This is a genomic window from Rhodanobacter sp. G2-10, from assembly GCF_055809185.1.
Genome location: NZ_CM147900.1, coordinates 2,908,286 through 2,965,956, shown reverse-complemented (window position 1 = coordinate 2,965,956; position 57,671 = coordinate 2,908,286). Strand labels below are relative to the sequence as shown.

The following is a 57,671-nucleotide window of genomic DNA, read 5'->3' as shown; positions in this document are numbered from 1 at the left end:
TCACCGTGAGCGGCCTGATCGACGCCGAGGTCATGGCCCAGGTGGTTGCCGCTGCACCGAAACGCGAACGCGAGCACCTGGGACGCGAGCTGGAACGTCATCAGATCCGCGCCTTGATGGCCACTGCGCCCAGTGAACGCGGCGAGGCCTTTGCCCCGCTGCCGCAGTTGGCGGTGCCGTTGCAGGGTAGGTTGGCCTTGTACGAGCCGGAGCTGCTGGCCGAGTTCGCCGACTTTTCGCTGGCCGGCCTGGGCGCCGAGCTGCCAGACTTTCAGCGGCGGGAAACGGTTCGCCCCTACCTGATCGATGTGGAGCGCGGCCACATGCAGGTGCGCGAGGACGAGGCGCAATACGACCTTGCGCTCGACAGCGGGACCGAGGGCATTCGCCGCGAGGATGTGTTGCGTGTGCTGGATCGCCGCCTGCGTCGCGATGCGATCCTGCAGCCGGACATGGTCGCGTGGCTGGGACGGATGTTGGACGGGCTGGCGGCGCGCGGCTTCGAGCTGACCTATCTGGCCCGCCACCTCAATGACCTGGCCGACGCCGCGGCTGCGCAACTGGCCAAGTTGCTCAAGGGCGAGAAACGCGCGGCTTTCCAGCAGTCCCTTTTGGCGGGGACGGCGCAGGTGCGACTCGACCAGCACATCCAGTTCCACTTCGATCCGCAGATATACCCGGCGCGCTGGCTCTATCCGGCTACTGCGCGTTACCGCTTCCGCAAACACTACTATCCGCTGCCCGGCGAGTTGAAAGAGGACATCGACGCGGAAGAGACCGTCTGCGCCATCGAACTCGACCGGCTCGATGTGGTGAAACACTGGGTGCGCAACCTGGAACGCCAGCCCGACGCCTCGTTCTGGCTGCCGACCTCCAGCGACCGCTTCTACCCTGACTTCGTCGCCGAACTCGTCGATGGCCGCCTGTTCGCGCTGGAGTACAAAGGCGGGGATCGTTACAGCAATGACGACTCGAAAGAGAAGCGCGATATCGGTGCCGTGTGGGCAGCCGCCAGCAAGGGGCGCTGCGTGTTCCTGATGGCGACGGATGCCGCGACGGCCGGAGTATCGGTGGGGGCGCAATTGCGCCGGGCCATCGGTGGATAAAGACGGGCCTGATCGCGATGACCGCCTTCCGTTGCACCGCCAAGCTGCTCAAGGCGATGAGGGCCTCGCCGGTGGCCGATCCGGCGCCGGCCAGCAGTCGCCTTGGCGAATGGACGGCCAACCTGATTCGTGTCTCGGGCATCCAGCTGGTGTTGGCGGTAAGCGAGTCGACCCGCTTCGGCGTGGTGATCGATGCGGCGCCCTATAAGTTGATTCCCGAGCGCTTCGGCCAGGCCTTGTTCAAGGCGCTGCTGCATCTGGAGATCCCGGCTGATATGGCTGCGGCGGAAGCCGAGTCGATGGGCGACATGCAGCTGGCGTCGAGCAACTCGCGTTCGGTGCTGGCCACCTTGAACCAGTTCGCCTTCCAAATCGAGAGTGATCTGTCGCATGGCCAGGCCGGTTCGGCGCGCGAATTGACCGAGCGATTGAGCGAGGTCGTAGTGATCAAGCCGAAGCACATCGGCTTTCCCGCCGACCGCGTGCGCGAGGCTTTCGGCCTGCCACCGATCAATCATCGTCACCGATTGGCCGCGCATTTGCCGCCGGGAATGTTGCTGCATTGAGCGAACAAGAAAAGGCCGCCCGGGGGCGGCCTTTTCTGCACGTGCAAGGCAAATACCGCCTACTTCAGCTTCGCGTCCTTGCGCAGGGCTTCGGCACGGTCGGTCTTTTCCCACGAGAATGCGGTGAACGGGCCGCTGCGTTTCTTCACTTTCTGGCCGTTCTCGATCGTGTCCCACTCGAAGTAGCTGTTCGGTTGCGCGGCGCGGCCGAAGTGACCGTAGCTGGCCGTCTGCTGGTACATCGGGTGGATCAGGTCGAGCATCTGCAGGATACCGTACGGGCTCAGGTCGAAGTGTCTGCGGATCAGCTTCTCGATTTCATCGTCGCTGATCTTGCCGGTGCCGAAGGTGGTCACCGAGATCGAGGTGGGTTTGGCCACGCCGATCGCGTAGCTCACCTGCACCTCGCAACGGGCGGCAATGCCGGCGGCCACGATGTTCTTGGCAACATAACGAGCGGCATAGGCGGCCGAACGATCGACCTTGGACGGGTCCTTGCCGGAGAATGCGCCGCCACCATGGCGAGCCCAACCGCCGTACGTATCCACGATGATCTTGCGGCCGGTCAGGCCGCAGTCGCCCACCGGCCCGCCGATCTCGAACTTGCCGGTCGGGTTGATGTGGAACTTGGTACCCTTGTGCAGCCACCTGGCCGGCAGCACCGGCTTGAGGATGTGCTCGCGCACGGCCTCGACCAGGTCTTTCTGCTTCACGCCCGGATCGTGCTGGGTCGACAGCACCACGGCGTCGATGCCCACGGCCTTGCCGTTGTCGTAGCGCAAGGTGACCTGGCTCTTGGCATCCGGGCGCAGCCACGGCATTGGCGAATTCTTCTGCTTGCGGATTTTGGCCTGCTGCTCGACCAGGCGATGCGAGAAGTGAATCGCGGCAGGCATGAACGACTTGGTCTCGCTGGTGGCGTAGCCGAACATCAAGCCCTGGTCGCCCGCGCCCTGTTCTTCGGGCTTCTTGCGATCCACGCCGCGGTTGATGTCGGGCGACTGCTTGCCGATCAGGTTCAACACGCCGCAGGTGGCGCCGTCGAAACCGACTTCGCTGGAGTCATAGCCAATGTCCAGGATCACCTTGCGCGTGATCGCTTCCAGGTCGATCCAGGCGCTGGTGGTGATCTCGCCCGCCACGATCGCCACGCCGGTCTTGACCATCGTCTCGCAGGCCACGCGTGCCAACGGGTCCTGCACGATGATCGCGTCGAGCACGGCATCGGAAATCTGGTCGGCGACCTTGTCCGGATGGCCTTCGGAGACCGATTCGGAGGTGAACAGGTAGTTGGACATCGCTGTTTATATCCCTTTGTGCGGATAGAAAGATAAATGCAGTCGGGCATGATACACCGGCAAGTCCGGTTTTGCAGCCGATGAAGTGCCAGGCACGCAGGTTTCGTTCAGACGTCTGGATGGCCGTGCCGGATCCACGGCACTACACCAGCTCGCAGCGGTTGCGTCCGTTGCGCTTGGCGCGATACAGGGCGCGATCGGCGCGATCAAATGCCTGTTCGGGCGTGTCGCCGACGCGCAACGCGGTGACGCCGCATGAGAGGGTGATACGGATGGGCTGCTGCTGGCCGCGGAAACCGACGCCTTCGATGCAGCTGCGCAGATCCTCCGCCACGTTCCGGCCCGCCTCGATCGAAGCGCCCGCCAACACCGCCACGAATTCCTCGCCGCCATAGCGGGCCAGCAGGTCGTCGGCGCGCAACCGGGCCTTCAGCTGGTCGGCCACGATGCGCAGCGCGCGGTCGCCGGCGGCATGCCCGAAGCGGTCGTTGATCTGCTTGAAGTGGTCGATGTCGAGTACCAGCAGGCAAGCATGCGTGTCTCCCTGTGCGGCCTGTTCGCAGGTCAATGCGAGGTGCTGCTGGAATACCGCCCGATTGGCCAGGCCCGTCAGCGGATCGGTCGAGGCGAGCTTGTGCTCCTGGCGCAGGCTGGCTTCCATCGATTGCGCCGAGCGTTCCAGTTCGTGAATGCGCCGGTTCATCTGTTCGGAACGGGCCTGCCAGTCGCGTTCACGTGCCTCTTCACGCTCCCGGAATGTCTTGAGGTGGTTGGTGATCGCCCCCAGTCGTGACTGCAACTCCAGCTGCAGGGAACTGGTGTCGGGCGACTGCTGCAAGTGGCTGCCCAGCGCATCGATCTCACTGGTCAGGTGGCGATCGAGTTCCTGACGCGCGCCACTGCCGTCGAGGCGGTCGACGTTCTCGCGGTCGAGGTACTGTGCCAGCTCGTCCAGCTGTTTCGTGACGTGGGCCAGCAGACGCTCGGCGGCGGCGCGTTGTTCTCCGAGTTGTCGGTGATGGCGGTTGACCAGGCGCGCAAGCGTCCGGGCCTGGCTGGCGAGTTCGGTGTCGTCGACCGCAGCGAGCACCGCCTGACGTACGTTGCCAAGGGAGTCGGCGGAAGCATCGTCCAGCGACAAACGATCGATCAGTTGCAGCAGCACGACAGCGGTGGAAGCGGTCACCGCGGGGGCGGTGACGATCGCAGTGGTGGGCACGGCCTGCGGCGCGCCCGGCACCGCGTCGAGAGATCGCACGGCATCGGTCAGGTCGGTCAGCAACGATTCGAGCGCGCTCTCGCCGAGCGGTTCGCGCAGCCGTCGGCGCAGGTCGCCCAGGGTCTCGTCAAGTTCCGCGGTGCGTCCATCGGCGGCATAGGTGAGACGGGTGGCGAGGCGGCGCAGCAGAATGTCGACGAGCTCCCAACGCTGCTGGGCGCGTTCGAGTCGCTCGCTCGCATCCGGCGGCGCGGTTACGGACTGTCCTGCATTCATCGACATGCCATCCACTTCCCCAGTCCCGAATACTACGACCCGGAGTTCCGAAACGCACGCCAGTGCCCACCTGCGGTGGCTGCGGGAACTCAGTGCATCATCAGGGCTGCGTGTCGCCGAAGGCCTTTTCCAGACGCGCGGGCCAGTCGGGGGCGTTGATCCGCTGCAGCAGCGAGGTGTCGATGGGTTCGCGCAGGCGGCTGCCGGTGGGCAGGGCGAAGGCGTAATCCTGGCGCTCCAGCACCAGCGGCAACACCTTCAGCTTGCCGCGAAAGCGCTGGTGGATGTCCCAGCGCAGCAGCGGCGCATCGTAGACCACCGCATCCACGCGGCCGGCAGCAAGATCGCCCAGGGCGGCGTCGACGTCGTCGGCCTTGCTGAAGCCGAAGCCTTGCCGTTCCAGCCAGCTCGCGCTGGTGCTGGACGGCACGCTTGCCACCTGCATGCCACCCAGGTCGGAGCCGCTGCGGACGCGGTCGCTGAGCTGGCCCACCGTGAGCGCGCTGGTGATCGAGGCGGTGAAGAACGACACGATGATCAGCGCCGCCAGCATCCAGACCAGTCCGATGACACGCCCGCCCACCGTGCGTGGTGCGGTGTCGCCGTAGCCGACGGTGGTCATGGTCACCATCGCCCACCAGAAGCCCGAGAAGATGCCCTGCCGGCGCGTGCCGCCGAATTGCTCCGGGTTGCGCTTGTGCTCCAGCAGCCAGACCAGGAAGCCGACCACGAACAGCAGCAGCGCCAGCGTGGCGATGACCTTGAGAAAGGCCGGTGACACCAGCGCCCGCACCACCGCCAGCCAGCCCGCGGTTTGTCCCCCACGCACAGCCACACCCAGCCCCGAGCTGGTGATCGGATGCGCGAAATCCATGCGCTTCTCGCGTGCGGCGGTGGCCGTGATCGCGCCGATGCCGACATCCACCTTGCTGTCGCTGACCGCGTCCAGCAGCCCTTCCAGATCGTAAGGCCTGTACTCGTACTTCCAGCCATGATCGGCGGCAATTTCCTGCCACAGGTCGATCGCCAGACCGCTGTACTTGCCGTGATCCTCGATCACGAACGGCGGTGCCACCTTGATGCCGACGATCAACGGCTGGTTGGCGCTGTGCAGCTTGTCTGCGGGCGTCACGCTCGCGGCCGTGCCTGCGGCGATCGGGAAAACCTTGATCACCGCGGAGGAGCCTGTCGGTGCTGCCGCCGACGCCATGCCGCAAATCAGCGAGAGAATCAGCAACAGGCACAGCGGGCGCAGGTAGGGCTTCATCGGGGCTCCCAGGTGAACGAGGGGGTTCTTTTCAGCCTAACAGCATGTCGGATGGGGGAAAATCGACTGCCGCTGCCGCCAATGCAATGCCGGACAGGCGCGCGACGGCGATGCGGGTGTTTGCCGCGGTGGGTTACGCCGCGATGCGCGCGTCGCTGGACAAGGCGAGGAAATAGTCGCGGGTCAGTCGCAGCTGCTCGTTGGCGGTTTCGGCGCGATTGACCACGTGGCGGAACGCGGCATTTTCCGGGCGGTCTTTCGCATACCAGCCCAGATGCTTGCGTGCAATGCGCACACCGGCCTGCTCGCCGTAGAACGCGTACAGCTGTTCGAGGTGGCCGAGCAGGATGGCCGCCACTTCATCGGGTTCCGGTTCGGCCAGCAGCTCGCCGGTGGCGAGATAGTGCGCGATTTCGCGAAAGATCCACGGCCGACCTTGCGCGCCGCGGCCGATCATCAGTGCATCGGCCCCGGTGACGTCGAGCACGTGGCGGGCCTGCTGCGGTGTGTTGACGTCGCCATTGGCGAGTACCGGAATGCTCACCGCAGCCTTGACCGCGGCGATGGTGTCGTATTCGGCCTCGCCCTGATACTTGTCGGCGCGGGTGCGGCCGTGCACGGCAAGTGCCGCGATACCATTGTCCTCGGCGATGCGCGCGATGTTGAGTGCGTTGCGGTTCTGTCGGTCCCAGCCGGTACGGATTTTCAGCGTGACCGGTGCGTCGACCGCATCGACCACGGCCTTGACGATGCGCGCCACCAAAGGCTCATCCTGCAACAGCGCCGAGCCCGACCATACGTTGCACACCTTCTTGGCCGGGCAACCCATGTTGATGTCGATGATCTGCGCGCCATTGGCGACGTTGAAACGCGCCGCCTCGGCCAGCATCGCCGGGTCGTAACCGGCGATCTGCACGCTGACCGGTTCGGGCTCGCCATCGTGGTCCATCCGCTGCAGGGATTTGCGCGTGTGCCACAGGCGGGGATCGGCGTTGGTCATTTCCGACACGGCCAAGCCCGCGCCCAGCTGCTTGCACAGCAGCCGGAACGGCTTGTCGGTGACGCCCGCCATGGGGGCGAGCACCACCGGCGGGTCGATCAGGTAGGGGCCAATCTGCATCGGCGCATTGTAGGTGAAACCGGGAAGCCGTCGGGTGACGGCTTCCCGGGGAGCGCTTACAGCGTTCCGCGCAGGGTCAGGCCATACGTGCGTGGCGCGCCCAGGAACGCGTTGTAGGAACCGGGCTGGATGGGTGCGTCGAAACCGACCTGCTTGTAGGTCCGGTTGGTGAGGTTGCTGCCCCACAGTTCGACCTGCCAGCGCTTGCTGACCGCCCCGACGATCAGCCGGGCGTTGAGCAGGGTATAGGCCGGCTGCATCTTGGCCGGGTTGAGGTCCGAGCCGGTGTTGTACTCGGTCATGTACTTGGCGCCCGCGTTGAAGCGGCCCATCAGGTAGCTGTTGAAATTCCACTGGTAGGTGACGCCGCCGGTCAGCGCCCATCGCGGCGCGAAGCCGGCGGTGCCGCCCGGTACCAGGGCCAGTGCGGGATCAGGCAAGGGATCGTTGCCGTACTTCGCGTCGGTATAGGTGGCACCGGCCTGCAGCGACAGTCCGGTGATGCGCGTCTGCCACAGCAGGTCGGTGTCCAGGCCCTTGGTGGTCAATTCGGGCACCGAGCGCACCACGTAGCTGGTGCCCAGGAAGCTGTTGAGCTGGAAGTCGGTGTACTTCGAATGGAACAGCGCCGCGTTCAGCAACAGGTTGCCGCCCTGCCAGCTGGTCTTGGCACCCAGCTCGTAGCTGTTGACGAATTCGCCGGGGAACGAGGTGTCGGTGACCGGAACGATGCCTTGCGGGCCGTCGCTCAATCCATTGCCGGACTGCACCCGATCGAGGTTGAAGCCACCGGCCTTGTACCCGCGTGCCGCCGAGGCATAGGTCATCACGCTGTCGTTCCAGCGGTAGGCGGCCTTGGTCGTGCCCGACCATTCGTTGGCGGTGAAATTCTGCGCCGTGGTGCGGCCGTTGAACATCGGGTTGGCCCACGGCAGGCACATGTAGCCGATCACCGTGGGCACGATGGCGCTGAGGTATGGCGCCGGCACGCCGCGTCCGGCCAGTGCCGCGCCGACCTGGCCCGGATTGGCCAGCGCGGCGCCGCATGCCAGTCCGCCGTTCGGATTGCTGTAGAACGAGTCGACCGACTTGTTTTCGTGCGTGTAGCGCAAGCCGAGGGTGAGGGCCAGCTGGTCGGTCGCATGGAAGGTGATGTTGCTGAATGCGGCGGTGCTCTTCGCATCCTGCTTCCAGCGGTCGTGCGAGGCGGCGCCGGCGAACGCGGTGCCGTACGGCATGCCGGCGGCCTGCGACAGGAATGTTGCCGCACCGGCGGTATTGATGAGGCCCGGCGGGAAGGATTCGGCGATGTTGTTCAGCACGGCGATGGACAGGTATGGCTCGTAGGCCGCGCCCAGCGAAACGGCATCATGCCGTTGCAGCTTTTCGTTGTCGTGATAGAGGCCGACCATCCAGTCGACGCGGTCGGTGGTGCCGGCCAGGCGCAGCTCCTGGCTGAAGGTGTTGAAGCGCACCGAGTTGTCGTTCGCCCCGTACGGCCGGTACCAGATGTCGGCGCCACTGAAGTCGAGGTCGGCGCCGCCGACCGCATCCCAGCGACGCAGTGCCGTGATCGAGGTGAGTGTGGCATGGCCCAGCCACGGAGTGGTCCAGTTCACTTCGCCTGACACGCCCTTGTCGATGATGCGCTGGGTGGTGTCGCGATTGCTGTAGGCCAGGCGCTTGTCGATGTCCACTGCCGGAATCACGCCGTTGCCGCCCGCCAGCGCGTCGACGATGGCGCCGGTGGGTCCGCGCACGATGGTGACGCCGACGCAGCAGTCCTCGTTGCGCTGGGTGTAGTCGCCGATGAAGTTGATGTCGACGCTGTTCGTGGGCGTGAGCAACAGCTGCGCGCGCACCGAGTGGAAGTTCTGGTCGCCATCGCGGGTCAGCGTGCGCGGCCCGGTACCGGTATTGACCTTGTTGAAGCCATCGCGCTCGCGGTCCACCGCGTAGATGCGGAAGGCCGCCATGTCGCTCAGCTTGTTGTTGTACGACGCGGAGATGCCACGGGCGTTGTAGTTGCCGACGGTGAGCTCCAAGTCGCCTTCCTGCTTGAACACCGGCCGCTTGGTGATGATGTTGATCAAGCCGGCCGAGGTGTTCTTGCCGAACACGGTGCCTTGCGGACCCTTCAGCACCTCGACTTGCTCCAGCTCGCCCAGGTCGCCGAAGGCCACGCCGTTGCGCGCGCGCGGTACGCCGTCGATCACGATGCCGACCGAGGATTCCAGGCCGGGGTTGTCGCCCACGGTGCCGACGCCGCGGATGCGCGCGGTGGTCTGGGTCTCGGAGGTGGTGCTGGTAACAAACAGCGTGGGGACCAGGGTCTGCAGGTCCTTGATGTCGTGCACGCCGGTGTCCTGCAGCAGCTGCTCGGGCAGCGTCGCCATGGTGATCGGGACGTCCTGCAGAAGCTCCACGCGCTTTTGCGCGCGTACGGTGATCTGACTCAGCGTGGTGACCTTGTCCTCCGTACTCGGTCCTTCGCTGGCAGGTGTGGTCGTGTCCTGCGCGAACGCGGCAGGCAGGGTCGTGACGGCAAGTGCGGCAAGAATCGAGAACGCCAGGCGCTGGCGGCGATGGTGACGAATCTTCATGCTGGTTTCCCCGTGATGGAGCTGGTGGCGCGATCACGGCATCGCCCATGGCGTATCCCCGTGTCCGCAAAATGCTTGAGCCTCGGCCAGCCGCTGGCCTCAGGCTCGTGTCGAGACCCGGTGCGCTGGTCTGGTTCCTCCCTCCAAAACGCAAGAACTTGCGATACTGGCATCGTAGCTACTGCAAAATTTGAAAGCAACTTGATGAAAAGTGGGGGTTTTTGAGGGGCCGAGCATAGGCGGGGTGCGGCCCGACGAGCTGGCCCGCGGAGGCCTGGCTCGAAGTGAACTCGCCATCGGTGGCGCAGGCGGCCTCGGCATGGCGCGTGCCCTGCGCCAGCAACCGGTTGCCGTCGCCCTTACGTGCGCTTTCGCGGCTGCCGCGCGCGCCAGAAGAGAAAGCCGGTCACCAGGAAGAACGGCGGCAACAGGCCGGCCAGAAGCACCAGCCAGGCGCCGATCAAGCCACCCACGCTCCCCGCGTGCAGCGGATAGATCGTGTTGCTGGTGCGGGCGCCGAGGCCGTCGATGGAGGCGTCGCGTGTGGCCAGCACCTGCATGCGGCGGGGGTCGATCCAGATCTGGCTGCGTCCCACCGGGTGCCACTCGCCCGGTGAACGGGCGCGAATCACCACGCGCCCGTCGTTCGCCTTCGGCATGGCGATACGGCGCAGTTGTGCATCGGGCAGCGCGTGCTGCGCCATGTCGAGCACGGCCCGCCAGTCGATCGGCCCTGGTTGCGGCGCGACAGGCGCCGGGACGACGGCGGGCGCGTCGTTGGCCAGGGTCTGGAGTACGCGGCGCGTCGCGGCGCTGTAGATCATCAAGGTGCCGGTGAGCGTCACCAGCAACAGCAGCGGCAGACTGAGTGCGCCAAGGCTGCGGTGCCAGCTGAGCCATCGCCGCGCGGGCGGTTGCGCATGCAGGCGCAGGCTGGCGCCCAGCTTGTGCCGACCCGGCCACCAGAGCCAGATGCCGGAAACGAGCAGGCCCAGCGTGATCCAGCCGAATATGCCGAGCAGGGTTTCGCCCGTTTCGCCGGCCAGCAGGTGCGTGTGCCAGTCGCGCAGCGTCAACAGCAGATCGCTGCCGGGTGCGCGGGTCAGCAGCAGGTGGCCATCGCCGGGGTCCAGGTAGCGTCGGCTGCCATCGGCGAAGTACAACTGCCAGACCGGCAGATCCGCCGTGGGCAGGTCGGCGCTGCGCAAACCGCTGGCCGACCATTCACGCGACAGCTTTGCGAGCACGGCGGCGCGGGTGCCCGCGTCGGCCTGTGCATGGCCGGACAGTTGCGGATGCAGCCAGCGCAGCAGCGGCGTCTGGAACACCAGCACACTGCCGCTGAGCGCAATCAGCGCGTAGACCAGGCCCACGCTGAGCCCGGCCCACAGATGCAGTCGCCTGATCCAGTGGCGCGTGCCGCCGGCAGTCGTCCGCGTGGCTGTCATGGGGCCGGCTGCCGCCATCTCAGAAAACCTGTTGCCAGGTAAGCGACAGGACCCGTCCCCGCCCGGCGTACCAGGAGTCGTCGTTGCCGACAGTCTGGGACACGTAGTTGATGTACTGCTTGTTGGCCAGGTTCTGCACGCCCAGGGTCCAGTTGCCGGCGCGCGCGCTTTGCCATTTCAGGTAGGCGTCGGCGGTGCTGTAACCGTCAAATTGCGCGGTGGTCTGGCCCAGCGTGCTGAAGCTGCGACTGTAGAGGTGGCTGAACTGCAGGTAGCTCGACCAGGCGTCGTTCCAGCGCTGTGTCCATGACAGGTTGAGCCGGTTGGGTGCGATATTGGCGCCATCGAGATCCGAGTCGATGCGACCGTCACCGTTGCGGTCCGAGCGCCCGCGATTGACGGCGAACGAGGCATCCAGGCGCGTGTCGACCCGGGGCTGCCAATGGCCGCGTGCCTCCCAGCCGCTGATCGCGACGCGCTGGCGCATCACGTTGTAGACCTGGTTGGGGGCGTCGAACACCAGCACCGAACCCAGCCGCGAGCGCGAGGTGTAATAGCTCACGCGCGCGCCAGCCTGCTCGCCGGCGTATTCGAAACCGGCTTCGCGATTGTCCGACACCACCGGCTTGAGATCGAGGAAGGTGGCGACGCTTTGACCGGGCTGGTTGATCCCGCGCAGCACGCGTCCCACATCGGGCAAGGTGTAGCCCTCGGCGTAGCTGGCGAACAGATTGAACCGGTCGCCCAGGTACCACACCAGGCCGGCGTTGGGCAGGGTCTTGCTGAAACTGGTGGTGCCGCCCTGCACGGTGACGCCGTGGTATGACGCCAGCGTCTGGAAGGTGGGTACGTCCAGCGAGCCGCGTTCGCGGCGCAATCCGCCGGACAGCGAGAGCGTGTGCGCTGGCCAGTATTCCGCCTGCAGGAATGGGGCCCAGCCGGTGTAGGTGCTGTCCGGCACCCAGTGGCGACCGGTGTGGGTCAGTTCCTGGAAGGTGGTGTCGCGGTAGGCGTCGGCCCCCGCCAGCAGGGTGAGCTTTTCGTCCAGCAGACCGCGCCGTGCCCACGACAGGCGTGCGCCGTCCTTGGTCGACACGTTCTGCGACTGGTCGAACAGCAGGCCCGGGCCGTAGGCGGGATCCTGGAACGTGCCGAACGTGCCGCCGCCGAACAGCTCGCGATTCTTCTGGTGGTAGAGCTGCGCGCGCAGCTCGCCGCCGGCCAGCATCGTGTCGCGGTAGTCGACGCTGCTGGTCAGCACGCGATTGGCCGGCGCGTCGCCCGGCTGCTTGCCGCGGACCGACGTGGTCGGCAAGTCGATGTCGCGGTCGCCGGACACGGCGGTGTAATCGCCATGCCCCTGCAGGTCAAAGCGATTGACGGTTACCTGCAGACGCCGCGCGCCGCTGAAGTCGAAGCCGAGCTTGGCGAAGCCGTCCCAGCTTTGGGAATCCATCAGGTCGCCCTGGGTGCCGTTGACGCCGATCAGACGGCCCTTGGCGTCGGAGTACATGCCACGCTCGCGCCACGACACGCCCGCCACGATGTCGAACGCACCGCTGCGTGCACCGAGCAGATAGGCGCCACCGCCGCCGAACCCGTCCGCGCCGCGGGTCGGTGCACTGGCATTGAGCGTGACTTCCTGGCGCACGCCGTCCTGTTGCGGGGCGCGCTTGGTGATGATGTTGATGATGCCGCCGGCTGCGCCCAGGCCTTGCATCGAATTGGAGCCTTCGACGATCTCGATCCGCTCGATCATGGCCGGATCTATCGTGTAGGCATCGCGTGAGCCGTTGCGCAACGGGCTCGACTGCGGCACGCCGTCGATCATGTACAGCGGGTTGCGTCCGCGCAGCGTCTGGCCGCGTGAACTGAGCTTCTGCGTCGAGGGCGCGAACGATGGCAGCAGGTTGCCGATGGCGTCGGAGAGGTCCGGCGTGATCGCCAGCTGTTGGCGCAAATCCTCCGCGGTGATCACCGTGATGGTGGTCGGCAGCGCGCCCTGGCTCTGCGGCATGCGCAGGGTGCTTTCGGAAACCTCGACCCGCTCGAGGGTGACGGCCGAGATCTGGTCGGCGGCCTGGGCGGTCCCGGCAAGGACAAGGGCGAGCAACGGGACGAGTGGGCGAACGGCAAGGGACATGAGGCCTCCGGGATGGGGAGGCGCATGTTAAATGAAAATGATTCGCAATAACAATACGTGACCGCCGGCGGACGGATCAGTGTGTGGGCACGACCCGTTGCGCGGCGGCACGGTCGTGCCGATGCTTGAACAGCGGCACGAACGCGATCGCCATCACCAGCGCGTAACCGGCAAAGGCCAGCCAGATGCCCTGCCAATCCTTGCAGATGGCAACGGCTTCGTTGCAGGTGTGGGCAGTAAAGAAGTGGTCGATCACGAAACCGGCGATCAGGCTGCCCAGCACGGCACCCACGCCGTTGGTCATCAGCATGAACAGCCCTTGCGCGCTGGCGCGGATGCGCGGGTCGGCCTGGCTTTCCACGTACAGCGAGCCGGAGATGTTGAAGAAGTCGAATGCCATGCCGTAGATGATGCACGACAGCACGATCATCCACAGGCCGCCGGCCGGGTTGCCGAAGCCGAACAGGCCGAAGCGCAGCACCCAGGCCAGCATGCTCATCGTCATCACCGCCTTGATGCCGAAGCGCTTGAGGAAGAACGGGATGGTCAGGATGAAGACGGTTTCGGAGACTTGCGAGATGGAGATGATGATCGCCGGATAGCGTACGGCGAGCAGGTCCTTGTACGCGTCGATGTGGGCGAAGTCGTGCAGAAAGGTGTCGCCGTAGGCATTGGTCAGTTGCAGTGCCGCGCCCAGCAGCATGGCGAAGATGAAGAACACCGCCATGTTGCGGTCCTTGAACAGCACGAACGAGGTCAGCCCCAGCCGATCGGCCAGGCTGCGGCTGTGCGCGGCGTCGAGTCTCGGCGGGCATTTGGGCAGGGTGAACGCATACAGGCCCAGCACCAGCGAGGCGGCCGCGGCCACGCGGAACTGCATCGGCGAGGTCTCGAAATGCAGCAGGCTGACGGTCCAGGTGGCGGCGATGAAGCCGATCGTGCCCCAGACCCGGATCGGCGGGTAGTGCGTGACCACGTCGAGCCCGTCGCGCTTGAGCGCGTTGTAGGCCACCGCAATGGAGAGCGAGATGGTCGGCATGTAGAAGACCATGTTGAGCAACATGACCCAGAACATCGTGTGTGGATCGTCCACCAGCGGCACGCTGAACAGCACGATCGCGCCGGCGATCTGGAACACGCCGTACAGCCGTTCGGCATTGATCCACTTGTCGGCGATGATGCCGGCCAGCGAGGGCATGAACAGCGAGGCGATGCCCATGGTCGAGAAGATCGCGCCGAAGCTGGTGCCCGACCAATGCTGGTGCTGGAACCAGTACGCGCCGATGGTCAGCAGCCACGCCCCCCAGATGTAGAACTGCAGGAAGTTCATCACGATCAGGCGCAGCTTCAGATTCACGGGCAGGTATCCGGCAGGTTTTCCCCAAACTGCACGGACGATGTCCCGCAGCTACTGACCCCGTCGCCTGATCAGATCACGGCCTGCCTTGCTGTCGATGAGTCGGCGGGCAGAGCCCGCCCTACGTTGTCGCCTTGTAGGGCGGGCTCTGCCCGCCAACCCCTGTCGCAGCCTGCAGTCGCGATGTGATCAAGGGACGGAGCCGTTGATCGGGGCAGGTTAGAGGAAGCTGCATGGAACCGGCAAGGCGCGCTGCAGCGGTAGCTCAATCGGCAGCGCGCAAGGCGGCGGTGACACGTTCGCGCAGCACCGGCAGCAGCTCGGCTTCGAACCACAGGTTATGCATGACCCAGGGCCGGTTGCGCGGACTCGGATGTGGCAGCGGCAGCACGCCGTGTTCGAGATGCCGGCGCCAGTCGCGCACGGTATCGGTCAGCTTGGTGCCCCGCGGAACGCGGAGCAGACCGCGCTGCGCGTACTGGCCGATGGCCAGGGTCAGTTGCACCTGGTCCAGCAGCGGCAGCAGGCGCGGGTGCCAGGTGGGTGCGCATTCGGGCCGGGGCGGCAGGTCGCCGCCCTTGCCGCTGCCGGGGAAGCAGAAGCCCATCGGTACGATGGCGACGCGGCTGGCGTCGTAGAAGACGGGTTTGTCGATGCCCAGCCATTCGCGCAAACGGTCGCCGCTGACATCGTCGAACGGAATGCCGCTCTCGTGCACCTTGCGCCCCGGCGCCTGGCTGACGATCAACAGTCGCGACGTGGCCGACGCCTGCAGTACCGGACGCGGCCCCAGCGGCAAGTGCGCCTCGCAAATCCGGCACGCGCGGATCTGCGTGAGCAACTGGTTCACCTCACGTGCCCGATGGGTCGCACTCTTGTCCTTCCGATTCCCCATTTCCGACTCCCGATTCCCGGCCATCACGGCAGCAACTTGCCGGGGTTGAGAATGCCGTCGGGGTCGAGCGCGGCCTTGATATTGCGCATCAGCTTCAGCGTCGTGTCCTCCAGCGCCAGCGGCATGAACTCGCGCTTGACCAGGCCGATGCCGTGTTCGCCCGACAACGTGCCTTCCAGCGAGATCACCAACTCGAACAGTCCGGCGAGACACGCGGGCGCACGCCCGCGTTCGGCCTCATCACGCGGCAGCAGATTCACGTGCAGGTTGCCGTTGCCGGCGTGGCCGAAGCTGACGATCGGCAGCGCGTGTTTCGCCGCCAGTTGCTGGACGCCATCGACCAGCGCGGGAAGCCGGCTGACCGGCACTACCACGTCCTCGTTGATCTTGTGCACGGAGATGGCGCGTTGCGCCGGCGACAGGGCTTTGCGCGCCGCCCACAGCGTGTGGCGCTCTTCGGCGCTGGCAGCCACGCGCAGCTCCTGCAGTCCCTGGCCGCGGGCGGCGGCTGACACCGCCTCGACCGATGCCACCAGCGATTCGGGTTCGCCATCCACCTCGATCATCAGCAGCGCGCCAGCCAACGGCACGCTGTCGCCGCCATGGGTGTGCGCCAGCTGCAGCGCCACGGTGTCCATGAATTCGAGCGCACAGGGCGTGACCGGCTGCGCCATGATCCGCGCGACCGCGCGCGCCGCTGCGCCGACGTCACGATAGGTCGCGCGCAACGTGCGCAGCGCCGAGGGTTTCGGCGTCAGCTTCAGCGTGGCCTCGGTAATCAGCGCCAGCGTGCCTTCGGAGCCGATCAGCAGCCGGGTCAGGTCATAGCCGGTGGCGCCCTTGCTGGTGTACGTGCCGCAGCGGAAGCCATCGCCAGTGCCGGCCACGGCGCGCAGACCCAGGGTGTTCTCGCGTGGGCTGCCGTACTTCACCGTGCGCGGCCCGGCCGAGTTGCAGGCCAGGTTGCCGCCGATGCTGCACCACGCGGCCGAGGATGGATCGGGTGGCCAGAAGAAGCCGTGGGCGGCCAGCGCCTGCTGCAGATCGCCGTTGAGCACGCCCGGCTCGACCACGGCGAGGCGGTTGTCCGGGTCGATCCGCACGATCCGGCTCATCCGCTCGAAGCTGACCACCACGCCGCCGTGTACCGGCACCGTCGCACCCGTGGTGTTGGTGCCGCGCCCGCGTGCCACGACGGGCACGGCGTGTTCGCGACAGGCCTGCACCAAGGCCACGACCTGGGCATGCGCGGTGGGGAATGCCACGACATCGGGCAGGGCGCTGCGCCGCGAGTTGTCGTAGGAATACGCGATACGTTCGGCCTCGCCGATGGCTAGCGAGTCATCGGGAAAGGATTTGCGCAGGCGGGTGAGCAGGTCGGTGGGCACGGGCATCGTTCAAGCGTAATCCACTATGGACGCCAGGACGCTGCGCCAGATCAGCCGGCCTCGAATGCGCCACGCAACCACTGGCGCTGGATGGCGTCGGCCGGGCCGTCGTAGCTGACCACGTCGAAGCGGCAGGCCTGGCGTGCGTGGCGCGGGTGCGCAGCCAGCCAGTGCTGCGCGGCCAGAATCAGTTTGGCCTGTTTGGCCGGCGTGACCGAGGCTGCAGCGTCGCCATGGCTTGCGCTCTTGCGGTAGCGCACTTCGACGAAGACCACGGTGTCGGCGTCGCGCATCACCAGGTCCAGTTCGCCGTGACGCGTCGTGTAGTTGCGCGCCAGCAGTTTCAGCCCGGCGCGCTCGAGTTCCTCGCAGGCGCGCTGCTCATAGCCATCGCCTGCTGCGCGCATCAGTGGGAAAGGACGGGTTGGTCGCCGCTTGCGGTGGAGCTGGCCGGCGCCGGTTCGGTCTGCTCTGGCGGGGTGGTCGATGGCACCGCCTCGATCTGCAGGCTGCCACTCAACGGTTGCGCCAGGCCGTTCTGGAATTTCGCCCAGGTCAACACCCGGCGGATACGACCGAACTGATCGGCGCCGAGCTGACCGGTTGCACCCGGCATGTAGCTGCCCGGATGCTCGCGCAGCCAGTCCAGATACGGCACCAGGTTCCACGCATCCATGCCGAAGGCGAACAGGCGAGCGGCGCCGCCCTGGGCGGCCGGCAGCTGCGCCGCGATGGCGGAGCGATCGGGCAGGCCGGGCTGGGCGTCGAACAACCACGGTGCATCACAGAACTCCAGGCCGTCCAGATCGCGATTGGCCATCGCATCGTCGCTGCCGGCATAGACGTGCGAGGTGGCGAATGTCGGCAGGCTGATCTGCGCAATGCGCAGCTGCGGCATCAGCAGCCGCGCCTGCTTCGGGCGCATGCTGATGAAGATGCCGGTGTTGCCGGTGGCATTCACGCCATCCTCGGTGGCGCTCGCGTAGGCGGTCACGCTGGCGGCTGCGGCGGGCGCGTCCGACATGTGCATGCTGCGAATGTTGTCGGCGTAGCTGGTTGTGTCGGTGGGCAGCACGGTCGTGTCGATGACCTCGCCGCCGCGTGAATCGAATTCGGCCTTGAACGCATCCGCGGCACGCTGGGCGAAGTCATCGCCTGATATCACCACATAGGCGCGAAGGATTCCGCGTTCGGCCATGTGGTCGGCCACCTGGGCGCCCTCGGTTTCGGGCAGCAGGCCGAACTCGCTGGCGTTGCCGGCGGGCAGTTGCCGCCCGTCCGGATGGTTCAGCGCCAGCACCGGCACCGGCAGTTGCGCCTGACCGAATACGGCCGCTACCTCGCTGCGGGTTAACGGCCCCACCACCAGCTTGGCGCCGTCGCGCACTGCCTGCTGGTAAGCCTGCACGGCGCCGTCGGCGGTGCCCCGGCTGTCATAGACGCGAACCGAGGGTCGCGGTGCGTGATTGCTGCCGGCGTCGAAATAGGCTGTGAAAAAGCCCTGTCTTATGGGCGCGCTCGCGGCGGCATAATTGCCGTCGGAAGGCAGCAGCAGCGCCACCTTGGCCGGCACCTGGTAGCCCTCGCGCACGTTTGCACCGGAGCCGGGCAGGAGCATGCCTACGGCTTGCTGCAGCTCCGGTTGCGGCTGCGCCACGCTGACGCCGAGCTGCCGCAACGCTTCGTTGACCCACGGCAACATGTGGTCACCGGGCTTCATCGCGGCGGCGCGCTGCTTGAGCGGCGCAACTCCCAGCTCACTCAGCAGCTCGAGTGCCTGCCGACGGTTCTGGGCCTGGTCGAATCCTTGAAGCTCGTCATTCATCTGCACGCGAGTGCGCGCGGCGCCCCAGATGTCGCCGACGGCCTTCATCGCACGTGCACGAAGCTCCAGCAGGCGGGGGCGCAGCGATGGCGGCACCTGGACGTTCGGCTGGCCGGTCAGCCGCAGCGCGCCGTGCGGGTTGTTCTGGTTGAGCGCGAGTTCCGCGCGCAACAAGTCCAATCGCAGCGGTTCGTCACCGCTCAGGCGCTCGCGCTTGATCTTGTCCAGCACCGGCGCGGCTCGTGCAATCTGGCCTTCCTGGCGCCACGCCTCGGCAGCCTGCAGCCGGTAGCTGTCCGCGTGGCCCGGGGATTGCCCGGCCAGGTCCAGGTAGGCTTGCGCTGCCTGATCAAACTGGCCTTGCCGCGCCAGTGCCGCGGCACTTTGCGCGGCGGCGATCTCTGCCGGTGAACGCACCGCGCTGGTCGGCACGCAGGCATTGAGCAAGAGTGAAAACAGCAGTCCGATCGCGATGATTCGCGGCAGGCGCATGAAGCGCATGGGAAATCCCTTGTTCGTCATGTTCATCAATGCGCGATGATAGCCGATCGAACCACGGGCCCATGGAGTCACCCGATGTCATCAGTTCAGCCAGGTTGCCTGTGGGTGGTAGCCACGCCGATCGGCCATCGCGACGATTTGTCGGCGCGGGCCATCGAGAGCCTGCGCGCGGTGGCCGTGATCGCGGCCGAGGACACCCGCCATAGCCGCCCGCTGCTGGCTCATCACCAGATCGGCACGCCACTGCTTGCGCTGCACGAACACAACGAGCGCGACGCGGTGGACGCGCTCGTGCGCCGTCTGCAGTCGGGCGACGACGTGGCGCTGATTTCCGATGCCGGCACGCCGCTGATCAGCGATCCCGGCTTCCGCCTGGTGCGCGCCGCCCGCGCGGCGGGCGTCCGCTGCATCCCGGTGCCGGGCGCCTGCGCCGCGATCGCGGCCTTGTCGGTTGCCGGTCTGCCCAGCGACCGCTTCGTGTTCGAGGGCTTCCTGCCGGCGAAGGCAGCCGCCCGCCGCAGCCGTCTGCAGGAACTGGTCGACGAGTCGCGCACCCTCATCTTCTACGAGTCATCACATCGCGTCGCCGAAAGCCTGGCCGACATGCGCGACGTGTTCGGCGCGGAGCGCGAAGCCGTGCTGGCGCGCGAACTGACCAAGATGTTCGAGACCGTGCTCGGCGAGCCACTGGCGGCGCTGGCCGCACGCGTAGTCGCCGACCCCGATCAGCAACGCGGCGAGCACGTGATCCTGGTGGCCGGGTGCAGCGAGGAAGCCGACGCCAAGCTGGCCGAAGGGCGCCGCGTCTTCGCGATCCTGCGCGACGAACTGCCGCCGGCGAAGGCTGCGAAGCTGGCTGCAGCGATCAGCGGCGCGCCACGGAAGCTCCTCTATGAAGGGTAGGAGCGCACCCTGTGCGCGATGCTTTTGGCGACGTGACGGAAGAGCTCGCGCACAGGGTGCGCTCCTACAGTCCGGCGGGCAGCACGGAATCGTTCGGGTCCGGATCGCTGCTTCCGAATCCGAATCCCGGATCTCCATTCCCCATCCCCACCCCCACCCAGTACACTGGCGATGGAGTCGGCCGGACAGTCGCGTCGCACGCAAGTGCATCGAGGAAAGTCCGGGCTCCACAGGGCAGAGTGCCAGGTAACTCCTGGGCGGCGTGAGCCGACGGCCAGTGCAACAGAGAGCAGACCGCCGATGGCCCGCAAGGGCACAGGCAAGGGTGAAAGGGTGCGGTAAGAGCGCACCGCGTACGGGGCCAACGCCGTACGGCACGGTAAACCCCACTCGGAGCAAGACCAAATAGGGGAACGATAACGCGGCCCGCGTTGTTCCCGGGTAGGTTGCTGGAGCCAGGCGGCGACGCCTGGCCGAGAGGAATGACTGTCGCGTCGCAAGACGTACAGAACCCGGCTTACAGGCCGACTCCACCTCTTTGCCGATCCCTCCGCCATCTCGATCGCTACGGTCGGGGTGGTGGAGGGCTTGTGTGAACGGCAATTCATGCCGGCAACTCGAAACAGCCTCGATATTCACTGATACGGCGGGGTTTCGAGCCGATACCGTTCACGGCGCGGTTCAAAAAAACCGTTGGTTTCAAGCACCTTGCTGCCATTCCTGAGAATATGCTGCACGTTCAGTCAGGATTCTGCCTTTACTCATTGATTCACAAGCAATTTCCCTTGACAGTCTCAGGGTCCGAGATTATCGTGGGTTCCAGTGTGAAATCGTGGGTTTTCGTGGAGTCAGCTGATCGTGTTCCAGGGCGAGACCGCCATTACCGTGGACGACAAGGGCCGACTGGCCATCCCGACTGCATATCGGGAGCTGGTCGCGGGCGAGTGTGCCAATCGTCTGGTGGTCACCTATAACCCGTTCGAGCCGGGCTGCCTGTGGTTGTTCCCCTACGCGGTATGGGAGCAGGCGCGCGACCAGGTCAACGCGCTGTCCAAGGTGAAAACCGCCCATCGCGACCTGCAGATGAAGCTGGTCGGCGCGGCGGCGGTGGTCGAACCGGACAGTGCGGCGCGAATCCTGTTGCCGGCGAGCCAGCGCGCGACCACCGGCATCGAGAAAAAGGCGGTGCTGCTCGGCATGGGCGACAAGTTCGAGCTGTGGAGCGAGCAGGCACACATGGCCAAGATCCGCCAGAGCATCGGCGAGAACGAGATCACCAGCGAAATGGCAGAGCTGCGCCTGTAATCACGGGTGCGGATGTAGCGGAATCATGCGGGACGGGACGGGAGTGCGCTCGGTGCAATTGCAGCATATCCCGGTGATGCTGGGCGAGGCGGTGGAGGGTTTGTCCGTGCGGGCAGACGGGCGCTATCTGGATGGCACTTTCGGGCGCGGTGGGCATGCGCGCGAGGTGTTGTCGCGTCTGGGTCCGGCCGGCCGGCTGTTGCTGATGGATCGCGACCCCACGGCCGTCGCTGCGGCGCGCGCCGAGTTTGCCGGCGATGCGCGTGTGGCGATTCGCCATGCCAATTTTTCCAGTCTTGCCGAATGGGACGAGACCGCGGCCGGGCTCGATGGCGTGCTGCTCGACCTGGGCGTTTCCTCGCCGCAGCTGGATGAAGCCGCGCGCGGCTTCAGCTTCATGGCGGATGCGCCGCTGGACATGCGCATGGATCCGACCCAAGGCCAGAGCGCGGCGGATTTCGTGGCGCAGGCCAGTGAGCGCGAAATCGCCGATGTGCTGTGGAACTATGGCGAAGAGCGCCACAGTCGGCGCATCGCCCGCGCCATCGTGGCCGACCGCGACAGCACGCCTTTCACGCGCACCGGTCAACTGGCGGCACTGATCGAGCGCGTGGTCGGACGGCGCGAGCCGGGCAAGCACCCGGCCACGCGCAGTTTCCAGGCGCTGCGCATTTGCGTGAACGGCGAACTGGACGCGTTGCAGCAGGGGTTGAACGCCGCGCTGGAACGCCTCAAGCCCGGCGGCCGGTTGTCCGTGATCAGTTTCCACTCGCTGGAGGATCGCGCGGTGAAACTGTTCATTCGCGACCACTCCGGTCGCGTGCAGAACAGCCGGCGCGGTCCACCGGTGCCGGTCGCCCCGGCCCTGCTCGCTGCGGTCGGCAAGGCACGGTTTCCGTCCGAGGCGGAGTTGGTGGCGAACCCGCGCTCGCGTTCCGCCGTGCTGCGCGTCGCCGAAAAGCTGCCACGGGAGCTCGCCGCATGAAGGTGATCAGCGCCCTGGTCAGCATCATCCTGCTGCTCGCCGTGGTGGTCAGCGCACTGGGCGTGGTGTGGACACGTCACGAGAGCCGCGTGCTGTTCGTGCAGCTGACCGCGCTGCAGAACCAGCGCGATGATCTGAACATCGAGTACGGCAGGCTGGAGCTGGAACAGGCGACTTATGCGGAGCCGCGTCGCATCGACGACGAGGCGCGGCAGAAGCTCGGCATGATCGAGCCGCGCCCGCAAGACATCCGGTTGCTGCGCTGATGGATGCGCGCAAGCACACCAAGCACGCCAAGCCGGCCCGGCGCGCGCATCAGCGTGCGACGGGCCGGCACGTCACCGCTCCGAGTGCGCGCCGGCGCATGTATCTGGTGGCCGGTTTGCTGTGTCTGGCTGCGACGGGCCTGGTTGCGCGCGCGTTCGACTTGCAGGTGGTGCGCAAGCAGTTCTACCAGCGCCAGGGTGATGCACGCTTCCTGCGCGAGATGCCGATTCCGGTCTCGCGCGGCACCATCTTCGATCGCAACGGCGAGCCGCTGGCGGTGTCCACCCCGGTGATGTCGATCTGGGCCAATCCGTCCGAGGTGCTGGACAACGACGATCGTATTCCGGAACTGGCGCGTGCGCTGGGTGTGAATGCCGATGAATTGAAGAGCCGCCTGGCGCAGCGTTCGGAGCGTGAGTTTGTCTATCTGCGCCGGCAGATGGCGCCCGAGGCGGCCCAGGCCGTGCTGGATCTGGGTATTCCCGGCATCAACGGCCAGCGCGAGTTCAAGCGGTTCTATCCCTCTGGCGAAGTCACCGCGCACGTGCTGGGTTTCACCAATATCGATGACCACGGCCAGGAAGGGCTGGAGCTCGCCTACGACGACTGGCTTTCCGGCAAGCCGGGCGCCAAGCGGGTCATCCGCGACCGCATGGGTCATGTGGTGGAAGACGTCGAGCAGGTGCGTGCGCCCAAGCCCGGGCGCAACCTCACGCTCAGCATTGATCGCCGCATCCAGTTCCTGGCCTACAGCGAACTGAAGAGCGTGATGGAGAAGTTCAAGGCCGACTCTGCCTCGATGGTGATCATGGACGTGCGCACGGGCGAAGTGCTGGCGATGGTCAACATGCCAACTTTCAACCCCAACGCCATCGGTGCGAGCAAGCCGAGCCAGAGACGCAATCGCGCGATCACCGACGTGCTGGAGCCCGGTTCCACGATCAAGCCGATCCTGATGGCGGCGGCGCTGTCCAGTGGCAGGTTCACGCCGACCAGTCCGATCATCGATACCACCGGCGGCCACTGGTACTTCCACGGTCACGACATCCATGACACCCACAACTACGGCCTGCTGACGCCGACCGGCGTGATCACCAAGTCGAGCAACGTCGGCGCGGCGCATATCGCCACCGATCTCGACACCACCTTGATGTACGACACCTACCGCGCCTTCGGTTTCGGCAACAGTACCGATAGCGGCTTTCCCGGCGAGGCCTCCGGCTACCTGCGTATCGGGCGCGACTGGCGTCCGCTGGAAAAGGCGATCCTGGGCTACGGTTATGGTCTCAACGTGACCGTGTTGCAGCTGGCCAACGCGTACGCCACCATCGCCGACAACGGCGTCAAGCACACGCCCAGCTTCATCAAGGGCGCCGACAGTCCGTCCAGGCAGATCATCTCGGCGCAGGTGGCGCACGAACTGATCCAGATGATGGAAACGGTGACCGGTCCGGGCAGTACCGCGCCGCAGGCACGCATCGCCAACTATGCCGTTGCCGGCAAGACCGGTACCGCGCACAAAGCCAATGCCGGCGGCTACGACAAGAACAGCTACACCGCGGCCTTCGCCGGTATCGTTCCGGCGACCAATCCGCGCCTGGTCGGCGTGGTGGTGGTCGACAACCCGCAGAAGGGCAGCTACTACGGCGGCATGGTTTCCGCCCCGGTGTTCTCGCGCGTGATGGGCGGGGCGCTGCGCTTGCTCGATGTGCCGCCGGACAACATCGGGCGCTGGTATGTGGGCGGCCCGATGCAGGGCGCGGGCGGCCTGGCAGGCAGCAAGCCGCCGGACGAGGCGCCGATCGATGACGCGCCGGTCGACGAGGGCACCCCATGAGTATCGGCCACCTCGACCAGTTGCTGCTGGGCATCGCCGACGCGCAGGTCGCGGCCACGCCTGCGGCCGCGCGCATGATCGTCTCCGGGCTCAGCCTGGATTCGCGGCAGGTGCGTCGGGGCGATGCGTTTTTCGCCTTGAGCGGCAGCCAGGGTCACGGCATCGAGTTCGCCGCCAGCGCGGTCAAGCGTGGTGCCCGCGTGGTGCTGGCCGAGACGCCGGCACCGGAGCAGGTTGAACCACTGGATGTGCCCTTGCTGTGGATCGACGGCCTGCACGACCAGGTCGGCGAGATCGCCGCGCGCTTCCATGAGCGCCCCAGCGAGGCCATGCGCGTCGTCGGCGTCACCGGCACCAATGGCAAGACCTCGTGCGTGCAGTTGCTGGCGCAGGCGCTGACCCTGCTCGGTCATCGCGCCGCATCGATCGGCACGCTGGGCGCCGGGGTGCACGGTCAGCTGCACGAGGGTGAGCGCACCACGCCCGATGCGATCAGCGTGCAGGCGCTGCTGGCAAAGTTCCGCGACGCCGATGTCAGCCACGTGGCGATGGAAGTGTCGTCGCACGCACTGGCGCAGGGTCGCGTCGGCGCGGTGGACTTCGAGGTTGCCGCATTCACCAACCTCACCCGTGACCATCTCGACTACCACGGCAGCATGGAAGCCTACGGCGCGGCCAAGGCACGCCTGTTTGCCTGGCCCGGCTTGCGCGTGGCGGTCATCAACAGCGACGACGCGTTCGGTCGCGAGCTGGCGACGCGGCTGCCCGCAGGCGTGCAGCCGCTGCGTTTCAGCGCGGCCGGTGAAGCCACGGCCGAGATCGCTGCCAGCAACATCGTCACGTCGGCCGGTGGGCTGGCCTTCCAGCTCCGCACACCCTGGGGCAGCCGGCAAATCAACAGCCATCTGCTCGGTCGTTTCAACGTCGCCAACCTGCTGGCCGTGATCGGTTGCCTCGGTGCACTCGACGAGTCGTTCGAGCGCATCGTGCACGCCGTCGAACAGCTGTTGCCGGTGAACGGCCGCATGAGCCGACTCGGCGGTTTGGGTGGCCTGCCGCTGGTGGTGGTTGATTACGCCCATACACCCGATGCGCTGGAGCAGGCGCTGAGCGCACTGCGCGCGCATTGCGCCGGCAAGTTGATCTGCGTGTTCGGTTGCGGCGGCGAGCGGGATACCGGCAAGCGCCCGCTGATGGGTGCCATCGCGGCGCGGCTGGCCGACGTGGCCATCGTCACCGACGACAATCCGCGCGGCGAAGATGGCGACGCGATCGTGGCCCAGATCGTGGCGGGCATGACCGAGGCCGCTGCCATGGCCGTCGAGCGCGACCGCGCGGTGGCCATCGCCGATGCGCTGGCGCTGGCCAAAGCCGGCGACGTCGTGCTGATTGCCGGTAAGGGGCACGAGACCTATCAGGACGGTGCCGCCGGCAAGCGCCCGTTCGACGATCTGGCGGTGGCCCATGCCGCGCTGGAACGGATCAAGCGGGAGCCGCGCGCATGATGCAGCTTGGCGCCATCGCGATGTGGACCAACGGCCGTTTGCTTGGCGGCGACACCGGAATGGACCAGGCCGAGATCACCGGCGTGGCGATCGACACCCGCAAGCTCGAGCCGGGCAACCTGTTTGTCGCGCTGAAAGGCGAGCACGCCGACGGTCATGACTATCTGGACCAGGCCGCCGCCCGCGGTGCCGTCGCCGCACTGGTCACGCGCCAGGTGGACTGCGCGTTGCCGCAGCTGCTGGTGGACGATGCGGAAGTGGCATTGGGCGACTTCGCCAGTGCTGTGCGGGCGCAGCGCGATGTGCGCGTGGTCGGCATCACCGGGTCCAACGGCAAGACCACGGTGAAGACCCTGGTGGCGTCGATCCTGTCGCGCCACGGCCGTACCCACGTCAGCGCGGGCAACTACAACAATGAGCTGGGCCTGCCGCTGAGCCTGCTGGCGATGCCGCGGGACGCTGAATATGCGGTGCTGGAGATGGGCGCTGGCAAGCCGGGCGACATCGCCTACCTCGCCGCCATCGCACGGCCAGATATCGGCCTCGTCACGCTCATCGCGCCCGCGCATCTTGAGCGCATGGGCAGCATCGAAGGCGTGGCCGAAACCAAGGGCGCGCTGTACCAGGCGTTGCCGGCCGACGGCACCGCGATCATCAATGCGGATGACGGGTTCGCCAGCTTCTTTGGCGGGCTGGCCGGTAGCCGCAAGGTGCTCCGCTTCGGCCTGGATCACGCCGCCGACGTGGGTGCCGAAGTCATCGAGCAACGCGTGGATGGCTCGCGCTTCGTGCTCAGCACGCCGCAAGGCGATGCCGAAGTCAGCCTGCCGCTGCCGGGGCGCCACAACATTGCCAATGCCCTGGCCGCCGCCAGCGTCGGGCTGGCGCTGGATGTGCCGCTGGACACCATCGTCCTCGGGCTGCAGCAGACAACCGGCGTGGCCGGCCGCTTGCGCCAGGAAGTCGCGACCGGTGGCTGGATCGTGATCGATGACAGCTACAACGCCAACCCGGGTTCGATGGCCGCCGCGATCGATACCTTGCAGTTGGCCGAGGGTGAGCGCTGGCTGGTGCTGGGCGACATGGCCGAACTGGGCGATGACGCGCGCGCATTGCATGCCGGAATCGGCGAGCGTGCCCGCCAGCACGGCGTCGATCGGCTGTTCGCGGTGGGTCCGCTGGGCGCGGCCACCGTCGAGGCGTTCGGTGCGGCGGGTGAGCATTTCATGGACAAGCCGGCACTCATCGCCGCGTTACGGGCACAACTGCATCCGGGCGTCACCTGCCTGGTCAAGGGTTCGCGTTCGGCGGGCATGGAGCAGGTAGTGGCCGCGATTGTGAGGGGAGGTGCAACCGATGCTGCTTGAACTGGCCGACTGGATGGCGCGGCACTTCACCGCCCTGCATCTGTTCCAGTACATCACCTTCCGCACCATCATGGCGGCGCTTACCGCGCTGGCGCTGTCGTTGCTGTTCGGACCCTGGCTGATCAACCGGCTGGCTTCGCTCAAGGCGGGCCAGGTGGTGCGCAGCGACGGCCCGCAGACCCATCTGGTCAAGGCCGGTACACCCACCATGGGCGGGGTGATGATCCTGCTCTCGGTGACTGCCGCGACCCTGCTCTGGGCCGATCTGCACAATCGCTACATATGGGTGGTGCTGGCCGTGCTGCTGAGCTACGGCGCCATCGGCTTCTACGACGACTATCGCAAGCTGGTGCTGAAAGACAGCCGTGGGCTGGCCAGCCGCTGGAAGTATTTCTGGCAGTCGCTGTTCGGCCTCGGCGCCGCGCTGTTCCTCTATTACACCGCACCGCATGCCGCCGCAGGCGCGACCGTGGCCGAAACCGCGTTGTACGTGCCGCTGTTCAAGCACGTGGTGGTGCCGCTGGGTCTGTTCTTCGTGGTCATCACCTATTTCATGATCGTCGGCTTCTCCAACGCGGTGAACCTCACTGATGGTCTGGATGGCCTGGCGATCATGCCCACCGTGCTGGTTTCCGGTGCGCTGGGCGTGTTCGCCTACCTGGCCGGCAACAAGGTGTTCTCCGAATATCTGGGGATTCCCTCGATCCCCGGCGCCGGCGAACTGGCGATTTTCACTGGTGCGCTGGCCGGCGCGGGCTTGGGCTTCCTGTGGTTCAACACCTATCCGGCGCAGGTGTTCATGGGTGATGTCGGCGCGCTGGCGATGGGCGCTGCGCTGGGCTGCGTGGCCGTGATCGTGCGTCAGGAGATCGTGCTGCTGGTGATGGGCGGTGTGTTCGTGATGGAAACCGCCTCGGTGATGATCCAGGTCGCCAGCTTCAAGCTCACCGGCAAGCGCGTGTTCCGCATGGCCCCCATCCATCACCACTTCGAGTTGAAGGGCTGGCCCGAGCCACGGGTCATCGTGCGCTTCTGGATCATCTCGGTGGTGCTGGTCCTCGTTGGTCTGGCCACGTTGAAGGTGCGTTGAGATGGACGGGATTCGGCATTCGGAATTCGGGATTCGCGAGAGCGAGCACGGGCGCTTGCCGGTGTGTCGTGGCTGCTTGCCCCAATCCCGAATCCCCAATCCCGAATCCCGCACCGGAGGTGCCCATGTTTGATTCCGGCACCCAGGCCAAACGCCGTAGCGGTCCACGCGGACGTTTCGATCCGTGGCTGTTCGCCGCGTTGATCGGGCTGGCCAGCATTGGCGTGGTGATGGTGGCGTCCAGCTCGATCGCGGTGGCGGACAGCCAGCACCTCGGCGCGTTCTACTTCCTGCGCCGGCATCTGATCTTCCTCAGCCTGGGCATGGTCGCGGCGGGCCTGGCCATGCGTACCGAGCTCAAGTTGCTGGAAAAGTTCGCGTTTCCGTTGCTGGCGCTGGCGTTCCTGATGCTGCTGGCGGTTTTCGTGCCGCATTTCGGCATGCGGATCAACGGTGCGCGGCGCTGGCTCAACCTGATGTTCACCACGTTCCAGCCGGTCGAGGCGGTGAAGCTGATCCTTGTGGTCTATGTCGCCAGCTATCTGGTGCGTCATCGCGAGAGCGTGGAAACCCGCTTCCTCGGACTGTTCAAACCGGTCTGCGTTGCCGGCGTGATCGTGCTGCTGTTGCTGGCGCAGCCGGACTTCGGCTCGGCCACGCTGGTGATCGCGGTCACCATCGCGATGGTCTGGCTTGGCGGCGCGCGGCCGATCTTCCTGTTCCTGATGGGCCTGCCGTTGATGCCGCTGCTGTACGTGGCGGCCACCGGCGAGAGCTACCGGATGAAGCGGCTCACCTCGTTCCTCGACCCGTGGAAGGACCCGTTCAACGACGGTTTCCAGTTGACCCAGTCGCTGATGGCGATCGGACGCGGCGAGTGGGACGGCGTGGGCCTGGGTTCCAGCGTGCTGAAGCTGTCCTACCTGCCGGAAGCGCACACGGACTTCATCTTCGCCGTGATCGGCGAGGAACTGGGTCTGGCCGGCGTGGTGCTGGTGATCGGCCTGTTCGCCACGGTCGTGGGGCGCGGCCTCTATCTGGGCCTGAAGGGCGTGGACGTGGGCCAGCGCTTTGCCGGCTACGTGGCGTTCGGCGCGTCCCTGATGCTCGCCATGCAGGCAATCGTGTCGGTGGGCGTCAACCTCGGCGCCTTGCCGACCAAGGGCCTGACCCTGCCGCTGATCAGCTACGGCGGCTCGTCGATGGTGTTGACCTGCGCCATGGCGGGCGTACTGCTGCGCGCCACCTTCGAGATCAACCGCGCGCTGGACGCACGGCAGATGGCAACGCGCATGCCGGCAGGCGTGGCTGCGGCCGATGCGAATGCCGCGGTGATGCCGCGCGAGGCGGAGGCAGCATGAATTACGGGAATCGGGAATCGGGAATCGGGAATCGGGACGCTCGTGCGGATCCGCGTGCCGATCTGCGGCCCGTGCTGATCATGGCCGGTGGTACCGGCGGGCACATCTTCCCGGGTCTGGCGGTGGCCGAATGTTTGCGGGCGCAGGGCATTCCGGTGGCGTGGCTGGGTGCTGTCGGCGGCATGGAAGCGCAGGTGGTGCCCGCTCAACGCATCGAGCTGCATGCGGTGAGGGTGGGCGGGTTGCGCGGCAAGGGTGTGATGACGCGCCTGCGCGCGCCGTGGATGTTGCTGCGCGCGCTGCTGGCCTCGTTGGCGGTGTTGCGCAAGGTGAACCCGCGCAGTGTGCTGTCGATGGGTGGTTACGTGGCCGGTCCCGGCGGGCTGGCGAGCTGGATGCTGCGCCGACCCCTGCTGGTGCATGAACAGAACCGCGTGGCGGGCTTCACCAATCGCCGTCTGGCCAGTTTGGCAAAGCGCGTGATGGCCGGCTTTGCCGATGCCTTGCCGCATGCGCAGTGGGTCGGCAATCCGGTGCGCGAGGCGATCGCCGCGCTGCCACCGCCGGCGCAGCGCATGGATGGTCGTCAGGGCAGGCCGCGCCTGCTGGTGCTTGGTGGCAGCCTCGGCGCGCGGGCGTTGAATCTCGCCTTGCCCCAGTCGCTGGCGCGGCTCGATCCCGACCAGCGTCCCGAGGTGCGCCATCAATGCGGCACGCGCGGGCTGGATGAGGCGCGTGCGGCCTACGCCGACGCAGGAGTCGAGGCCGAGGTGGTGGCCTTCATCGATGACATGGCAGCCAGCTACGGCTGGGCGGACCTGGCGGTCTGCCGCGCGGGCGCCCTGACCCTGGCCGAGTTGTCTGCGGCGGGACTGGGGGCGCTGCTTGTGCCTTACCCGCACGCGGTGGACGACCACCAGACCCGCAATGCGGAGGTTTTCGTGGCGGTCGGTGCGGCCGAGATCAAGCAGGAGAGCGAACTGGACACAAAGATACTGGCGCAGCAACTGGCCACGCTGCTGGGTGATCGCCCGCGCCTGCTGGGCATGGCCGAAGCCGCGCGGACGCTGGCCAAGCCCGATGCGGCGCAAGTGATCGCGCGCGCCTGCCTGGAGGTGGCCGCATGAGCCGACTCTCCGCACAGCAGGATCCGATGAGCATGTTCGGCCGGGTGCACTTCATCGGCATCGGTGGCGTCGGCATGAGCGGCATTGCCGAAGTCCTGCACAATCTGGGCTATGCCGTATCCGGCTCCGACCGGGCCGGCTCGGCCACGGTGCAGCGCTTGCAGGGGCTTGGCATCCAGGTGCACGTGGGGCATGCCGCCGAACATATCGTCGGCGTTGACGTGGTGGTCACCTCCAGTGCGATCAAGGCAGACAACCCGGAACTGGTTGCGGCCCACGCCGCGCGCATTCCGGTGATTCCGCGTGCCGAAATGCTGGGCGAATTGATGCGCTTCCGCCGCGGCGTGGCCATCGCGGGCACCCACGGCAAGACCACCACTACCAGCCTCACCGCCAGCGTGCTGGCCGGGGCCGGCTACGATCCCACCTTCGTCATCGGTGGACAGCTCAATGCCGCCGGCGCCAATGCGCGGCTCGGCACCGGCCAGTATCTGGTGGCCGAGGCGGACGAATCGGATGGGTCGTTCCTGTTGTTGTCGCCGGTGATTGCCGCGATAACCAACATCGACGCCGATCACCTGGAGAACTACCACGGCGATTTCGCCGAAGTGAAGAAGGCGTTCGCCAGCTTCCTGCACCGCTTGCCGTTCTACGGCCTGGCCGTGCTGTGCGTGGACGATCCCGAAGTGGCGACGCTGGCCACCATCACCAACCGCCGCGTGCTTCGCTACGGCATCGACAACCCGGATGCCGACGTGCGTGCGCTGAACCTCCGCCAGCAGGGTTTCGAGATGCATTTCGACCTGCAGTTGCCCGATGCGGCGGAAGCGTTCCCGGTGACGCTGAACCTGCCTGGCCGGCACAACGTGCTCAACGCACTGGCCGCAGCTGCGATCGGTTGGCAGCTTGGCGTCGAAGCGGCGGCGATTGCCGATGCATTGAAAGGATTCCAGGGTGTCGGCCGGCGCTTCCACCGGCGCGGCGACATCGCCATCGACCAGGGCAGCGTGCTGCTGGTCGACGACTACGGCCATCATCCGAGCGAGATCGCCGCAGTCTTCGACGCCGTGCGTGGTGGCTGGCCGGAGCGGCGCCTGGTGGTCGCCTTCCAACCGCATCGCTACAGCCGCACGCGCGACCTGCTGGACGACTTCGCCAACGTGCTGGCCGACGCCGACGTGCTGGTGTTGACCGACGTGTATCCGGCCGGCGAGACACCGATCGCCGGCGCCGACGGCCGGGCGCTGGCGCGTGCGGTACGGGCGCGCGGCAAGGTCGACCCGGTGCTGGTGGAGCATCCGCGTGAGTTCCGCGACAGCCTGCCCAGTCTGCTGCGCGACGGCGATCTGTTGCTGCTGCTGGGTGCCGGCGATATCGGCGCGGCGGCGCTGGAGCTGGCGCAGGCCGGCCAACTCAAGACAAAGGGGGCCGCATGATGGCCACACCGATTCCCGGCGACCGTCAGGAAGTCCCCGTGCGGGATTCCCGATTCCCGACTCCCGACCCGGAGCGCATCACCGATCCGGCCCAGTTCGGCCGTGTTGCCGTGGTGATGGGCGGCAGTTCGACCGAGCGCGAGGTGTCGCTTGATTCCGGTCGCAACGTGCTTGCCGCATTGAAGGCACGCGGTGTCGACGCGCATGCGATCGACGGTATACCGGCGCTGCTCGATGCCTTGCGCGCGGGTCACTTCGCCCGCGTATTCAATATCCTGCATGGCCAGCACGGTGGTGGCGAGGATGGCGTGCTGCAGGGGGCGCTGGAGTCGCTGCATGTGCCGTATACCGGTTCGGGCGTGCTCGGCTCGGCGTTGTCGATGGACAAGACGCGCTCCAAGCGCGTGTGGCAATCACTGGGTTTGTCGACGCCGACCTTCGCCGCCCTGCCGCGCGGCGCCGACGTGCATGCCGCGGCGCGCCGGATCGGCTTTCCGCTGATCGTGAAGCCTGCCTGCGAAGGGTCCAGCGTCGGCGTGACGCGGGTCTTTGCCGAACAGGACCTGGCCGCCGCAGTCGAGCTGGCGGCCCAGTATCCGGGCGACCTGCTGATGGAGACCCTGATCGAGGGCGACGAGCTGACCGTGGCGATCCTCGGGCGCCAGGTGTTGCCCAGTATCCATATCGTGCCCAAGGGCGCGTTCTACGACTACAACGCCAAGTACGTGGCCGAGGACACCCAGTACCTGTGCCCCGGCGCCGAAGGGGCCGCGGCCCGGGAACTGGCGACCTTGTCGCTGGCGGCGTTCGACGCACTGGGCTGCACCGGCTGGGGTCGTGTCGACGTGATGCGCGACCGCAACGGTCGCCACTGGCTGCTGGAAGTGAACACCGCGCCCGGCATGACCTCCCACTCGCTGGTACCGAAGGCCGCCGCCGCGGCTGGCATCGATTACCAGGAGCTCTGCTGGCGCGTGCTTGAAACCAGTTTTGCAACACGAGTCGCCGGCTTCGCCGAATCCCGAATCTCGAATCCCGAATCCCGCGACTCCGAAGGAGGCGCCCCATGAAAGGCCCGGTCCGTCTTGCCGCCTGGTGCCTGGCCATCGCGCTGGTCGCGCTGCCGATCGTGGGCCTGCTGCGCGGCTGGTTCGCGGCCGATCGCTGGCCGGTGACCCAGCTGACCGTGCAGGCCGAGTTCAAGCACGTGAGCGCCGCGCAGATTCGTGCGGCCGTCCTGCCGCGCCTGGACAAGGGCTTCTTTGCGCTGGATCTGGATTCGGTGCAGAAGGCCGTCGCCGCGCTGCCGTGGGTGGAATCGGTCGAGGCGCGCAAGCGCTGGCCGGATACCTTGCAGCTGCGTGTCTACGAGCGGCAGCCCTTCGCGCGCTGGAACGACAAGCAGCTGATCAGCCGGCAGGGCCTGGTGTTCGACGCGCCCGACGCTGCCGACCTCGTCGCCTTGCCCGACTTGCGCGGACCGGACGCGCGGCTGGCCGAAGTGGTGAGCTTCTATGCCGAGGCCAGCAAGGCGTTTGCCGGCAACCATCTGGCGATCAGTGGCGTGGCGCTGACCGAGCGTGGCAGCTGGAGCGTCACCACCACCACCGGTGCTCGCATCGTGATCGGCGACCGCGAGCAGGCAGGCCGCCGTCTGCATCGCTTTCTCGACGTCTATCCACAGCTGATCGCCGGCCATGCCGACGGGTTCGTTTACGCCGATCTTCGCTACACCAACGGCTTCGCCGTGCGCTGGCCCGACGCGGCCGGTGCCAACGCTGGAGGTTCCATCCGCTCATGAGCAATTCGCCATGAAAACGCGCAACGACAAACAGCTGGTGGTCGGCCTCGATATCGGCACCTCCAAGGTGGTGGCGATCGTCGGCGAGTACGAGCCGGGCGAGCCGATCACCGTGATCGGCATCGGCACCCACGTCTCGCGTGGCATGAAGCGCGGCTCGGTGGTCGACATCGAATCCACCGTGCACTCGATCCAGCGTGCGGTGGAGGAGGCCGAGTTGATGGCCGGCTGCGATATCCGTTCGGTCTATGCCTCGATCTCCGGCAGCCATCTGGAAACGCGCAACTCGCACGGCAACGCGGCCATTCGCGATCGCGAGGTCACCGCCGGCGACCTGGAGCAGGTGCTGGAGGCGGCCAGCGCCGTGGCCATCCCGGCCGACCGCAAGGTGCTCTACAAGGAGTCGCAGGAGTACCGCATCGACGGCCAGGACGGCATCCGCCACCCGATCGGCATGAGTGGCGTGCGGCTGGAAGCCAATGTGCATCTGGTCACCGGCGCGGCCGCGGCGGTGCAGAACGTGACCAAGTGCATCCAGCGCTGCGGCCTCAGCGTCGACGAACTGGTGCCTTCGGCGCTGGCCAGTGCCAAGGCCGTGCTGACCGACGACGAGCGCGAACTGGGCGTGTGCCTGGTCGACATCGGCGCCGGCACCACCGACATCGCGATCTACACCCAGGGTTCGATCCGTCATACCGCATCGTTGCCGGTGGGCGGCGACCAGGTCACCAGCGACATCGCCTATGGCGTGCATACGCCCACGGCGCATGCCGAGGAGATCAAGATCAAGTACGCCTGCGCCCAGACCGGCCTGGCGCATGCCGAGGAGACGATCCAGGTGCCCAGCGTGGGCGACCGCCCGCCGCGCCGCCTGGCACGGCAATCGCTGGCGCAGAGCGTGCAGGCGCGCTACGAGGAAATCTTCGAGATGGTGCAGGACCAGCTGCGCCGATCCGGCTACGAGAGCCTGGTCGCCGCCGGCGTGGTGCTGACCGGCGGTGCCTCCCGGATGGAAGGTGCGCTCGAACTGGCCGAGGAAATCTTCCACAAGATGGTGCGCATCGGCGTGCCGCAGCAGGTCGAGGGCCTGGGTGAGGTGGTGACCAGCCCCTTGCACGCCACCGGCGTGGGCCTGCTGCTGCATGGCTCGCGTGCCGGCGGGATGCGTGCGGGTGGTCACGGCGGCGGCAGTGTCGGCGGCGTCGTCGACAAGCTGCGCGGCTGGCTTACCCGGAATTTTTGATGAAAACACCGGCGACGCAGGAGGCGTTGCCACGGGCGGAAGGACTTGCCGCCCACCACCATCGGCTGACAGGAGTCCCACCGCATGGTTAGAACGACAACAACTCTACGGAGGACGGGAAATGTTTGAATTGATCGATAAGCTCGCACCCAATGCAGTCATCAAGGTGATCGGCGTGGGCGGTGGCGGCGGCAATGCCGTGGCGCACATGCTCAACTCCAATATCGAGGGCGTGGAATTCGTCGTCGCCAATACCGACGCGCAGGCGATGAACAGCTGCGGCTCGCGTACCCATCTGCAACTGGGTGGCAACGTGACCAAGGGCCTCGGTGCCGGTGCCAACCCCGAAGTCGGCCGGCAGGCCGCGCTGGAGGATCGTGAACGGATCGAGGCGATGCTGGAAGGCGCCGACATGGTCTTCATCACCGCCGGCATGGGCGGTGGCACCGGTACCGGCGCAGCTCCGGTGGTGGCGCAGCTGGCCAAGGAAAAGGGCATCCTCACCGTGGCGGTGGTGACCAAGCCGTTCCCGTTCGAGGGGCGCCGGCGTATGCAGGTGGCATTGAAAGGCATCGAGGATCTTCAGCAGCACGTGGATTCGCTGATCACCGTGCCCAACGAGAAACTGCTGAGCGTGCTCGGCCGCGAAGTGACCCTGCTCAACGCGTTCAAGGCAGCCAACGACGTGCTGCAGGGTGCCGTGCAAGGCATTGCCGACCTGATCACCGCCCCGGGCCTGATCAACGTCGACTTCGCCGATGTGCGCACGGTGATGTCGGAGATGGGCCTGGCCATGATGGGCTCGGGTACGGCCAACGGCGACGACCGCGCTCAGGCGGCAGCCGAGGCCGCGATCAAGAATCCGCTGCTGGAAGACGTCAACCTCAACGGCGCCTGCGGCATTCTGGTGAACGTCACCGCCGGTCCGAACCTGACCATGCGTGAATTCGACGAGATCGGCCGGATCATCCACGACTTCGCCAGTGAGGATGCCACCGTGGTGATGGGTACCTCGCTTGATCCGGACATGAAGGACGACGTGCGCGTCACCGTGGTGGCCACCGGCCTCAACCGTGCGGCAGCCTCGCGCCAGCAGCCGCCGATCCGCATGGTCGAGACGCAGCAGATGCGGCCGCGCCCGGTCGTGCTGCGCACCGGCACCGGCAACGAGGTGGTCGACTATGCGCAGCCTGAGACCCAGACCCGTGCCGAGCCTGCCACCTCGGCCAGGCAGGGCGACGCCGGGCTTGACTATCTGGACATTCCTGCGTTTCTGCGCCGACAGGCAGATTGATATCAAGATCAGGAAAGTGAAGGAGATGCGAACGCGTTGAACGATAGCCAGGAGAGTTTGTCAGTCACTTCATCGTGCCGCGCCGGCCCACCGGCGCTCGCGCGGCTGCGCTGGAGGGTGGCGAGATGACTGGCCTGGACGGCTGACATGCGCCTGGTCGCGTCCGGGTGTTCGCGTAGTCCAGTTGCAGGTGCGTGCGCCGGGATTGGCGTACGATCAATCGTTGAGTCCCTTGTCGTGGCTCAGTTTCGACGCCCCGTGCCGGATTCCCGTCCCAGTCACGGGGTGTCGATGCGCGCTGCGATTCGGCCACCATCCCGCCCGAAAATGTGCGGTGGATCGCGAGATGAAAGAAACATGAAGGTTTAATCAGACTGTACCGTACGGTTTGCTTTTATCTCAGGTTAAAACTGTGTTAGCATCCGCTCCTGATTGGCTGCTACCTCCACGGGTACCAACAACAATGATCAAGCAGCGTACGCTCAAAAACATCATCCGGGCCACCGGTGTCGGGCTGCATACCGGTGACAAGGTCTACATGACCTTGCGTCCTGCTGCGCCGAACACGGGCATCGTTTTCCGACGAACGGACCTGGACCCGCCGGTGGATATCCGGGCGCGCCAGGACAATGTCGGGGATACCCGGCTTTCGTCGACCCTGGTTGATGGCGACGTTCGCGTGTCCACCGTCGAGCACCTGCTTTCGGCGATGGCGGGGCTCGGCATCGACAACGCCTATGTAGACCTGTCCGCCCCCGAAGTGCCGATCATGGATGGCAGCGCGGGCCCGTTCGTGTTCCTGTTGCAGTCGGCAGGCATCGAAGAGCAACCCGTCGCCAAGCGCTTCATCCGCATCAAGAAGCCGGTGAAGGTGCAGCAAGGCGACAAGTGGGCCAGCTTCGAGCCGTTCGAGGGTTTCAAGGTCGGCTTTTCGATCGATTTCAACCACCCCATCATCAGCAAGCGCACCTCGCGTGCCGAGATCGACTTTTCCACGACCTCGTTCGTGAAGGAAGTCAGTCGCGCCCGCACGTTCGGTTTCATGCGTGACATCGAGATGCTGCGCGAGCAGAACCTCGCGCTGGGCGGCTCGATGGACAACGCCGTGGTGCTGGATGACTACCGCGTGCTCAACGAGGACGGCCTCCGCTACGAAGACGAGTTCGTGAAGCACAAGATCCTGGACGCCATCGGCGACCTGTACCTGCTCGGGCACAGCCTGATCGGCGCGTATCACGCACACAAGTCGGGCCATGAGCTCAACAACAAGCTGCTGCGTGCCCTGATCGCCGACGCCTCGGCGTGGGAAGAGGTCAGCTACCACGAGGATCCGGCGGTTTCGCCCATCTCCTATGCACATCCGGCCCAGGCGATCTGAGCGCCTGACGCCGTAATCCACCGCAAAAGCTCATCAAAATGGCCGGGTCGCAAGACCTGGCCATTTTTCTTGATGGGCAGCACATTCCATGCGGGTGCTGCTTCACGTCCCGGAAACCCCGGGGCTGTCAGCCAGCGCCGTGCGTGCTATAAACACACCCTCGCAACGTCAGTCGGCGTCGCGATCGGGGGAATCAGTGGTTTCGGCGAGGGACGCCAGCTCAAGGAACATGGCCCGCCATTCGGGGTCTGTGGATGATGCGGCAGCAGCCCTGAGATGGGCAGCTGCGGCTGGCGAAAGCGGTTTTGACTGATCCGGCACGGTTGCAGCCGGTGGTTGGGGAGCCACTTTCACGGTGACGGAACTGGCGCACGTGCCAATGGCGCGTGCGGAGGCAAGGATCTGTGTCTGCATCAAACGCAGGCGTGATGCCCAAGCCGGTGAAGACGCCAGAAAGACGAGGCGATCGTTGCGCAGGTTCGCGAATCTCACCTGTTCGCGCAGCGGCGATGGCAACGTCTGGCGCAAGGCGCGATCCAGCGCTTCCAGCGCGCCGGCCTTTCGGGCCAGTGTCGCGAAGGAGCCGCAATCGACGAGGGACTCCGGTCCGTTGCCGTGGCGGCGGGAAGTGGCGGGTTCCGCGCGTTGCATGGTGCCGACAATCGAATTTGGAAAGATATGCAGATCATACTCGTCTCACGTGCCAGGAAACTGCCAAAGACCCTTGACCTGGCCAATCGGAGCCAGCGCTGGAAGCTGCTGTCGATGCTTTCGCTGGCGGTGCTGGGTTGTCTTGCCCTGGGTGGTGCGCTGGCCTTGGCCATCGCCAGTCCGCGTGATCACGCCTTGGCACAGATCCAGGAATTGCAGCAGCAGATCCGGCAGCAGAACGCCCAGCTCGGCAGCGTACGCGCCGATGCGCATCGCAGTCTCGACGCGCTGGCGGTGAAACTGGGCCAGCTGCAGGCGCAGTCGACCCGTCTCAACGCGCTGGGCGAGCGGCTGGTGCAGGTCGGCAAGCTCGACGACGGTGAATTCAACTTCGACCAGGCACCGGCTGTTGGCGGTGTCGAGGACACTGCGGGCGCGGACTACGCGCTACCGGCCGCGCTTGAAAGCAGCATCGACCAGTTGACTGGCCAGTTCAACATTCAGCAGGCTCAGCTGTCGGCACTGCAGAGCTTGTTGCTCGACGCCCGCATCGAATCCAACCTGAAGCCTACCGGGATGCCGGTCCCCGGCTACATTTCCTCCTATTTCGGGGTGCGCCCGGATCCGTTCGACGGCCACTCGGCGCGCCACACCGGCATCGACATTGCCACGCCGTATGGCACACCGGTGCACGCGGTCGCCGAAGGCATGGTGACCTTCGCCGGCGTCCGTCGTGGCTACGGCAACGTGGTCGAGATCGACCACGGCAACGGCTACATGACCCGTTACGCGCACAACAGCAAGCTCGACGTGCATCCCGGTCAGCACGTCCAGGTGGGCGACGTGATCGCCCAGGCCGGTTCCACTGGGCGCTCGACCGGTTCGCACGTGCATTTCGAGGTCTGGTACAAGGGTCGCGTGGTCAATCCGCTGGCCTTCGTGCGCAATCACCGCTGATCGTTTCGCGCAAACGCGCCATCCCCTTGAATATGCCGGCGGCCACCGCCAGTTTTCCCGGGATGGCGTGGCCCGCCTGCGCGGGCTTTTGCCAGTGATGCCCAGCCCCATCGGGCGGGCCTGACCGGGCATGTAGTAATATGCCCGATTGGCTCGCGATTGTGGCGAGCGTTCTGTCCACCAATCCGGAAAATCGATGTTCAACCGTGCCATGACGAGTCTGTTCGGCAGCCGCAACGAGCGCGTGCTGCGGCAGCTTTCACGTACTGTCCAGCGGATCAACGCGCTGGAGCCCGAACTGGAAAAACTGGACGACGCGGCGCTGCGCGCCAAGACCGAAGAATTCAAGCAGCGGTATGCCGGGGGGGAGTCGCTGGACAAGCTGCTGCCGGAAGCGTTCGCGGTCGCTCGCGAAGCATCCAAGCGCACCTTGGGCATGCGCCCGTACGACGTGCAGCTGATCGGTGGCATCGTGCTGCACCAGGGCAAGATCGCCGAGATGCGCACCGGTGAAGGCAAGACCCTGGTGGCCACCTTGCCGGTCTATCTCAATGCCATTGCCGGCAAGGGCGTGCATGTCGTCACGGTCAACGACTACCTGGCGCGCCGCGATTCGGCGCAGATGGGCAAGCTCTACAACTTCCTCGGTCTGAGCGTGGGCGTGGTCTACCCGAGCATGGACCACGCCGACAAGCATGATGCCTATGCGGCGGATATCACCTACGGCACCAACAACGAATTCGGCTTCGATTACCTGCGCGACAACATGGCGCTCAGCAAGGAGCAGCGCTACCAGCGCGGCCTGCACTACGCCATCGTCGACGAGGTCGACTCGATCCTGATCGACGAGGCGCGCACGCCGCTGATCATCTCCGGCCCGGCCGAGGACTCGCCGCAGCTGTACCTCGCGGTGAACAAGATCGTGCCGCGGATGATCCGCCAGACCGAAGAGGATGGCGAGGGCGATTACTGGGTCGACGAGAAGCAGAAGCAGGTGCACCTGTCCGAGGCGGGCATGCAGCACGCCGATGAACTGCTGCGCGAAGCCGGCGTGATCGACCAGGACAGCGGCTTGTACGACTCCAAGAATCTTGCCGTGGTGCATCATCTGAACGCGGCGCTGCGTGCCAACGGCATCTACCAGCGCGACGTGGACTACATCGTGCGCGATGGCGAGGTGATCATCGTCGACGAGTTCACCGGCCGTACCCTGGCCGGCCGGCGTTGGTCCGACGGCCTGCACCAGGCGGTCGAGGCGAAGGAAGGCGTGCCGATCCAGCGCGAGAACCAGACCCTGGCCACGGTGACGTTCCAGAACCTGTTCCGCATGTACAAGAAGCTGTCCGGCATGACCGGTACAGCCGACACCGAGGCGTTCGAGTTCCAGAGCATCTATGGCCTGGAGGTGGTGGTGATACCCACCCACAAGCCGATGATCCGCAAGGACAACGCGGACATGATCTTCCTGTCGCAGACCCCGAAATACAACTCGGTGATCGAGGACATCAAGGACTGCCACAAGCGCGGCCAGCCGGTGCTGGTCGGTACCACCTCGATCGAGGTGTCCGAGTTGCTGTCCGGACTGCTGACCAAGGCCAAGGTGCCGCACGAGGTGCTCAACGCGAAGCACCACGAGCGCGAGGCGCATATCGTGGCGCAGGCCGGTGCGCCGGGTCAGGTCACCATCGCCACCAACATGGCCGGTCGCGGCACCGACATCGTGCTCGGCGGCAGCCTGGAAGCGGCGCTGGCCGAGCTGCCCGAGGATGCCAGCGAAGTCGATCGCCAGCGCGTCAAGGCAGAGTGGAAGAAGCGGCACGAGCAGGTACTGGCCGCGGGCGGCCTGCACATCATCGGCACCGAGCGGCACGAATCGCGGCGCATCGACAACCAGCTGCGCGGCCGTTCCGGTCGCCAGGGCGATCCGGGCTCCTCGCGCTTCTACCTGTCGCTGGAAGACAGCCTGCTGCGCATTTTCGGCGGCGAAGGCCTGGTGCGCTGGATGAAGCGCTTCGGCATGAAGGACGACGATGCGCTGGAAGATCGCATGATCAGCCGGCAGATCGAGAAAGCGCAGCGCAAGGTCGAGCAGCACAACTTCGATATCCGCAAGCACCTGCTGGAATTCGACGACGTGGCCAACGACCAGCGCAAGGTGATCTACCGCCAGCGCGACGAGCTGCTTGAAGGCGAGGAGGTCTCGGCGACCGTCATCGATATCCGCGATGACGTGGTGGAGACCATGGTTCGCGGCTACGTGCCGGCCGACAGCATCGACGAGCAGTGGGATCTGGCGGGACTGGATCGCGAGTTGACCAGCGAGATCGGGCTCTCTGCCGACATCAAGCAATGGGTGGAGCAGCAGCACGAAATCGATGCCGAGATGATTCTCGAGCACGTGCGCGAGCTGGTGAATGCGCTGTTCGAGGAAAAGGAGGCGCAGATCGGCGCCGAAACCATGCGCCAGCTGGAAAAACATGTGATGTTGACCGTGGTCGACAACGCCTGGAAGGATCACCTCTCCAGCATGGATTACCTGCGCCAGGGCATCTCGTTGGTGGGCTATGCGCAGCAGGATCCGAAGCAGGCGTTCAAGCGCGAGGCGTTCGGGCTCTTCTCCGAAATGCTGGCCCGGATCAAGTCCGAAGTGGTGCAGATGCTCGCCCGCATCCGGATCCGCAGCGAGGAGGAGGTTGCGGCGATGGAGGCCGAACAGCAGCGCATGGCCGAACGCCTGCAGAAGCAGATGCTGGCGACCGGTGGTGGTGCGGCACCCAGCGCCTTCGGCGACGCGGGTGAGGCATCAGCCGCGGGTGCGGCGCGGGTTGCCCAGCAACCCATGCAGCACGACGGTCCCAAGGTCGGACGCAACGAACCCTGTCCCTGCGGTTCGGGCAAGAAGTACAAGCACTGCCACGGCCAGTTGACCTGAGCGGAATGCGAGGAGTGAGGGGAGAGGAGTGAGGAGTGAGAGCAGGCCGCGAGCCTTTCTCTCTACTCCCACTTCTCACTCCTCTTCCCTCACTCTTGCCTTGATCAGTCGCCGCCGCCGGGTGGACGCTTGCGGTGCGGCTCGGCGTCGACCGTGATGTATTGCAGCTCTTCGCTGTCCAGTCGCAACGCAGTGAGTTTGCCGCCCCAGACGCAGCCGGTGTCGATGGCGTGCACGCCCAGCCCGGCGAAGCGCCCCAGCGCGGACCAATGGCCGCTGACGATGCGGAGATCGCGCCGCCGCATGCCTGGTACCGCGAACCACGGATACAGCCCCGGCTTCTGCGTGCCGGGCACACCCTTGGCATCGAAGTCGATGCGACCGTTGACATCGCAATAGCGCATGCGCGTCATGGTGTTGATGGTGGCGCGGTAGCGGTCCATGCCCTGCAGGCGATTGGACCACTGCGCTGGCCGGTTGCCGAACAGGTTGCGCAGCAGGCGTGGGTGACGCGGGCTGGACAGCTCCCGCTCGACATCCTGCGCGGCCCGCAGGGCCTGGCGCAGCGTCCACATCGGCGCCAGCCCGGCATGCACCATGGTCCAGCCGAGCTGCTCGTCGTGGTGCAGCAGCTTCTGTGAGCGCAACCATTCGAACAGGACCGGCGCGTCGCTGGCGAACAGGACCTCGCGCAGTTCGGGGTTCACCCGCGCCTGGGCATCGGGCTTGCGCTGCGCGATCGCCAGCAGGCTGAGGTCGTGGTTGCCCAGCGTGATGACGGTTGACTCGCGCAGTTCGTGGATCAGGCGCAGCGTCTCCAGCGACTGGCCGCCGCGATTGACGAGGTCGCCGCAGAACCACAACCGGTCCTGCACGGGATCGAAGCGCAGCTTTTCCAGCAGACGCTGCAGTTCCGGATAGCAGCCCTGCACGTCGCCTATCGCGTACGTACCCATGTCAGCGCAGATCCCTCAATGCAGCGTACGCGGAATGGACAGGGTGAAGGTCGGAATCGGCGCGTCGAACTCGGTGCCGTCATCGGCCAGCATCTGGTAACTGCCGCCCATGGTTCCTACCGAGGTTTCCAGCACGGCCCCGGAGGTGTACTCGAAATCGTCGCCCGGACGCATCCATGGTTGTTCGCCGACCACGCCTTCGCCGGTGACTTCCTCGACCTTGCCGTTGGCGTCGGTGATCAGCCAGCGACGGGTGAGCAGGCGCGCGGGGAGCTTGCCGGCATTGCGCAGGGTGATGGTGTAGGCGAAAACGTAGCGATTGTCACCGGGTTTGGATTGATCGGGGACGAAACGGGTTTGAACCTGCACGTCGATCGTGTAGGGGGATTCTTCAGTCATGTGCGGATTGTACGGCTTGCCGCCGCGAATGGGGCGGTGCGGGCGCGAATGCCAGGCATTCATCCGAGACTGGAATAGACCTTAGCCAGGCGCACGAAGTCGGCCGGCGCAAGCGTCTCGGCGCGTGCGCGGGGGTCGACGTCGGCCCGTCGTATCGCTTCACTGTCCAGCAACTGCTTGAGCGCGTTGGAGAGGGTCTTGCGCCGTTGCCCGAAGGCGGCCTTGACCACCGCGTAGACGTGTTCCGGTCGTGCGTCATGCAATTCATGCGGTGCCAGTGGCACCAGTCGCACCACGGCGGACTCCACCTTCGGCGGTGGCCGGAACGCTTCGGGCGGCACGTCAAACAAGGGCTCGACCCGGCACGCCAGCTGCAGCATCACGGACAGTCGCCCGTAGACCTTGCTGCCCGGCACCGCAGCCATGCGATCGACCACTTCCTTCTGCAGCATGAAGTGCATGTCCTGGATGGCTGCGGCGTGTTCGACGCAGTGGAACAGGATCGGGCTGGAGATGTAGTAGGGCAGATTGCCTGCGATGCGCAGGCGCGGCACACCGTGGCTGTGCGCCATGGCGCTGAAGTCCACCTTCAGCACATCGGCGTGGACCACGTTCAGCTCGCCCAGCCTGGCGGCACGGGCACGCAGGTCGGGAATCAGGTCGGTGTCGAGTTCGATCGCCGTGAGCTTGCCGGCCGCGGCCAGCAGCGGCAGGGTCAGCGCGCCTTCGCCCGGACCGATCTCCAGCAGAAAGTCCTCGCTGCGGGGGGCGATCGCGCTGACGATGCTGTCGATGTAATGACGATCGTGCAGAAAGTGCTGGCCGAAGCTTTTCTTGGGGCGAGCGTTCATGGGGCAGGAGTAAGTGCAGAGGAGTGAGGGGTGAGAGTAGCGAGTTGGCGGCTTTTACTCACATCTCACTCCTCTGCACTCACTTCTCGCTCTTTGACCAGGGACAAGGCGAGCTTGGCGGCGGCGATCAGGCTGGCGGGATCGGCCCGACCGGTGCCCGCGAGATCGAGCGCGGTGCCATGGTCGACCGAGGTACGGATGAATGGCAGGCCGAGGGTCAGGTTGACGGTGCGGTCGAACGCCTCGCTCTTCAGTACCGGCAGGGCCTGGTCGTGGTACATCGCCAGTACCGCATCGTAGCGGGCGCGCTGCGCGGGTACGAAGGCGGTGTCGGCGGGCAGCGGACCGAGCAGGTGCAGACCATCGGCGCGCAGGGCGTCGAGGGTGGGGATGATGGTGTCCATTTCCTCATGCCCCAGATGGCCGCCTTCGCCGGCGTGCGGGTTGAGGCCGAGGACCGCAATGCGCGGCTCGGCCAAACCGAACTTGTCACGCAGTTCCGCATGCACGATGCGCAGCACGCGGGTCAGCGCCGCGGGCGTGATGGCTGCAGGCACGGCGGACAGCGGCAGGTGGGTGGTGGCCAGTGCGACCCGCAACTCCGGGCTGGCCAGCATCATCACGACGTCGCTCTGCGCGCGGGCGGCAAAAAACTCGGTGTGCCCGCTGAACGGAATCCCTGCGTCGTTGATCGAGGACTTCTGCAGCGGCGCGGTAACCACGGCGTCGTAGCGACCGGACATGCAGCCGTCCGCGGCCGTGGCAAGCGTAGCCAGCACATGCGGCGCGTTGCGTGGATCGGGTTGGCCGGGCACCTCGGCCACCGCCAGCGGTACATGCTGCACGCGCAGCGTGCCGGACGGGCGGCTTTCCTCCCGCGTGCCATCGTCGTCGATCAGCTTGATGCTTGCGGCGCAACGTGTGGCCGCGCGTTGCAACAGCTGGCGATCGGTAATCGCTACCAGGGTCGCTGCCAGTGGCGTGGTCGCCAGCCGGATCAGCAGTTCCGGACCGATGCCCGCAGGCTCGCCCGCAGTGACCGCGAGCCGGGCCAGCGACATGGCGCTCAGCCAGCCTGGGAGGTGATGCCGTCGGCGGACGATTTGTCCGCTTCGCGCAGGTCCGGCACCAGGATATGGATGTAGGCGTTGGAACGCAGGTCGCGCAGGAAGTCGTCGTAGACCTGCTCGGCCTTGCGGTTGCCGATCGTCTGGCGCGCCTCGTTGCGCTCGATCTCCACGGTCTGGTCGCTCTGCCGCTCTCCGAGCCGCTTCAGGATGTGCCAGCCGGCCTCGGTTTGGAACGGCTGCGACACCTGACCGTCCTTCAGCTCGGCGAGCTTGCCGGCGATGGCCTGCCCCCAAGCATCGGGCTTGAACCAGCCCATGTCGCCGCCCAGGTTCGCGGTGGTGTCGTCCTTGGAGTACTCCTTGGCCAACGTGGCGAAATCCTCGTGCTTGTCGACGATCCGGTTATACAGGTCCTGAGCCTTCTTCTGTGCCTGGGCCGAGGTCAGCAGCGCACTCGGCTTGATCAGGATCTGCCGCGCATGGACTTCCGTGACCATCTTGCGGTCACCCTTGCGCTCGCCGATCAACTTGATGATGTGGAAGCCGGTGGGACCGCGCATGGCCGGGCTGACCTGGCCGGGCTTCATCTTTTCGACGATGTCGGCGAAGGCTGCCGGGATCTCGTCCATGCGACGCCAGCCGAGGTCACCGCCATCGAGGGCATCGGGTGCATCGGAGTAGCGGATGGCGGCGGCGTTGAAGTCCATGCCCCCATTGATCGCGGCCAGCGCCTGTTCGGCCTTGGCCTGACTGGCCTGGATCGCGGCGGCGTCGGCACCACTGGGGATGGTGATCTGGATATGCGCCAGATGCACTTCACCGGCCTTGTAGGTCGGGCTGCTGAGCAGGTTGTCGATTTCGGTGTCGGTTACTGACACTGAACTCTGTACAACGCTCTGGTGCAAGCGTTGTACGGTGATCTGGTCGGCCAGTTGCTGGCGGAAGGCCGCAAAACTGGAGCCTTGCTGCTGCACCGCCGCGCGCAACTGTTCGGGTGTCATCTTGTTCTGCTGCGCCACGCCCTGGATCGCGCGGTCGACATCCGCATTGGAAACGGTGATGCCCTGTTCCTGCGCCTTCTGCACCTGCAGGTGCATTAGGATGAGCCGATTGAGGAGCTGGCGCTTCAACACGTTCATCGGTGGCAGCTTATCGGCCTGACCGGCGTACTGTTGCTGGATGGCCTGCACGGATTCGTCCAGATCGCTCTGCAGGATCACGTCGTCATTCACCACGGCGACAATGCGATCCAGCATCTGGTTGGCAGGGGCTCCGGACTGGAGCAGCTGCGCATGGGCGGGGAGCGTGATCGCGAAAGCGAGCAGGAGGGGCGCAAGAAATTGCTTCATCAGTGGGAAAACCTGGGTCGCCGGAGCGATTTCGTTATTGATAGCCGAGAATATCACGGCGCAGCAGTGGGTCGATCTGGCCGCCGGTGGAACCCAGCCCCTTGAACACCACTTCAAACATGATGGCATTGTCGCGTCGATTGGTGTTGCCGCCTGGTAGTGAGGGAGTGGTGCCGTAGTAGGATTGGTTCACGTAATTCCGGTCGACCAGCCGCAGCGTGACGCAGCAACTGTCGTATTCCACGCCGAGCAGGGCATCCACGGTGCCGGTTGGCAGCTGGTAGGAGTTCTTGATGGCCGGGGCAAATGCCCAGGCACCGAACAAACGCCAGTTGCCTGACAGCGGATAGACCGCCGATGCGCTGTATTGTTCCAGTCGGCCGCGTCGGTAGTGATAGGAGAAATTGAGGATGCCGTCGACGCCGAGGCGATACTGGGCGCCCAGGGTTGCCATTTCGACGTGCCGGCTGTTGGGGCTCCACTGGTAGGAGCTGTTCAGCCGCCAGCGATCATTGAGCTGCACGTCGAGCTGGGCCACGTAGGCCGAACCGGTCCAGTCGGTGCCGAGCACTCTTTGCCGGCTGAAATAGTGAACCTGGCCGATGCTGGCCGAGACCCGTTCGACGCCACCATCGTCAAGCAGCCGTGTCGTCAATGCCGCGGTGAGGTTATTCGCATCCATTTGCCGGTCGGCGCCCGAGAACTGGTTGGTCGAGAACAGTTGCCAGTAATCGAACGACATCAGGTTGGTATCGAACAGCGGCAGATTGTCCTGGTTGCGATACGGCACGTACAGGTAGTACAGGCGCGGCTCCAGGGTCTGCGTATAGTCGCTGCCGAACAGCGAGGTGTTGCGGTCGAACACCAGCCCGGTGTCGAGGCTGACGATCGGCAGTGAACGGCTGGGCGACTTCTCGGTGTAACCGTGGCTCTGGTACCCGTCACTCAGTTCGTAGGTGGTGTAACGCCAGGCGAGCCTTGGACGCAGGAACCATGCAGAACTGCCGAAATCGGCGCTCAGGTACGGATACAGGTCCTCGCGCTGCCCTTCGACGTACCCGCGCTTGCGAAACATGACGGCACTCGTGTTCACGCCAGCCTCGAGCCAGCGGTTGAGTGGCACGTCCAGATCGAACGTGGCGTAAGGCAACTGCCGGTACGGCAAGGAGGCATCGGTGCTGAACGGATTCGTGTTTTCGTAAGTGGTGGCTCCGAGTGACGCGCTCCACCACTTGCCGCTGCCGATGATGGCTGCGCCTGAGCTGAGCAGATACACCGGATTTCTCGACAACGCGTTGCCGTAATCGTAAAGGTAGCTGTTGTCCGAAACGTGGTTGTAGGCGCCGGTGAAGCGCCATCCACTCCACAGGTTCGTAGTGTCGGCGAGGTTCACCAGATAGCGCGACTTTCCCCGCGTATCGGTCAGGCCATCGTTGGCGCCGTGATCCGTTGGCACGTATTCCACGTTGAGCTGCCCGCTCGTGCCCGGTAGCAGGTAGCGGAACTCGCCGCCCAGCATGGCGCCGCGGTCGCTGTAGTAGCGCGGGTCGAGCGTGGCGTCATAATTGGGCGCCAGGTTCAGGTAGTACGGCGTGCTGATCTCGAAGCCGGAGCGGCTGGTGTTGCCGATGGTGGGATAGAGGAAGCCGCTCTTGCGCCGGTCGTCGGTCGGAAAACTGAAGTAGGGCAGGTACAGGAAGGGCACCTTGCCGATGCGCATGGTGGCGTCGCGCGCCACGCCCACGCCCTTGGTCTTGTCGATGCTGATCGACTTGGCGCGGAATTCCCACACGTGGTGGCCCACATCGCAGGTGGAATAGGTCGCCATCGAATAACGCGTATGTTCGGCGTCCAGCATGTGGCCCTGCCTGGCGACGCCGTTGCCGCGCGACTTGAGCATCTGGTAGCGCACGTCGTCGGCGACACCCCGGCTGGCGTTGCTGTTTCCCTGCAGGTGCGAGGCGGCCAGCAGTTGGTCCGCCTCCTGATAGCGCACGTTGCCGCGCGCGTCGTAATCCGTGGTGGTGTCGTTGTAGTCGAGCGTGTCGGCCTGCAGCTTCTGGTCCGCGCGCTGCATCAGGACGTTGCCGGACAGGTGATAGACCGACTGGTCGGAACTGTCGACGTGCCTGGCGTCGACGTACGCCGGGCTGGTGTCACGCAAGCTGACGTCCTTGCCCAGGGTCGGGTCATAGAAGTCCAGCAAGGCATTCGGTCGGCACATCGCGTAATTGGCCGGTCGCGGCGGGCAATGGAACGAGCCCAACGGGCAGGTCTGCCCGGCATCGTTCACCGGGGGCTGCGCATGGCGACTGCCAGACCTGGCGCTGGCCTGGCCGCCAATCAAGGCAAGAGCGGCGGCAACCGCCAGCAGGCGGCGCGGGGGAAACTTGGATGTCACGGAAGAAATCTGCCGGCTTCAGAGGTTGGTTACGCTAGCAGAAACGCGGCGCTGGATGCGTTTGTGCCTTCAGCGGGGTTGGCCGCGTGGTCAGATCGCTTGGTCATTTCGGTGTCGCGGGAGAGGGTGCGAAGGTAGGTGGAGACGCACTTCGGTGGTCGGAGCGAGGGACCGAGGTCGAGAATATGGCTGTACGCGCTTGGTCGGGGCAATCTGGCGAATGGCCGGTCTTGTCCACGTGTCTGCCGGATTTTGCACGGCCCCTCACCTTCCCGCAGGGGGACTCCCTTCGGTCGCCACAGGGAGAGGAGGCGAACGAGCGCGCGGCGCGCGGGCCTTTACTCTATTAAAGCCTGGACGTGGGCGGTGGTGCTGCTGGTCAGGGCGGCGAGGTCGTAGCCGCCTTCCAGGGTCGACACCAGGCGTCCGCCGGCATGGCATTCGGCTACCGCGAGCAGGCGTTCGGTGATCCAGGCATAGTCCGCGTCACCGAGCCGGATGTCGGCCAGGGGGTCGTTGCGGTGAGCATCGAATCCCGCCGAGACCAGTACCAGTTGCGGCTTGAAGGCATCCAGTCGCGGCAGCAGCACGTTGTCCCACAGTTCGCGGAATTCGTGCGAGCCCGCGCCAGGCGAGAGGGTTCCGTTGACGATGTTGCCGACCCCGGATTCGTCCTCGCTGCCCGTGCCCGGATACAGCGGCGACTGGTGGCTGGATGCAAACAGCACGCGTGGCTCGTGCTCGAAGATGGCCTGGGTGCCGTTGCCGTGGTGCACGTCGAAGTCGGCGATCGCGACGCGCTTGAGGCCATGTGCGGCGAGCGCGTGCGCGGCGCCGACTGCGATGCTGTTGAACAGGCAAAACCCCATGGCCTGATCGGCGGTGGCGTGGTGGCCCGGCGGGCGCACCGCGCAGAAGGCGCGCTGGGCAGTGCCGGCGAGCACCATGTCGACGGCGGCGACCACCGCGCCGGCGGCGCGCAATGCAGCCTCGAGTGAACCCGATGACATGATCGTGTCGGCATCCAGCTGGCAGGTTTCGCCCGCTGCGGGCGCGCTGTCCAGGATGCGTTCGACGTGGGCGGTGCCATGCGCGCGCAGCAACTGCTCGCGCGTCGCCCGCGGTGCCTCGATGCGGTCGAGGGCGCGGAACTGATCCCGATCGAGCGCCTGCAGCACCGCGCGCAAGCGTGCCGGCTGCTCGGCATGCCCGGGACCAGGGTCATGCTGCAGGCAAGCCGGGTGCGTGTATAGCCGCAGCATGTCGCGACTCAGGTGGACGGCTTGGGCTTGGGGCGGCGCTCGTGCTGCCACAGCACTTCGCCGTGGCCACTGGCCCGCGCCAGCACGCGCGAAATCACGAATAGCAGGTCGGACAGGCGATTGAGGTAGCGCTGCGGCTGCGGGCGGAGTTCTTCCTCGCGCGACAGCGCGATCACCGCCCGTTCGGCGCGGCGGCATACCGTACGCGCCAGGTGGCCGCACGCAGCGGCCATGCCGCCACCCGGCAGGATGAACTCCTTCAGCGGCGGCAGTGGCTCGTTGAGCTTGTCGAGGATCTGTTCGAGCCGGTCGATGTCGCTGTCGTTGACCATCACCATGCCGGGAATGCACAGCTCGCCACCCAGGTCGAACAAGTCGTGTTGCACCTGGGTCAGCGCCTCGCGCACTTCGTCGCTGACACCGTCGGCGGCCAGCACCATGCCGATCGTGCTGTTGAGTTCGTCCACCGTGCCGTAGGCGTTGACTCGCAGCGAATCCTTGCCGACCCGCGAGCCGTCACCAAGCCCGGTGCTGCCATCGTCACCGGTGCGGGTGTAGATCTTCGAGAGCCGGTTGCCCATCGCGACGGCTCAGTGGTTCAGGCTCGGCCGGCGCGATTCACGCAGGCTGCGCAGCAGTACGCTCACGGCCACATGCAGCACGGCGCCGATGCCGACATACAGCGCAGTGGTGGCGAGGAAGGGCAGGTACCAGTCGCCCAGGTTGACGAACCAGCTGCCAAAACTGCGCGGCAGCGGCACGGAGTCGCTGAGCCAGTAGAAACTGCCGTTGGAAATCAGGTACGACACGGTCTCGCTGACCACCAGCGCTACCGCCGCCAGACCCAGGGTCGGCATGCGCAGGCCCAGCTGGTGCTTGGCCAGCCAGCTGCCGCCCAGCCACAGCGCACCGAAATATGCCGGCAGGAACCAGTATGCCGGCGACACGCAATAGTGACTCCAGAAATTGAGCCCTGCGCCAGTGATCACGAAGAAATCCACCAGCACCGCTTCGGCAACCAGCAACGGGAAAGCCCAGCGCGCCGAACCGCGCAACCAGAAGCCAGCCAGGAACAACACACCCCAGGAAGCATCCGGCAGGGCGTCAAAATGGTGCAGGCGGGTGGCTGCCATCACCAGGGCAAGCAGCGCGAAAATGCCCAGCCGTTGGGTGGGGGTCTTGGCCATGTGGAGCTCCTTGGGGGCATGCAGGATAGATCGCCAGTTTAGCTCAACCCGGGGCGACCCACCCGACGCGACCGCGTATCATGCGCGGATGAGCGCATCCCGACCCCCTGCTGGCGATATTTCCGGTGTCCTGATCATTGGCGGCGGCCTGGTCGGTGCCAGTCTGGCGATCGCGCTGGATGCCGCCGGCATCGCCGCTACCCTGGTCGAAACCGCCGCGCCACGCGCCGGTGCCCAGCCCAGCTACGACGAGCGCAACCTGGCGCTGGCCCGTGCCAGCGTCAACGGTCTGGAGTCGATTGGCGTCTGGCGTCATGCCCGCGCGACGGCCACACCGATTCGCCATATACACGTCAGCCGCGCCGGCGAATTTGGCAGTGCGCGGATGGATGCACGCAAACAGGGTGTCGATGCCTTGGGCTGGACCCTGCCCGCACGCGAGCTGGGCGCAGCGCTGTTGCGCCGGCTCGATGAGTGCACCCGCTTGACCCGCCTGGCGCCGGCCACGCTGGCAGCGATCGAACCGTTGTCGGATGGCTGGCGCGCTCGCATCCGGACCACGGAGGGCGAGCGCTGTATCGACACGGCGCTGCTGGTTGGCGCCGATGGCAGCGAATCGTTCGTGCGCGGCGCGCTGGGCATTGCGGCCGAGCGGCATGACTACCGGCAGACCTTGTTCGTCTGCACCGTCACGCCGGAGCGAGCCCATGCCAACCGCGCGTGGGAGCGCTTCGCCGATGCGGGGCCGGTGGCGTTGTTGCCGCTGGCCGAGCGGCGCTGCGGTCTGGTCCTCACGGTCGCCGCCGACGAAGCCGAGGCGGTGGCCGACCTGGATGACGACAGCTTCCTTGCACTGGCACAGCGTCGCTTCGGCTGGCGCCTGGGTCGGCTGGAGCGGCCCGGCAAGCGTCACCCTTACGCCATCCATCGGGTGGCTGCCACGCACATCACCGCGCCGCGCGCCGTGCTGGTCGGCAACGCGGCCCAGACCGTCCACCCGATCGGAGCGCAGGGCTTCAATCTCGGTCTTCGCGATGCGCTGACCCTGGCCGAACTGGTTGCCGCGGGCGCCGACCCGGGTGACACCGCGATGCTGGCCGACTATGCGACCCGGCGCGCACCGGATCGCGAGGGCACCATGGCGATGAGTCACGGCCTGGTGCAGCTGGCTTGTCTGGCGCAACCGCTGCTGGCGCCACTGCGCTCGCTGGCGCTACTTGCCTGTGACCGGCTGCCGCCGCTGCAGCACGCGTTGGCACGTCGCGGCATGGGTTTCCGCGGCGAGCCGCCGCTGGCGGTGATGGAGCGCGTGCCATGAACGCAACCCGTGGCGAAGTCTCAGCGCGTCGTCGCCCGCCGGCGCTGGATGTAGCCGTCGTTGGCGGTGGCATGGTCGGTGCGGCCACAGCTCTCGCGCTGGCGCGCGCCGGACTCGGCGTGGCCCTGCTCGAAGCGCGTTCACCGGCGGCGTGGTACGCCGATGATGAAGTCGATCTGCGCGTGGTCGGATTGGCGCCGTCGTCGCTGGCCCTGCTCGACGAACTCGGCGTGTGGCGATCGATTCATGCGGCCCGTGCCGGGCTCTACCGGCACATGCACGTGTGGGATGCGGAGAGCGGCGCGTCGATCGACTTTGATGCGACCAGCGACGGTCGCGATGCGCTGGGTTACATCGTCGAGAACAATCTGGTGCAGTGGACGCTGTGGCAGGCGTTGGAAGATGCCGGCGTGCAACGCCTCTGTCCGGCCGAGGTGACCGGGTTCGAGACGCGCGAGGATCGCATTCAATTGAATCTGGCCGACGGCGAAACCTTGTCGGCGGCACTGCTGGTGGCGGCCGATGGTGCCGGTTCGCCGCTGCGTCAGCTGGCCGGCATCCGGACCCGTGGGCGCGACTATGCGCAACGCGGCGTGGTGGCGCATGTGGGTACCGAACGGCCGCATCAAGACACCGCGTGGCAGCGTTTTCTGTGCACCGGACCGGTGGCGCTGTTGCCGCTGGCAGACGGCCGCTGCTCGCTGGTGTGGTCGCTGCCGGAGGCCGAAGCGCAGCGCGTGCTGGCGCTGGATGACCAGGCGTTTTGCAACGCACTGGGCGTGGCCACTGATTTCCGCCTGGGCCGGATCACCACCACCACGCCGCGTGCCGCGTTCCCGCTGAAGTTGCAGTTGGCCGAGCGCTACCAGGCCGAGCGCCTGGTCCTGCTCGGAGACGCGGCGCACGCGGTACACCCGTTGGCGGGGCAGGGCGTGAACCTTGGCCTGCGTGATGTCGTCGAGCTGCGCGATGTCTTGATGGCAGCGCGCCAGGCCGGCGCCGACATCGGAGCTGCCCACGTATTGCGTCGCTACGCGCGCCGTCGCCGCAGCGCCGACACGCTGGATGCGCTGGGCTTCGATGCGCTGGCGCGGATCTATGCCTGGCAGTCGCCGCCGCTGGTCGCCGCGCGTGGGCTTGGCGTGCGCCTGCTCGATCGGCTGTCGCCCTTGAAGCGACGCCTGTCGGAACACGCCGCAGGACTCTGATTCGCCGCTCCGCGCATGGCGTGGAGCTATCACATCATCCGGAGGACACTGTCATGCGTATCGCCCGACTCTGCTGTCTGTTGTTGCTCGCCGGTTCCAGTTTCACGCTCCAGGCGAAAATGGTGCACCACCCCGTCGAATGGACGCTGGGTGGCACGACCTTCCACAGCGTGCTGGTGTACGACGATGCCAGCTCGGCCAAACGGCCCGGTCTGCTGATGGTGCCGAACTGGTACGGCGTCAACCAGGCGGCGGTGAAGAAGGCCGAAATGATTGCCGGCAAGGATTACGTGATCCTGCTCACCGACATGTACGGCGCGAAGGTGCGCCCGGAGCCGGGCAATGCCGCGCAGGCGCGGGCGGCGGTGACGCCGCTGTACGGGGATCGCGCGCTGATGCGCCAGCGGATCGACGCCGCGCTGGCGCAGCTGAAGGCGCAGGCAGGCGCTGCGCCGATCGACGTGTCGAGACTGGCCGCCATCGGTTTCTGTTTCGGCGGCTCGGCGGTGCTTGACCTCGCGCGCAGTGGCGCCGATGTCGCCGCGGTGGTGTCGTTCCATGGTGGGCTTGGCACCGACGATCCTGCTCTGGCAAGGCACATCAAGGCCCGGGTGCTGGCGATGAATGGTGCCGACGACAAGGGCACCATGCCCGATGCCGGCAAGTTCATGGACGAGATGCGCCTGAGCCCGGCCGACTGGGAATTCGTGGTGATCGGCCACGCGGTGCATTGCTTCACCGAGGTCGATGAGCATTCGCCTGGCTGCCGTTATGACGCGCCGGCCTCCGCACGCAGCTACCGACTGATGCACGACTGGCTGGATCACGCGTTTGCCGGCAAGCCCTGAGCTCGATCGTCACGCCGTCTGAAACTCAATACTCCGCGTTCCGGATCGGTGCGCGGCGCGTGCCAGCTCATTCGTCGAAGTGCACCTTGCCGTCACGGAAGTGACAACTGCGATTGCGGCCTTTCGACTTGGCGGCGTAGAGCGCCTTGTCGGCGGCGTTGACCAGACTGCCCGGGTCGGACATCTCCGCTTCCCTGGAAGCAATCCCGATGCTGATCGTGACGCCGAGTTGTTTGTTCTCGATGTTTACCCTCAGCTTGGATACCGCTTTGCGCAGGCGTTCCGCAGCGTGAAGCGAGGATGCGAGATCGGCGTTGCGGCAGATGACCAGAAACTCCTCGCCACCCATGCGGCATACGGCATCTTCCTTCCGGGCTGATGCGCGTATGGTTGCCGCCACTTCGATCAGCACCTTGTCACCCACGGCGTGCCCATGGGAGTCATTGACCTCCTTGAACTTGTCGATGTCGATCATCATCATCGTCACCGGCTCGCCCGAACGTTCGGACACGCTCCAGGCCTGGGTCAGCGACTCCATGCCGGCACGCCGATTTTGCAGCCCGGTGAGCTGATCGACGAGCGCATAGCGCTGCAGTTTGCGATTGCTGATCGCCAGCGCCGCCGAAAACCGCTTGAGTTGGGCGCGATCCTGTTCCCAATGGCTCAGCAATTTCACGTATTGCTTTGCCGCGATCATCCGCAGTGGCAGCAATTGGGGCGCGTTGGACGGACTGACGCAATCGTTGATGCGGCACTCGGTGGCCTGATTGATCTCGGCCGCGCTGTTCATGCTGGCCAGCATGATCAGGTAGATCGATTGCCCCCACGAAGTCTGGCGAAGGGCACGGCAAAATGCCCAGCCATCCATGCCCGGCATGCGTGCGTCCACGATCACGATTTGCGGCATCAGTTGCAATGCCAGCGCAAGACCTTCCTCGCCATCCTTCGCCGAGTGCAGGCTTTGCTCGGGTATGGCGCCCAGGGTTTCCTCCAGCATCGACCTGACGGGTGGTGCGTTGGCGATCCACAGCACCTTCGTCGCGTCTGCAGTCACCGAGTTGGATGGAATCTCGCCCTGCGGCGGCATGCTTTCGGCAAACGGGGGTAAAGCGCTGTCCGGAACGTTCAGCAGCTTGCTCCAGTCGTGCCAGCGCGCGTGGATCTGATCGATCAAGGTGCACAGCTCGTCGGCATCCAGACCAACCTTTCCACCCAGCAGCATCAACTCGGCAATGTGCTGGTGGCGTTCATCCGGTGGGGCCAGGCTCAAGTCGGCCAGACGCTTTGCCTGATGGAACAGGTGGGCAAGCTGGTGCGGCCTGGAGCCCTCGGCAAACCCCGATGATTCGGGCGTTTCATGGAAGAACACCGGCTCGGCCAGATCGTTGGGAATGCCGCAATCGTGCAGGATCGCCGAGGTCAGCTCGTTGTGGTCCATATGCAGGCGTTCGCGCTCCCGCTCCACGGTGTGATCACCGGGTTCCTCCAGGAAACGGGCGTACTCCTCGGGATAGAGCGTGGCCAACGCCAGGTAGCCGATGCGTGCCAGCAGCCCGCAGGCGAACAGTTCATCCGGGGGCGCCGTGCGAACGCGCTTGCCAAGCTCCTGCATGGCCACGGCCATCAGCAGGGAATGGGACCAGAATCGCGAATAGTCGAATGCCTTGCATGCGCCGGCGCGATACTGGTCGACCAGCGAAAACCCCATGGCGAGCTGGCGCACGGCGGCCAGGCCAAGACGGATGATGGCATCGGGCACGCTGGCAATCGGGCGCGCCGCGAGATTTGCGGCATTGGCCATGTGCAGCAGGCGGCCGGAGGTGACGGGGTCCGTCTGGACCAGGCGGCTGATTTCCTCCAGCGTTGCATCGTCGCGACGGCTGATCTGCATGATCGCCAGCGCCACTCCCTTCGGGCTGGGCAGGCCACCGCTGAGTTGCAGTTGTTCTATGGCTTTCATGCATCGCAGCCTGGGTTGTCGATCATTTGACTTGAAGTTGGAACTACGCGCCGGCTCCAGGTCAACTCGTGTCGCGCGTGGCTGGACACAGCCGCGGTCGCCCCCCGTGACGTCCGCTGCGAAGGCGCCATCCGGAGGCATTCAAGGTGTACGCAATCATGATTATCGGCTGGGACCCACTTCCCTTTAGTGTCCAACAGTCCCACATGGGATGGCGTGGATCAATGTCTGGGAACAAGTCGATTGCAGATGCATCACCCGAAACGCATGCCTGAGTGGACGGCGGCAGGGTGCTGGTGGGCAGGTTTCCGTCAGCCGCGCAGGATTCGTCCGTAGGCATGCACTTCGTCGACCAGCAGCTTGACGTGTTCGGGATCCACCTCTGGCGTGATGCCGTGCCCCAGGTTGAAG

Annotated in this window: 47 protein-coding genes and 1 other RNA gene (2 of these 48 running past the window's edge); 24 read left to right on the top strand and 24 right to left on the bottom strand. The window is 65.9% G+C overall.

The annotated features are described in order from the left end of the window. Both AC0L58_RS13455 and AC0L58_RS13450 read left to right on the top strand, forming a co-directional pair. Window positions 1-1,106 carry the final stretch of a DEAD/DEAH box helicase gene (locus AC0L58_RS13455; RefSeq protein WP_473684216.1) on the top strand. 1,567 nt of this gene lie to the left of the window's left edge, so only the last 1,106 of its 2,673 coding nucleotides appear in the window; its start codon lies off the left edge, out of view; its stop codon occupies window positions 1,104-1,106. A 17-nt stretch (window positions 1,107-1,123) separates the two neighbouring features. Beyond that, entirely contained in the window at window positions 1,124-1,672 is a 549-nt protein-coding gene (locus AC0L58_RS13450; protein ID WP_473684214.1) for a DUF6933 domain-containing protein, read from the top strand. 59 nt (window positions 1,673-1,731) lie between these two features. Here the strand turns inward: AC0L58_RS13450 and metK are convergent, their stop codons facing one another. From metK to AC0L58_RS13390, 12 genes are all read right to left on the bottom strand, one after another. Next, window positions 1,732-2,970, bottom strand: a complete 1,239-nt coding sequence (metK, locus tag AC0L58_RS13445) for a methionine adenosyltransferase (protein WP_473684212.1) — start codon at window positions 2,968-2,970, stop codon at window positions 1,732-1,734. 142 nt (window positions 2,971-3,112) lie between these two features. Continuing rightward, window positions 3,113-4,471: a GGDEF domain-containing protein gene (locus AC0L58_RS13440; RefSeq protein ID WP_473684210.1), complete on the bottom strand. Its 1,359-nt coding sequence runs from the start codon at window positions 4,469-4,471 to the stop codon at window positions 3,113-3,115. Window positions 4,472-4,565: 94 nt separating this feature from the next. Then, window positions 4,566-5,732, bottom strand: coding sequence for a transporter substrate-binding domain-containing protein (locus tag AC0L58_RS13435; RefSeq protein ID WP_473684208.1), 1,167 nt, complete (start codon window positions 5,730-5,732; stop codon window positions 4,566-4,568). Window positions 5,733-5,865: 133 nt separating this feature from the next. Next, window positions 5,866-6,852, bottom strand: a complete 987-nt coding sequence (gene dusB / locus AC0L58_RS13430; protein ID WP_473684206.1) for a tRNA dihydrouridine synthase DusB — start codon at window positions 6,850-6,852, stop codon at window positions 5,866-5,868. A 56-nt stretch (window positions 6,853-6,908) separates the two neighbouring features. Then, window positions 6,909-9,455: a TonB-dependent receptor gene (locus AC0L58_RS13425; protein ID WP_473684204.1), complete on the bottom strand. Its 2,547-nt coding sequence runs from the start codon at window positions 9,453-9,455 to the stop codon at window positions 6,909-6,911. A 359-nt stretch (window positions 9,456-9,814) separates the two neighbouring features. Beyond that, a complete protein-coding gene (locus tag AC0L58_RS13420) occupies window positions 9,815-10,903 on the bottom strand; it encodes a PepSY-associated TM helix domain-containing protein (protein WP_473684202.1) in 1,089 nt (362 codons plus the stop codon). 19 nt (window positions 10,904-10,922) lie between these two features. Then, entirely contained in the window at window positions 10,923-13,046 is a 2,124-nt protein-coding gene (locus AC0L58_RS13415; RefSeq protein ID WP_473684200.1) for a TonB-dependent receptor, read from the bottom strand. A 76-nt stretch (window positions 13,047-13,122) separates the two neighbouring features. Then, complete coding sequence (locus tag AC0L58_RS13410) at window positions 13,123-14,403, bottom strand: nucleoside permease (protein ID WP_473684198.1); 1,281 nt, start codon at window positions 14,401-14,403, stop codon at window positions 13,123-13,125. Window positions 14,404-14,668: 265 nt separating this feature from the next. Beyond that, window positions 14,669-15,298 (bottom strand): uracil-DNA glycosylase family protein, encoded by a 630-nt coding sequence (locus AC0L58_RS13405; RefSeq protein ID WP_473684196.1) that lies wholly within the window; start codon window positions 15,296-15,298, stop codon window positions 14,669-14,671. Window positions 15,299-15,321: 23 nt separating this feature from the next. After that, the gene (locus AC0L58_RS13400; protein ID WP_473684194.1) at window positions 15,322-16,692 is read right to left on the bottom strand and encodes an FAD-binding oxidoreductase; all 1,371 of its coding nucleotides are present in this window, start codon (window positions 16,690-16,692) and stop codon (window positions 15,322-15,324) included. 44 nt (window positions 16,693-16,736) lie between these two features. Beyond that, entirely contained in the window at window positions 16,737-17,093 is a 357-nt protein-coding gene (locus AC0L58_RS13395; RefSeq protein ID WP_473684192.1) for a YraN family protein, read from the bottom strand. Then, on the bottom strand, window positions 17,093-19,012 hold the full coding sequence (locus AC0L58_RS13390) for a penicillin-binding protein activator (protein WP_473684190.1): 1,920 nt from the start codon (window positions 19,010-19,012) through the stop codon (window positions 17,093-17,095). The genes AC0L58_RS13395 and AC0L58_RS13390 overlap by 1 nt, the downstream gene beginning before the upstream one ends. Window positions 19,013-19,087: 75 nt before the next feature. On the opposite strand from AC0L58_RS13390, the gene rsmI reads away from it, so the two are divergent. From rsmI to lpxC, 17 genes are all read left to right on the top strand, one after another. Then, a complete protein-coding gene (gene rsmI, locus AC0L58_RS13385) occupies window positions 19,088-19,915 on the top strand; it encodes a 16S rRNA (cytidine(1402)-2'-O)-methyltransferase (protein WP_473684188.1) in 828 nt (275 codons plus the stop codon). A 173-nt stretch (window positions 19,916-20,088) separates the two neighbouring features. Beyond that, window positions 20,089-20,451, top strand: an RNA gene (gene rnpB / locus AC0L58_RS13380) — RNase P RNA component class A. Window positions 20,452-20,773: 322 nt separating this feature from the next. Continuing rightward, window positions 20,774-21,220 (top strand): division/cell wall cluster transcriptional repressor MraZ, encoded by a 447-nt coding sequence (mraZ, locus tag AC0L58_RS13375; RefSeq protein WP_473684186.1) that lies wholly within the window; start codon window positions 20,774-20,776, stop codon window positions 21,218-21,220. Between the two features lie 25 nt (window positions 21,221-21,245). Further along, window positions 21,246-22,205, top strand: a complete 960-nt coding sequence (gene rsmH / locus AC0L58_RS13370; protein ID WP_473684184.1) for a 16S rRNA (cytosine(1402)-N(4))-methyltransferase RsmH — start codon at window positions 21,246-21,248, stop codon at window positions 22,203-22,205. Between the two features lie 5 nt (window positions 22,206-22,210). Next, window positions 22,211-22,471 carry a cell division protein FtsL gene (gene ftsL, locus AC0L58_RS13365; RefSeq protein WP_473688731.1) on the top strand — a complete coding sequence of 87 codons (261 nt, stop codon included), beginning with the start codon at window positions 22,211-22,213 and terminating at the stop codon, window positions 22,469-22,471. After that, a complete protein-coding gene (locus AC0L58_RS13360; protein WP_473684182.1) occupies window positions 22,471-24,309 on the top strand; it encodes a peptidoglycan D,D-transpeptidase FtsI family protein in 1,839 nt (612 codons plus the stop codon). Before ftsL ends, AC0L58_RS13360 begins: the two co-directional genes overlap by 1 nt. Continuing rightward, complete coding sequence (locus AC0L58_RS13355) at window positions 24,306-25,814, top strand: UDP-N-acetylmuramoyl-L-alanyl-D-glutamate--2,6-diaminopimelate ligase (protein WP_473684180.1); 1,509 nt, start codon at window positions 24,306-24,308, stop codon at window positions 25,812-25,814. Before AC0L58_RS13360 ends, AC0L58_RS13355 begins: the two co-directional genes overlap by 4 nt. Next, a complete protein-coding gene (locus AC0L58_RS13350; RefSeq protein ID WP_473684178.1) occupies window positions 25,811-27,181 on the top strand; it encodes a UDP-N-acetylmuramoyl-tripeptide--D-alanyl-D-alanine ligase in 1,371 nt (456 codons plus the stop codon). Before AC0L58_RS13355 ends, AC0L58_RS13350 begins: the two co-directional genes overlap by 4 nt. After that, the gene (gene mraY, locus AC0L58_RS13345) at window positions 27,171-28,271 is read left to right on the top strand and encodes a phospho-N-acetylmuramoyl-pentapeptide-transferase (protein ID WP_473684176.1); all 1,101 of its coding nucleotides are present in this window, start codon (window positions 27,171-27,173) and stop codon (window positions 28,269-28,271) included. Before AC0L58_RS13350 ends, mraY begins: the two co-directional genes overlap by 11 nt. A 125-nt stretch (window positions 28,272-28,396) precedes the next feature. Beyond that, on the top strand, window positions 28,397-29,632 hold the full coding sequence (gene ftsW, locus AC0L58_RS13340) for a putative lipid II flippase FtsW (RefSeq protein ID WP_473684172.1): 1,236 nt from the start codon (window positions 28,397-28,399) through the stop codon (window positions 29,630-29,632). A gap of 71 nt (window positions 29,633-29,703) precedes the next feature. Beyond that, complete coding sequence (gene murG, locus AC0L58_RS13335; protein ID WP_473688729.1) at window positions 29,704-30,759, top strand: undecaprenyldiphospho-muramoylpentapeptide beta-N-acetylglucosaminyltransferase; 1,056 nt, start codon at window positions 29,704-29,706, stop codon at window positions 30,757-30,759. Then, complete coding sequence (gene murC / locus AC0L58_RS13330; protein WP_473684170.1) at window positions 30,756-32,195, top strand: UDP-N-acetylmuramate--L-alanine ligase; 1,440 nt, start codon at window positions 30,756-30,758, stop codon at window positions 32,193-32,195. Before murG ends, murC begins: the two co-directional genes overlap by 4 nt. Then, the gene (locus AC0L58_RS13325; protein ID WP_473684168.1) at window positions 32,192-33,265 is read left to right on the top strand and encodes a D-alanine--D-alanine ligase; all 1,074 of its coding nucleotides are present in this window, start codon (window positions 32,192-32,194) and stop codon (window positions 33,263-33,265) included. Before murC ends, AC0L58_RS13325 begins: the two co-directional genes overlap by 4 nt. Continuing rightward, on the top strand, window positions 33,262-33,996 hold the full coding sequence (locus AC0L58_RS13320) for a cell division protein FtsQ/DivIB (RefSeq protein ID WP_473684166.1): 735 nt from the start codon (window positions 33,262-33,264) through the stop codon (window positions 33,994-33,996). Before AC0L58_RS13325 ends, AC0L58_RS13320 begins: the two co-directional genes overlap by 4 nt. Window positions 33,997-34,006: 10 nt before the next feature. After that, complete coding sequence (gene ftsA, locus AC0L58_RS13315) at window positions 34,007-35,239, top strand: cell division protein FtsA (RefSeq protein ID WP_473684164.1); 1,233 nt, start codon at window positions 34,007-34,009, stop codon at window positions 35,237-35,239. Between the two features lie 121 nt (window positions 35,240-35,360). Next, window positions 35,361-36,533, top strand: a complete 1,173-nt coding sequence (gene ftsZ / locus AC0L58_RS13310) for a cell division protein FtsZ (protein ID WP_473684162.1) — start codon at window positions 35,361-35,363, stop codon at window positions 36,531-36,533. Between the two features lie 463 nt (window positions 36,534-36,996). After that, window positions 36,997-37,911: a UDP-3-O-acyl-N-acetylglucosamine deacetylase gene (lpxC, locus tag AC0L58_RS13305; protein WP_473684160.1), complete on the top strand. Its 915-nt coding sequence runs from the start codon at window positions 36,997-36,999 to the stop codon at window positions 37,909-37,911. Between the two features lie 168 nt (window positions 37,912-38,079). On the opposite strand, the gene AC0L58_RS13300 is transcribed toward lpxC, so the two are convergent. Beyond that, on the bottom strand, window positions 38,080-38,562 hold the full coding sequence (locus AC0L58_RS13300) for a DciA family protein (RefSeq protein WP_473684158.1): 483 nt from the start codon (window positions 38,560-38,562) through the stop codon (window positions 38,080-38,082). A gap of 27 nt (window positions 38,563-38,589) precedes the next feature. On the opposite strand from AC0L58_RS13300, the gene AC0L58_RS13295 reads away from it, so the two are divergent. Both AC0L58_RS13295 and secA read left to right on the top strand, forming a co-directional pair. Further along, window positions 38,590-39,519: a M23 family metallopeptidase gene (locus AC0L58_RS13295; protein WP_473684156.1), complete on the top strand. Its 930-nt coding sequence runs from the start codon at window positions 38,590-38,592 to the stop codon at window positions 39,517-39,519. Window positions 39,520-39,715: 196 nt separating this feature from the next. Continuing rightward, on the top strand, window positions 39,716-42,451 hold the full coding sequence (gene secA / locus AC0L58_RS13290) for a preprotein translocase subunit SecA (RefSeq protein WP_473684154.1): 2,736 nt from the start codon (window positions 39,716-39,718) through the stop codon (window positions 42,449-42,451). A gap of 104 nt (window positions 42,452-42,555) precedes the next feature. On the opposite strand, the gene AC0L58_RS13285 is transcribed toward secA, so the two are convergent. The 9 genes from AC0L58_RS13285 to AC0L58_RS13245 form a co-directional block, all read right to left on the bottom strand. Continuing rightward, window positions 42,556-43,407 carry a symmetrical bis(5'-nucleosyl)-tetraphosphatase gene (locus tag AC0L58_RS13285; protein ID WP_473684152.1) on the bottom strand — a complete coding sequence of 284 codons (852 nt, stop codon included), beginning with the start codon at window positions 43,405-43,407 and terminating at the stop codon, window positions 42,556-42,558. 15 nt (window positions 43,408-43,422) lie between these two features. Continuing rightward, a complete protein-coding gene (gene apaG, locus AC0L58_RS13280; RefSeq protein WP_473684150.1) occupies window positions 43,423-43,806 on the bottom strand; it encodes a Co2+/Mg2+ efflux protein ApaG in 384 nt (127 codons plus the stop codon). Between the two features lie 59 nt (window positions 43,807-43,865). After that, window positions 43,866-44,657: a 16S rRNA (adenine(1518)-N(6)/adenine(1519)-N(6))-dimethyltransferase RsmA gene (rsmA, locus tag AC0L58_RS13275; RefSeq protein WP_473684148.1), complete on the bottom strand. Its 792-nt coding sequence runs from the start codon at window positions 44,655-44,657 to the stop codon at window positions 43,866-43,868. 65 nt (window positions 44,658-44,722) lie between these two features. After that, window positions 44,723-45,718 (bottom strand): 4-hydroxythreonine-4-phosphate dehydrogenase PdxA, encoded by a 996-nt coding sequence (gene pdxA, locus AC0L58_RS13270; protein ID WP_473684146.1) that lies wholly within the window; start codon window positions 45,716-45,718, stop codon window positions 44,723-44,725. A gap of 5 nt (window positions 45,719-45,723) precedes the next feature. Further along, window positions 45,724-47,076, bottom strand: a complete 1,353-nt coding sequence (locus AC0L58_RS13265) for a peptidylprolyl isomerase (protein WP_473684144.1) — start codon at window positions 47,074-47,076, stop codon at window positions 45,724-45,726. A gap of 34 nt (window positions 47,077-47,110) precedes the next feature. Beyond that, the gene (locus AC0L58_RS13260) at window positions 47,111-49,477 is read right to left on the bottom strand and encodes an LPS-assembly protein LptD (protein ID WP_473684142.1); all 2,367 of its coding nucleotides are present in this window, start codon (window positions 49,475-49,477) and stop codon (window positions 47,111-47,113) included. 338 nt (window positions 49,478-49,815) lie between these two features. Continuing rightward, entirely contained in the window at window positions 49,816-50,739 is a 924-nt protein-coding gene (locus tag AC0L58_RS13255; protein WP_473684140.1) for a histone deacetylase family protein, read from the bottom strand. A gap of 8 nt (window positions 50,740-50,747) precedes the next feature. Beyond that, a complete protein-coding gene (locus tag AC0L58_RS13250; protein ID WP_473684138.1) occupies window positions 50,748-51,320 on the bottom strand; it encodes a cob(I)yrinic acid a,c-diamide adenosyltransferase in 573 nt (190 codons plus the stop codon). A 9-nt stretch (window positions 51,321-51,329) separates the two neighbouring features. Beyond that, window positions 51,330-51,926, bottom strand: a complete 597-nt coding sequence (locus tag AC0L58_RS13245) for a hypothetical protein (protein WP_473684136.1) — start codon at window positions 51,924-51,926, stop codon at window positions 51,330-51,332. An 88-nt stretch (window positions 51,927-52,014) separates the two neighbouring features. On the opposite strand from AC0L58_RS13245, the gene ubiH reads away from it, so the two are divergent. From ubiH to AC0L58_RS13230, 3 genes are read left to right on the top strand one after another with little or no spacing between them, the layout of a single operon-like run. After that, window positions 52,015-53,244, top strand: coding sequence for a 2-octaprenyl-6-methoxyphenyl hydroxylase (ubiH, locus tag AC0L58_RS13240; protein ID WP_473684134.1), 1,230 nt, complete (start codon window positions 52,015-52,017; stop codon window positions 53,242-53,244). Beyond that, the gene (locus tag AC0L58_RS13235) at window positions 53,241-54,452 is read left to right on the top strand and encodes a UbiH/UbiF/VisC/COQ6 family ubiquinone biosynthesis hydroxylase (RefSeq protein ID WP_473684132.1); all 1,212 of its coding nucleotides are present in this window, start codon (window positions 53,241-53,243) and stop codon (window positions 54,450-54,452) included. Before ubiH ends, AC0L58_RS13235 begins: the two co-directional genes overlap by 4 nt. A 53-nt stretch (window positions 54,453-54,505) precedes the next feature. Further along, a complete protein-coding gene (locus tag AC0L58_RS13230) occupies window positions 54,506-55,300 on the top strand; it encodes a dienelactone hydrolase family protein (protein ID WP_473684130.1) in 795 nt (264 codons plus the stop codon). 67 nt (window positions 55,301-55,367) lie between these two features. Here the strand turns inward: AC0L58_RS13230 and AC0L58_RS13225 are convergent, their stop codons facing one another. Beyond that, on the bottom strand, window positions 55,368-57,260 hold the full coding sequence (locus tag AC0L58_RS13225) for a GGDEF domain-containing response regulator (protein ID WP_473684128.1): 1,893 nt from the start codon (window positions 57,258-57,260) through the stop codon (window positions 55,368-55,370). 311 nt (window positions 57,261-57,571) lie between these two features. Beyond that, on the bottom strand, window positions 57,572-57,671 hold the 3' portion of the coding sequence (gene hemE / locus AC0L58_RS13220; protein WP_473684126.1) for a uroporphyrinogen decarboxylase. 968 nt of this gene lie beyond the right edge of the window; the window shows 100 of its 1,068 coding nt (coding positions 969-1,068); the start codon falls outside the window, past its right edge — the gene reads right to left on this strand; it ends in the stop codon at window positions 57,572-57,574.

Bases quoted from the DNA above. Each gene is read 5' to 3' on its own strand.
- AC0L58_RS13450 (WP_473684214.1), top strand. From the start codon at position 1,124: ATGACCGCCTTCCGTTGCACCGCCAAGCTGCTCAAGGCGATGAGGGCC.
- metK (WP_473684212.1), bottom strand. From the start codon at position 2,970: ATGTCCAACTACCTGTTCACCTCCGAATCGGTCTCCGAAGGCCATCCG.
- AC0L58_RS13440 (WP_473684210.1), bottom strand. From the start codon at position 4,471: ATGTCGATGAATGCAGGACAGTCCGTAACCGCGCCGCCGGATGCGAGC.
- AC0L58_RS13435 (WP_473684208.1), bottom strand. From the start codon at position 5,732: ATGAAGCCCTACCTGCGCCCGCTGTGCCTGTTGCTGATTCTCTCGCTG.
- dusB (WP_473684206.1), bottom strand. From the start codon at position 6,852: ATGCAGATTGGCCCCTACCTGATCGACCCGCCGGTGGTGCTCGCCCCC.
- AC0L58_RS13425 (WP_473684204.1), bottom strand. From the start codon at position 9,455: ATGAAGATTCGTCACCATCGCCGCCAGCGCCTGGCGTTCTCGATTCTT.
- AC0L58_RS13420 (WP_473684202.1), bottom strand. From the start codon at position 10,903: ATGACAGCCACGCGGACGACTGCCGGCGGCACGCGCCACTGGATCAGG.
- AC0L58_RS13415 (WP_473684200.1), bottom strand. From the start codon at position 13,046: ATGTCCCTTGCCGTTCGCCCACTCGTCCCGTTGCTCGCCCTTGTCCTT.
- AC0L58_RS13405 (WP_473684196.1), bottom strand. From the start codon at position 15,298: ATGGGGAATCGGAAGGACAAGAGTGCGACCCATCGGGCACGTGAGGTG.
- AC0L58_RS13400 (WP_473684194.1), bottom strand. From the start codon at position 16,692: ATGCCCGTGCCCACCGACCTGCTCACCCGCCTGCGCAAATCCTTTCCC.
- AC0L58_RS13395 (WP_473684192.1), bottom strand. From the start codon at position 17,093: ATGCGCGCAGCAGGCGATGGCTATGAGCAGCGCGCCTGCGAGGAACTC.
- AC0L58_RS13390 (WP_473684190.1), bottom strand. From the start codon at position 19,012: ATGCGCTTCATGCGCCTGCCGCGAATCATCGCGATCGGACTGCTGTTT.
- rsmI (WP_473684188.1), top strand. From the start codon at position 19,088: ATGTCATCAGTTCAGCCAGGTTGCCTGTGGGTGGTAGCCACGCCGATC.
- rsmH (WP_473684184.1), top strand. From the start codon at position 21,246: ATGCGGGACGGGACGGGAGTGCGCTCGGTGCAATTGCAGCATATCCCG.
- AC0L58_RS13360 (WP_473684182.1), top strand. From the start codon at position 22,471: ATGGATGCGCGCAAGCACACCAAGCACGCCAAGCCGGCCCGGCGCGCG.
- AC0L58_RS13355 (WP_473684180.1), top strand. From the start codon at position 24,306: ATGAGTATCGGCCACCTCGACCAGTTGCTGCTGGGCATCGCCGACGCG.
- AC0L58_RS13350 (WP_473684178.1), top strand. From the start codon at position 25,811: ATGATGCAGCTTGGCGCCATCGCGATGTGGACCAACGGCCGTTTGCTT.
- mraY (WP_473684176.1), top strand. From the start codon at position 27,171: ATGCTGCTTGAACTGGCCGACTGGATGGCGCGGCACTTCACCGCCCTG.
- ftsW (WP_473684172.1), top strand. From the start codon at position 28,397: ATGTTTGATTCCGGCACCCAGGCCAAACGCCGTAGCGGTCCACGCGGA.
- murC (WP_473684170.1), top strand. From the start codon at position 30,756: ATGAGCCGACTCTCCGCACAGCAGGATCCGATGAGCATGTTCGGCCGG.
- AC0L58_RS13325 (WP_473684168.1), top strand. From the start codon at position 32,192: ATGATGGCCACACCGATTCCCGGCGACCGTCAGGAAGTCCCCGTGCGG.
- AC0L58_RS13320 (WP_473684166.1), top strand. From the start codon at position 33,262: ATGAAAGGCCCGGTCCGTCTTGCCGCCTGGTGCCTGGCCATCGCGCTG.
- ftsA (WP_473684164.1), top strand. From the start codon at position 34,007: ATGAAAACGCGCAACGACAAACAGCTGGTGGTCGGCCTCGATATCGGC.
- ftsZ (WP_473684162.1), top strand. From the start codon at position 35,361: ATGTTTGAATTGATCGATAAGCTCGCACCCAATGCAGTCATCAAGGTG.
- lpxC (WP_473684160.1), top strand. From the start codon at position 36,997: ATGATCAAGCAGCGTACGCTCAAAAACATCATCCGGGCCACCGGTGTC.
- AC0L58_RS13300 (WP_473684158.1), bottom strand. From the start codon at position 38,562: ATGCAACGCGCGGAACCCGCCACTTCCCGCCGCCACGGCAACGGACCG.
- AC0L58_RS13295 (WP_473684156.1), top strand. From the start codon at position 38,590: ATGCAGATCATACTCGTCTCACGTGCCAGGAAACTGCCAAAGACCCTT.
- secA (WP_473684154.1), top strand. From the start codon at position 39,716: ATGTTCAACCGTGCCATGACGAGTCTGTTCGGCAGCCGCAACGAGCGC.
- AC0L58_RS13285 (WP_473684152.1), bottom strand. From the start codon at position 43,407: ATGGGTACGTACGCGATAGGCGACGTGCAGGGCTGCTATCCGGAACTG.
- apaG (WP_473684150.1), bottom strand. From the start codon at position 43,806: ATGACTGAAGAATCCCCCTACACGATCGACGTGCAGGTTCAAACCCGT.
- rsmA (WP_473684148.1), bottom strand. From the start codon at position 44,657: ATGAACGCTCGCCCCAAGAAAAGCTTCGGCCAGCACTTTCTGCACGAT.
- pdxA (WP_473684146.1), bottom strand. From the start codon at position 45,718: ATGTCGCTGGCCCGGCTCGCGGTCACTGCGGGCGAGCCTGCGGGCATC.
- AC0L58_RS13265 (WP_473684144.1), bottom strand. From the start codon at position 47,076: ATGAAGCAATTTCTTGCGCCCCTCCTGCTCGCTTTCGCGATCACGCTC.
- AC0L58_RS13255 (WP_473684140.1), bottom strand. From the start codon at position 50,739: ATGCTGCGGCTATACACGCACCCGGCTTGCCTGCAGCATGACCCTGGT.
- AC0L58_RS13250 (WP_473684138.1), bottom strand. From the start codon at position 51,320: ATGGGCAACCGGCTCTCGAAGATCTACACCCGCACCGGTGACGATGGC.
- AC0L58_RS13245 (WP_473684136.1), bottom strand. From the start codon at position 51,926: ATGGCCAAGACCCCCACCCAACGGCTGGGCATTTTCGCGCTGCTTGCC.
- ubiH (WP_473684134.1), top strand. From the start codon at position 52,015: ATGAGCGCATCCCGACCCCCTGCTGGCGATATTTCCGGTGTCCTGATC.
- AC0L58_RS13235 (WP_473684132.1), top strand. From the start codon at position 53,241: ATGAACGCAACCCGTGGCGAAGTCTCAGCGCGTCGTCGCCCGCCGGCG.
- AC0L58_RS13230 (WP_473684130.1), top strand. From the start codon at position 54,506: ATGCGTATCGCCCGACTCTGCTGTCTGTTGTTGCTCGCCGGTTCCAGT.
- AC0L58_RS13225 (WP_473684128.1), bottom strand. From the start codon at position 57,260: ATGAAAGCCATAGAACAACTGCAACTCAGCGGTGGCCTGCCCAGCCCG.